Source organism: Amycolatopsis regifaucium (genome assembly GCF_001613935.1).
Lineage (GTDB): Bacteria > Actinomycetota > Actinomycetes > Mycobacteriales > Pseudonocardiaceae > Amycolatopsis > Amycolatopsis regifaucium.
This window is the reverse complement of sequence record NZ_LQCI01000012.1, coordinates 172,138-226,720: the sequence shown is the minus strand read 5'-3', so window position 1 is coordinate 226,720 and position 54,583 is coordinate 172,138. Positions and strand designations below refer to the sequence as shown.

The 54,583-nt window shown below is 67.4% G+C and carries 57 protein-coding genes, 1 tRNA gene and 1 pseudogene (1 of these 59 cut by a window edge); 32 read left to right on the top strand and 27 right to left on the bottom strand.

Features of this window, described 5'->3' with window-relative positions:
* Positions 1 to 58 precede the first annotated feature (58 nt).
* The 3 genes from AVL48_RS15545 to AVL48_RS15535 are packed head-to-tail and all read right to left on the bottom strand — an operon-like array spanning position 59 to position 1,403.
* A complete protein-coding gene (locus AVL48_RS15545) occupies positions 59 to 493 on the bottom strand; it encodes a GNAT family N-acetyltransferase (RefSeq protein WP_061981799.1) in 435 nt (144 codons plus the stop codon).
* Between the two features lie 22 nt (positions 494 to 515).
* Positions 516 to 1,076, bottom strand: a complete 561-nt coding sequence (locus tag AVL48_RS15540; protein WP_061981798.1) for a TetR/AcrR family transcriptional regulator — start codon at positions 1,074 to 1,076, stop codon at positions 516 to 518.
* The gene (locus AVL48_RS15535) at positions 1,077 to 1,403 is read right to left on the bottom strand and encodes a DMT family transporter (protein ID WP_061981797.1); all 327 of its coding nucleotides are present in this window, start codon (positions 1,401 to 1,403) and stop codon (positions 1,077 to 1,079) included.
* Positions 1,404 to 1,556: 153 nt separating this feature from the next.
* Here AVL48_RS15535 and AVL48_RS15530 point away from each other — a divergent pair, with 153 nt between their 5' ends.
* From AVL48_RS15530 to AVL48_RS15520, 3 genes are all read left to right on the top strand, one after another.
* On the top strand, positions 1,557 to 3,851 hold the full coding sequence (locus AVL48_RS15530) for a (Fe-S)-binding protein (protein ID WP_061981796.1): 2,295 nt from the start codon (positions 1,557 to 1,559) through the stop codon (positions 3,849 to 3,851).
* Between the two features lie 191 nt (positions 3,852 to 4,042).
* Positions 4,043 to 4,543 (top strand): DUF742 domain-containing protein, encoded by a 501-nt coding sequence (locus AVL48_RS15525; protein ID WP_061981795.1) that lies wholly within the window; start codon positions 4,043 to 4,045, stop codon positions 4,541 to 4,543.
* 30 nt (positions 4,544 to 4,573) lie between these two features.
* Positions 4,574 to 5,569, top strand: coding sequence for a cation diffusion facilitator family transporter (locus tag AVL48_RS15520; protein ID WP_061981794.1), 996 nt, complete (start codon positions 4,574 to 4,576; stop codon positions 5,567 to 5,569).
* Here AVL48_RS15520 and AVL48_RS15515 read toward each other — a convergent pair.
* The 3 genes from AVL48_RS15515 to AVL48_RS15505 form a co-directional block, all read right to left on the bottom strand.
* Entirely contained in the window at positions 5,563 to 6,258 is a 696-nt protein-coding gene (locus tag AVL48_RS15515; protein ID WP_061981995.1) for a CAP domain-containing protein, read from the bottom strand. The genes AVL48_RS15520 and AVL48_RS15515 overlap by 7 nt on opposite strands.
* A 171-nt stretch (positions 6,259 to 6,429) precedes the next feature.
* Entirely contained in the window at positions 6,430 to 7,011 is a 582-nt protein-coding gene (dcd, locus tag AVL48_RS15510) for a dCTP deaminase (protein ID WP_061981793.1), read from the bottom strand.
* A gap of 13 nt (positions 7,012 to 7,024) precedes the next feature.
* Positions 7,025 to 8,230: an oxygenase MpaB family protein gene (locus tag AVL48_RS15505; protein ID WP_061981792.1), complete on the bottom strand. Its 1,206-nt coding sequence runs from the start codon at positions 8,228 to 8,230 to the stop codon at positions 7,025 to 7,027.
* A gap of 111 nt (positions 8,231 to 8,341) precedes the next feature.
* Between AVL48_RS15505 and AVL48_RS15500 the strand changes: the two genes are divergently transcribed.
* From AVL48_RS15500 to AVL48_RS15490, 3 genes are all read left to right on the top strand, one after another.
* Positions 8,342 to 8,412: transfer RNA gene (locus AVL48_RS15500), tRNA-Gly, on the top strand.
* A gap of 143 nt (positions 8,413 to 8,555) precedes the next feature.
* The gene (locus AVL48_RS15495) at positions 8,556 to 9,071 is read left to right on the top strand and encodes a hypothetical protein (protein ID WP_244162621.1); all 516 of its coding nucleotides are present in this window, start codon (positions 8,556 to 8,558) and stop codon (positions 9,069 to 9,071) included.
* Positions 9,072 to 9,098: 27 nt separating this feature from the next.
* Positions 9,099 to 9,587, top strand: coding sequence for a GNAT family N-acetyltransferase (locus AVL48_RS15490; RefSeq protein ID WP_061981791.1), 489 nt, complete (start codon positions 9,099 to 9,101; stop codon positions 9,585 to 9,587).
* Between the two features lie 3 nt (positions 9,588 to 9,590).
* Here the strand turns inward: AVL48_RS15490 and AVL48_RS15485 are convergent, their stop codons facing one another.
* Together AVL48_RS15485 and AVL48_RS15480 are read right to left on the bottom strand one after the other, a co-directional pair.
* A complete protein-coding gene (locus tag AVL48_RS15485) occupies positions 9,591 to 10,244 on the bottom strand; it encodes a hypothetical protein (RefSeq protein ID WP_061981790.1) in 654 nt (217 codons plus the stop codon).
* A gap of 127 nt (positions 10,245 to 10,371) precedes the next feature.
* Positions 10,372 to 10,773 carry a DUF4279 domain-containing protein gene (locus AVL48_RS15480; protein WP_061981789.1) on the bottom strand — a complete coding sequence of 134 codons (402 nt, stop codon included), beginning with the start codon at positions 10,771 to 10,773 and terminating at the stop codon, positions 10,372 to 10,374.
* Positions 10,774 to 10,924: 151 nt separating this feature from the next.
* Between AVL48_RS15480 and AVL48_RS15475 the strand changes: the two genes are divergently transcribed.
* Complete coding sequence (locus tag AVL48_RS15475; RefSeq protein ID WP_061981788.1) at positions 10,925 to 11,452, top strand: GNAT family N-acetyltransferase; 528 nt, start codon at positions 10,925 to 10,927, stop codon at positions 11,450 to 11,452.
* Here AVL48_RS15475 and AVL48_RS15470 read toward each other — a convergent pair.
* From AVL48_RS15470 to AVL48_RS15460, 3 genes are all read right to left on the bottom strand, one after another.
* The gene (locus tag AVL48_RS15470; protein ID WP_061981993.1) at positions 11,449 to 11,787 is read right to left on the bottom strand and encodes an MmcQ/YjbR family DNA-binding protein; all 339 of its coding nucleotides are present in this window, start codon (positions 11,785 to 11,787) and stop codon (positions 11,449 to 11,451) included. The genes AVL48_RS15475 and AVL48_RS15470 overlap by 4 nt on opposite strands.
* Positions 11,788 to 11,910: 123 nt before the next feature.
* Entirely contained in the window at positions 11,911 to 13,596 is a 1,686-nt protein-coding gene (locus tag AVL48_RS15465; RefSeq protein WP_061981787.1) for a bifunctional metallophosphatase/5'-nucleotidase, read from the bottom strand.
* Positions 13,597 to 13,728: 132 nt separating this feature from the next.
* Positions 13,729 to 14,217, bottom strand: a complete 489-nt coding sequence (locus AVL48_RS15460; RefSeq protein ID WP_061981786.1) for a GNAT family N-acetyltransferase — start codon at positions 14,215 to 14,217, stop codon at positions 13,729 to 13,731.
* A gap of 150 nt (positions 14,218 to 14,367) precedes the next feature.
* Here AVL48_RS15460 and AVL48_RS15455 point away from each other — a divergent pair, with 150 nt between their 5' ends.
* Entirely contained in the window at positions 14,368 to 15,015 is a 648-nt protein-coding gene (locus tag AVL48_RS15455; RefSeq protein WP_061981785.1) for a VanZ family protein, read from the top strand.
* Here AVL48_RS15455 and AVL48_RS39550 read toward each other — a convergent pair.
* Entirely contained in the window at positions 14,956 to 15,132 is a 177-nt protein-coding gene (locus AVL48_RS39550) for a hypothetical protein (protein WP_167386380.1), read from the bottom strand. The genes AVL48_RS15455 and AVL48_RS39550 overlap by 60 nt on opposite strands.
* Before the next feature lie 257 nt (positions 15,133 to 15,389).
* Here AVL48_RS39550 and mug point away from each other — a divergent pair, with 257 nt between their 5' ends.
* From mug to AVL48_RS15425, 6 genes are all read left to right on the top strand, one after another.
* Positions 15,390 to 15,941: a G/U mismatch-specific DNA glycosylase gene (gene mug / locus AVL48_RS15450; protein WP_061981992.1), complete on the top strand. Its 552-nt coding sequence runs from the start codon at positions 15,390 to 15,392 to the stop codon at positions 15,939 to 15,941.
* Between the two features lie 280 nt (positions 15,942 to 16,221).
* Positions 16,222 to 17,022, top strand: coding sequence for a response regulator transcription factor (locus AVL48_RS15445; RefSeq protein WP_061981784.1), 801 nt, complete (start codon positions 16,222 to 16,224; stop codon positions 17,020 to 17,022).
* Positions 17,023 to 17,160: 138 nt separating this feature from the next.
* Positions 17,161 to 19,005 carry an acyl-CoA dehydrogenase gene (locus AVL48_RS15440; RefSeq protein WP_061981783.1) on the top strand — a complete coding sequence of 615 codons (1,845 nt, stop codon included), beginning with the start codon at positions 17,161 to 17,163 and terminating at the stop codon, positions 19,003 to 19,005.
* Between the two features lie 123 nt (positions 19,006 to 19,128).
* Positions 19,129 to 19,404, top strand: coding sequence for a GlsB/YeaQ/YmgE family stress response membrane protein (locus AVL48_RS15435; protein WP_061981782.1), 276 nt, complete (start codon positions 19,129 to 19,131; stop codon positions 19,402 to 19,404).
* A 72-nt stretch (positions 19,405 to 19,476) separates the two neighbouring features.
* Positions 19,477 to 19,773 (top strand): GlsB/YeaQ/YmgE family stress response membrane protein, encoded by a 297-nt coding sequence (locus AVL48_RS15430; RefSeq protein WP_037307283.1) that lies wholly within the window; start codon positions 19,477 to 19,479, stop codon positions 19,771 to 19,773.
* Between the two features lie 21 nt (positions 19,774 to 19,794).
* A complete protein-coding gene (locus AVL48_RS15425) occupies positions 19,795 to 20,511 on the top strand; it encodes a leucine-rich repeat domain-containing protein (protein ID WP_061981781.1) in 717 nt (238 codons plus the stop codon).
* 3 nt (positions 20,512 to 20,514) lie between these two features.
* Here the strand turns inward: AVL48_RS15425 and AVL48_RS15420 are convergent, their stop codons facing one another.
* Genes AVL48_RS15420 through AVL48_RS15410 form a run of 3 tightly spaced genes read right to left on the bottom strand, consistent with a single transcriptional unit; the run spans position 20,515 to position 24,559 of the window.
* On the bottom strand, positions 20,515 to 22,365 hold the full coding sequence (locus AVL48_RS15420) for a VanW family protein (RefSeq protein ID WP_061981780.1): 1,851 nt from the start codon (positions 22,363 to 22,365) through the stop codon (positions 20,515 to 20,517).
* Positions 22,366 to 22,389: 24 nt separating this feature from the next.
* The gene (locus AVL48_RS15415) at positions 22,390 to 22,683 is read right to left on the bottom strand and encodes a GroES family chaperonin (protein WP_061981779.1); all 294 of its coding nucleotides are present in this window, start codon (positions 22,681 to 22,683) and stop codon (positions 22,390 to 22,392) included.
* 40 nt (positions 22,684 to 22,723) lie between these two features.
* Positions 22,724 to 24,559 carry an NHL domain-containing thioredoxin family protein gene (locus tag AVL48_RS15410; protein WP_061981778.1) on the bottom strand — a complete coding sequence of 612 codons (1,836 nt, stop codon included), beginning with the start codon at positions 24,557 to 24,559 and terminating at the stop codon, positions 22,724 to 22,726.
* 163 nt (positions 24,560 to 24,722) lie between these two features.
* On the opposite strand from AVL48_RS15410, the gene AVL48_RS15405 reads away from it, so the two are divergent.
* Positions 24,723 to 25,292, top strand: a complete 570-nt coding sequence (locus AVL48_RS15405; RefSeq protein WP_061981777.1) for a hypothetical protein — start codon at positions 24,723 to 24,725, stop codon at positions 25,290 to 25,292.
* A 70-nt stretch (positions 25,293 to 25,362) separates the two neighbouring features.
* Here the strand turns inward: AVL48_RS15405 and AVL48_RS15400 are convergent, their stop codons facing one another.
* Positions 25,363 to 25,833 carry an SRPBCC family protein gene (locus AVL48_RS15400; RefSeq protein ID WP_061981776.1) on the bottom strand — a complete coding sequence of 157 codons (471 nt, stop codon included), beginning with the start codon at positions 25,831 to 25,833 and terminating at the stop codon, positions 25,363 to 25,365.
* Between the two features lie 35 nt (positions 25,834 to 25,868).
* Entirely contained in the window at positions 25,869 to 28,214 is a 2,346-nt protein-coding gene (locus AVL48_RS15395) for a hypothetical protein (protein WP_061981775.1), read from the bottom strand.
* Positions 28,215 to 28,520: 306 nt separating this feature from the next.
* Between AVL48_RS15395 and AVL48_RS15390 the strand changes: the two genes are divergently transcribed.
* Genes AVL48_RS15390 through AVL48_RS15375 form a run of 4 tightly spaced genes read left to right on the top strand, consistent with a single transcriptional unit; the run spans position 28,521 to position 31,612 of the window.
* Complete coding sequence (locus tag AVL48_RS15390) at positions 28,521 to 29,024, top strand: PE domain-containing protein (RefSeq protein ID WP_061981774.1); 504 nt, start codon at positions 28,521 to 28,523, stop codon at positions 29,022 to 29,024.
* Entirely contained in the window at positions 29,025 to 29,636 is a 612-nt protein-coding gene (locus AVL48_RS15385) for a DUF3558 domain-containing protein (protein WP_063816520.1), read from the top strand.
* 3 nt (positions 29,637 to 29,639) lie between these two features.
* Complete coding sequence (locus tag AVL48_RS40540; RefSeq protein WP_061981773.1) at positions 29,640 to 30,866, top strand: hypothetical protein; 1,227 nt, start codon at positions 29,640 to 29,642, stop codon at positions 30,864 to 30,866.
* A gap of 2 nt (positions 30,867 to 30,868) precedes the next feature.
* Complete coding sequence (locus tag AVL48_RS15375) at positions 30,869 to 31,612, top strand: ESX secretion-associated protein EspG (RefSeq protein ID WP_061981772.1); 744 nt, start codon at positions 30,869 to 30,871, stop codon at positions 31,610 to 31,612.
* On the opposite strand, the gene AVL48_RS15370 is transcribed toward AVL48_RS15375, so the two are convergent.
* The 3 genes from AVL48_RS15370 to AVL48_RS15360 all read right to left on the bottom strand — a co-directional run bounded on the left by AVL48_RS15370 (position 31,609) and on the right by AVL48_RS15360 (position 34,050).
* Entirely contained in the window at positions 31,609 to 32,364 is a 756-nt protein-coding gene (locus tag AVL48_RS15370) for an amino acid ABC transporter ATP-binding protein (protein WP_061981771.1), read from the bottom strand. The two genes, AVL48_RS15375 and AVL48_RS15370, sit on opposite strands and share 4 nt — an antisense overlap.
* Positions 32,361 to 33,164 (bottom strand): amino acid ABC transporter permease, encoded by an 804-nt coding sequence (locus AVL48_RS15365; protein WP_061981770.1) that lies wholly within the window; start codon positions 33,162 to 33,164, stop codon positions 32,361 to 32,363. The genes AVL48_RS15370 and AVL48_RS15365 overlap by 4 nt, the downstream gene beginning before the upstream one ends.
* A 70-nt stretch (positions 33,165 to 33,234) precedes the next feature.
* Positions 33,235 to 34,050: a basic amino acid ABC transporter substrate-binding protein gene (locus tag AVL48_RS15360; RefSeq protein ID WP_061981769.1), complete on the bottom strand. Its 816-nt coding sequence runs from the start codon at positions 34,048 to 34,050 to the stop codon at positions 33,235 to 33,237.
* Positions 34,051 to 34,180: 130 nt separating this feature from the next.
* Between AVL48_RS15360 and AVL48_RS15355 the strand changes: the two are divergent.
* Positions 34,181 to 34,589 (top strand): annotated as a pseudogene (locus AVL48_RS15355) (circularly permuted type 2 ATP-grasp protein); the annotation flags it as partial.
* Positions 34,590 to 34,754: 165 nt separating this feature from the next.
* Here AVL48_RS15355 and AVL48_RS15350 read toward each other — a convergent pair.
* Both AVL48_RS15350 and AVL48_RS15345 read right to left on the bottom strand, forming a co-directional pair.
* The gene (locus AVL48_RS15350; protein WP_061981767.1) at positions 34,755 to 35,612 is read right to left on the bottom strand and encodes an alpha/beta fold hydrolase; all 858 of its coding nucleotides are present in this window, start codon (positions 35,610 to 35,612) and stop codon (positions 34,755 to 34,757) included.
* 84 nt (positions 35,613 to 35,696) lie between these two features.
* Positions 35,697 to 37,109, bottom strand: coding sequence for a M20/M25/M40 family metallo-hydrolase (locus AVL48_RS15345; RefSeq protein ID WP_082857662.1), 1,413 nt, complete (start codon positions 37,107 to 37,109; stop codon positions 35,697 to 35,699).
* 374 nt (positions 37,110 to 37,483) lie between these two features.
* Between AVL48_RS15345 and pdhA the strand changes: the two genes are divergently transcribed.
* Genes pdhA through AVL48_RS15330 form a run of 3 tightly spaced genes read left to right on the top strand, consistent with a single transcriptional unit; the run spans position 37,484 to position 41,046 of the window.
* Positions 37,484 to 38,689: a pyruvate dehydrogenase (acetyl-transferring) E1 component subunit alpha gene (gene pdhA / locus AVL48_RS15340; RefSeq protein ID WP_061981765.1), complete on the top strand. Its 1,206-nt coding sequence runs from the start codon at positions 37,484 to 37,486 to the stop codon at positions 38,687 to 38,689.
* Between the two features lies 1 nt (position 38,690).
* Positions 38,691 to 39,683, top strand: a complete 993-nt coding sequence (locus AVL48_RS15335; RefSeq protein ID WP_061981764.1) for an alpha-ketoacid dehydrogenase subunit beta — start codon at positions 38,691 to 38,693, stop codon at positions 39,681 to 39,683.
* Between the two features lie 16 nt (positions 39,684 to 39,699).
* A complete protein-coding gene (locus AVL48_RS15330; protein ID WP_061981763.1) occupies positions 39,700 to 41,046 on the top strand; it encodes a dihydrolipoamide acetyltransferase family protein in 1,347 nt (448 codons plus the stop codon).
* 54 nt (positions 41,047 to 41,100) lie between these two features.
* Here the strand turns inward: AVL48_RS15330 and AVL48_RS15325 are convergent, their stop codons facing one another.
* Entirely contained in the window at positions 41,101 to 41,877 is a 777-nt protein-coding gene (locus AVL48_RS15325) for a polysaccharide deacetylase family protein (RefSeq protein WP_082857661.1), read from the bottom strand.
* Positions 41,878 to 42,099: 222 nt separating this feature from the next.
* Here AVL48_RS15325 and AVL48_RS15320 point away from each other — a divergent pair, with 222 nt between their 5' ends.
* The 5 genes from AVL48_RS15320 to AVL48_RS15300 all read left to right on the top strand — a co-directional run bounded on the left by AVL48_RS15320 (position 42,100) and on the right by AVL48_RS15300 (position 47,515).
* The gene (locus tag AVL48_RS15320) at positions 42,100 to 42,669 is read left to right on the top strand and encodes a TetR/AcrR family transcriptional regulator (RefSeq protein ID WP_061981762.1); all 570 of its coding nucleotides are present in this window, start codon (positions 42,100 to 42,102) and stop codon (positions 42,667 to 42,669) included.
* Positions 42,670 to 42,701: 32 nt separating this feature from the next.
* Complete coding sequence (locus AVL48_RS15315) at positions 42,702 to 44,651, top strand: ABC transporter ATP-binding protein (protein ID WP_061981761.1); 1,950 nt, start codon at positions 42,702 to 42,704, stop codon at positions 44,649 to 44,651.
* 2 nt (positions 44,652 to 44,653) lie between these two features.
* Positions 44,654 to 45,154, top strand: a complete 501-nt coding sequence (locus tag AVL48_RS15310) for a P-loop NTPase family protein (protein ID WP_061981760.1) — start codon at positions 44,654 to 44,656, stop codon at positions 45,152 to 45,154.
* Positions 45,155 to 45,212: 58 nt separating this feature from the next.
* On the top strand, positions 45,213 to 45,695 hold the full coding sequence (locus AVL48_RS15305; RefSeq protein ID WP_061981759.1) for an FxsA family protein: 483 nt from the start codon (positions 45,213 to 45,215) through the stop codon (positions 45,693 to 45,695).
* Positions 45,696 to 45,769: 74 nt separating this feature from the next.
* Positions 45,770 to 47,515 carry an ATP-binding protein gene (locus tag AVL48_RS15300; RefSeq protein WP_061981758.1) on the top strand — a complete coding sequence of 582 codons (1,746 nt, stop codon included), beginning with the start codon at positions 45,770 to 45,772 and terminating at the stop codon, positions 47,513 to 47,515.
* Here AVL48_RS15300 and AVL48_RS15295 read toward each other — a convergent pair.
* Together AVL48_RS15295 and AVL48_RS15290 are read right to left on the bottom strand one after the other, a co-directional pair.
* Entirely contained in the window at positions 47,512 to 48,159 is a 648-nt protein-coding gene (locus tag AVL48_RS15295; protein ID WP_425266132.1) for an SCP2 sterol-binding domain-containing protein, read from the bottom strand. The two genes, AVL48_RS15300 and AVL48_RS15295, sit on opposite strands and share 4 nt — an antisense overlap.
* A 29-nt stretch (positions 48,160 to 48,188) precedes the next feature.
* Positions 48,189 to 48,824 carry an SCP2 sterol-binding domain-containing protein gene (locus tag AVL48_RS15290; RefSeq protein WP_061981757.1) on the bottom strand — a complete coding sequence of 212 codons (636 nt, stop codon included), beginning with the start codon at positions 48,822 to 48,824 and terminating at the stop codon, positions 48,189 to 48,191.
* A 127-nt stretch (positions 48,825 to 48,951) separates the two neighbouring features.
* Between AVL48_RS15290 and AVL48_RS15285 the strand changes: the two genes are divergently transcribed.
* On the top strand, positions 48,952 to 49,617 hold the full coding sequence (locus tag AVL48_RS15285) for a TetR/AcrR family transcriptional regulator (protein WP_061981756.1): 666 nt from the start codon (positions 48,952 to 48,954) through the stop codon (positions 49,615 to 49,617).
* Here AVL48_RS15285 and AVL48_RS15280 read toward each other — a convergent pair.
* A complete protein-coding gene (locus AVL48_RS15280) occupies positions 49,600 to 50,445 on the bottom strand; it encodes a MaoC family dehydratase (protein WP_061981988.1) in 846 nt (281 codons plus the stop codon). The two genes, AVL48_RS15285 and AVL48_RS15280, sit on opposite strands and share 18 nt — an antisense overlap.
* Before the next feature lie 2 nt (positions 50,446 to 50,447).
* Complete coding sequence (locus AVL48_RS15275; protein ID WP_061981755.1) at positions 50,448 to 51,782, bottom strand: 3-oxoacyl-ACP reductase; 1,335 nt, start codon at positions 51,780 to 51,782, stop codon at positions 50,448 to 50,450.
* Between the two features lie 92 nt (positions 51,783 to 51,874).
* Here AVL48_RS15275 and AVL48_RS15270 point away from each other — a divergent pair, with 92 nt between their 5' ends.
* The 3 genes from AVL48_RS15270 to AVL48_RS15260 all read left to right on the top strand — a co-directional run.
* A complete protein-coding gene (locus tag AVL48_RS15270) occupies positions 51,875 to 53,164 on the top strand; it encodes an acetyl-CoA C-acetyltransferase (RefSeq protein WP_061981754.1) in 1,290 nt (429 codons plus the stop codon).
* A 69-nt stretch (positions 53,165 to 53,233) separates the two neighbouring features.
* Positions 53,234 to 54,187 carry an ATP-binding cassette domain-containing protein gene (locus tag AVL48_RS15265; protein ID WP_061981753.1) on the top strand — a complete coding sequence of 318 codons (954 nt, stop codon included), beginning with the start codon at positions 53,234 to 53,236 and terminating at the stop codon, positions 54,185 to 54,187.
* Positions 54,184 to 54,583 carry the 5' end (the start) of an ABC transporter permease gene (locus AVL48_RS15260; protein ID WP_061981752.1) on the top strand. Its footprint extends 404 nt past the window's final position, so only the first 400 of its 804 coding nucleotides appear in the window; it begins with the start codon at positions 54,184 to 54,186; its stop codon lies off the right edge, out of view. Before AVL48_RS15265 ends, AVL48_RS15260 begins: the two co-directional genes overlap by 4 nt.

The following is a 54,583-nucleotide window of genomic DNA, read 5'->3' as shown; positions in this document are numbered from 1 at the left end:
AGGCCTCCTTCCCTACGCTCAAAGTAGGGAAGGAGGCCTTCACGGACATCTGCCCGCTCTAGACCCGTCCACCGGGCCGCGGCCGCTCCATGTACTGGCCGTCCGCCGGATCACCGAAGCCGAACGGGCGGTACAGCTCGTGCGCGTCGGCGGTGTGCAGCATCCACCGGAACTCGGCGCCCGGCCCGTTGTCGATCATCTCCCGCACCAGCTCCTTGCCGAGCCCGGCGCCGCGCGCTTCCTCGACGACGAAGACGTCCGCGAGATAGGCGCTGCCGACGGTGTCCGAGAAGGCCCGCGCGAAGCCGACCATACGGCCGGTCGAAGTCTCGTACGCGCCGACGACACGCCACGCGTTCCTGACGACCTTCTCGATCATCTCCCGGTCGCGCCACTTGCCCCAGTACGCACTGGTGGAGAGGAACTTCCACACCACTTCGAGGTCCACCCGCGCCGGGTCGTCGTCCAGTTCGCAAGCACCGACAGTCCGCATGATCCGAAAATTACCCGGCTGGTCAACGGGGTTTCAGCAGGTAATCCACCACCGGCCGGAGCTCCTCCGCGGACGGCGGCTCGTCGTCGATGAGGCCCTGGATCAGCAGCCCGTCGATACCGGCGAGGAAGACCCGGAACGCGACCTCGTCGTCGTGCCGGACCATCGAGGTCAGCACGTCCAGCCAGCGCCGCGCGGCGGGCCGCAGCTCGGGTTTCCGCGCGGCGAGCAGGTACAGCTCGTACTCCGCCATCGTCCGCCCGCGCTGGGGACCCAGCGCCTGCGCGAGCAGTCCGGCGACCTCTTCCGCGCCGCGGCTGCCGCGCGAGCGGGCCCTGTCGATCATCCAGTAGACCTCGGTCGCCATATCCCTCGCGCACGAGATGAGGGTCGCGATCAGCAGGTCGTCAAGGCTGGAGAAGTGATAGGTCGTCGAAGCGGTCGGCACGCCCGCCTCGGCGGCGACCGTCCGATGGGTGACCCCGGCGACGCCGTCCCGCTCGATCACCCGCAGCGCGGCCGCGATGATCTCCTCGCGCCGCTTCTCGCCCCGCGCCTTCCGGCCGTCGACCTGGATCTTCACTTAGTGCGCGCTCCCCGCCTCGATCAACACGACCCCGCCGATCACCAGCGCCAGTCCACTGAGCACCGCGAGGTTGACCGGCTCTTTGAAGAAGACGATGCCGACGGCCGCCACCAGCGCGACACCGGCCGCGGCCCAGATCGCGTAAGCCACGCTCACCGGCACGCCCGCCTTCAGAACGTACGCGAGCGCCACGAACGCGATGACGTATCCGGCGACCACGACGATCGACGGGCCCACCTTGCTGAACCCCTCGGAAAGTTTCAACGACACCGTCGCGGTTACCTCTGCGGCGATGGCCAAAGCGAGGAGTAGGTACGCACTCATGTCACAAAAACTACCTGGACGATCGTCTTAAAACAAAGAGAGGTGTACACCACATCGGTGGGACTTGGGCGCGGTCAGTGGGTTACCCATCAGTAAGAAGCATTAGTCTGCCCGAACCACCACACGCTTCACTCGGACGAAAGGCACCCGACGATGGGCGCTGTACAGCTGACGCTCGGCGGGATCTCGGTCCTGCTCGGCGTCGTCGCCTGGGGAATGTTCTTCGCGACCATCGCCCGCTTCGTGCGGGTGATCCGCCTCGGTCAGCCGGACTCGACCCGCAACGGCCCGTTCATGCCGCGGCTGAAGACCTTGATCAAGGAATTCGCCGCGCACACCCGCATGAACAAGATCCGCAGCGTCGGCGCCGCGCACTGGCTGGTCATGTGGGGCTTCCTGCTCGGGTCGCTCGCCCTGTTCGAGGCCTACGGCGAAGTCTTCGTCCCCACGTGGGGCTGGCCCATCCTCGACGACTGGTCGCTGTTCCAGCTGCTCATGGAGCTGCTCGGGGTGGGCACCATCGTCGGCGCCCTGGTGTTGATCGGCATCCGCCAGAAGAACCACCCGCGTCGCGCCGACCGGCAGTCCCGCTTCCAGGGTTCCAACTTCAAGTGGGCGTACTTCATCGAGGCCGTCGTGCTCATCGAGGGCATCGGCATCATCGGCGTCCGCGCCGCGAAGTCCGCGATGAACGTCCACGAGACCCCGGTCTGGGCCGCGTTCGTCTCGCACCCGATCGGCGAGCTGCTGCCCGCCAGCCCGAACCTGGTGTCGGTCTTCGCGTTCGTCAAGCTGATGAGCGCCACCATCTGGCTGTTCGTCATCGCGCGCACGATGACGATGGGCATCGCCTGGCACCGCTTCAGCGCCTTCTTCAACATCTACTTCAAGCGCGAGGCCGACGGCGGCGTCGCGCTCGGCGCGCTCAAGCCGATGATGAGCAACGGCAAGGTGCTCGACCTCGAAGAGGCGGACCCGGACGAGGACACCTTCGGCGTCGGCAAGATCGAGGACTTCAGCTGGAAGGGCTGGCTCGACTTCTCGACCTGTACCGAATGCGGCCGCTGCCAGTCGCAGTGCCCGGCGTGGAACACCGGTAAGCCGCTTTCGCCGAAGCTGCTCATCACGCAGCTTCGGGACCACGCCTACGCGAAGGCGCCGTACCTGCTCGCGGGCGGCAAGCGCGACATGGCCGGTGACGAGGTCGGCTTGTCCGGGGACGACATGTATGCCGGCATCGACGTCCTCGCCATCGCGGAGTCCCAGAAAGCCCTCATCGGTGACGACGGCGGCGTCATCGACCCCGACGTGCTGTGGTCCTGCACCTCCTGCGGCGCTTGCGTCGAGCAGTGCCCGGTGGACATCGAGCACGTCGACCACATCGTCGACATGCGCCGCTACCAGGTGATGATCGAGTCCTCGTTCCCCAGCGAGCTCAACGGGATGTTCAAGAACCTGGAGAACAAGGGCAACCCGTGGGGCCAGAACGCCAAGGACCGGCTCGCCTGGACCGAGGACCTGGACTTCGAGGTGCCGGTGTTCGACGGCGACCTGGGCGACACCGAATACCTCTTCTGGGTCGGCTGCGCCGGCGCGTTCGAGGACCGCGCGAAGAAGACCACGCGCGCCGTCGCGGAGCTGCTGCACATCGCGGGCGTGAAGTACACGGTGCTCGGCTCCGAGGAGTCCTGCACGGGTGACCCGGCCCGCCGCGCGGGTAACGAGTTCCTGTTCCAGATGCTCGCGCAGCAGAACGTCGAGATCCTGAACTCGGTGTTCGAGGGCCGCGAACGCAAGGAGCGCAAGGTGGTCGTCACCTGTGCCCACTGCTTCAACACACTCGCGAACGAGTACCCGGAACTGGGCGGCCAGTTCGACGTCGTGCACCACACGCAGCTGCTCAACCGCCTCGTGCGGGAGAAGCACCTGACCCCGGTTGCCCCCGTCGCCGAGGACGTCACCTACCACGACCCCTGCTACCTGGGCCGCCACAACAAGGTCTACGACGCTCCGCGTGAGCTCGTCGGCGCTTCGGGCGCACAGCTGCGGGAGATGCCGCGCCACGGCGACCGCTCGATGTGCTGTGGCGCCGGTGGCGCGCGGATGTGGATGGAAGAGAAGATCGGCAAGCGGATCAACGTCGAACGCGTGGACGAGGCGCTCGGCACCGCACCGTCGAAGATCGCGACCGGCTGCCCGTTCTGCCGCGTGATGCTCACCGACGGCGTCACCGCGCGCCAGAGCGACGGTCAGGCGAGCGAGAAGGTCGAAGTCGTCGACGTCGCCCAGCTCCTCCTGACCGCGGTCAAGCGGAAGCCGGAGCCGCAGCTGGTCCCGGCCGGAGCTCCTTCGCTCGACGGCGTCTCGGATGCCGAACTCGACGGCGAGGCCGACGTGCCCACCGACGAAAAGGCCACCGGTACGCCACTTCCCGAGGAAGACAAGTAGCACGTTCATGCCAATGGGGGCATTCTCTCGCACATAATGCGAGAGAATGCCCCTCCTGTTTTATCTGGACTAGACCATTCCGTTCCCTTACCCGTTCGGCGGTACACGGCGGCGATAAGCTGGCGTTTCCTCGTTGCCGTTGTCGTCCGCGAGGTTCCTTTCGGCGGCACAGAAATGAGGCGAGGAAATCAATGGGCAACCGGCACGAACTCCGTCCGGGCAAGGAACATCGGCTCGCGATGCCGGGCTCGTCGACACCTCGTCAACCATCCCGCGCCGCACTCGCCCGGATGGACCAGGAAGCCACCATTCCGAGCATCCCGGCCGCCCGGCGGCCCCCACGGCAGCAGCGGCAACGCACGCGCGTCCGCCCGTACGTCCGCACGGGCGGACGCACCCAGTCCAAGCGGAACTTCGCCATCGAAGCGATGATTTCCGTCCGTAACGACGCGCCATGGAACGCGCCGGGGTTCAGCATCGAATTCCATTCGGTCCGATCCTTGTGCCACCGGCCGACTTCGGTCGCCGAAGTAGCCGCGTCACTAAGAGTTCCACTCGGCGTTGCAAAGGTCCTTTTGGGTGATATGGCCGAACTCGGTTTGGTCACCGTTCACGAAACACAAGCTGAATTCGACGGTCATCCGGCACTCGCCTTGATGGAACGTGTCCTGCAGGGCCTCCGTCGTCTGTGAGATCGGCTCAGTCGCACTACGCTACGCAAGGTGAGTGAAGAACCCGGTGGCGAAAGCACCCTGACCGTAGTGCTGGCTGGCGGGGTCAACCTCGCCATCGCGGTGCTGAAACTGATCGCCGGCATCATCACCGGCTCCGGCGCGATGCTCTCGGAAGCCGCGCACTCGGTGGCCGACACGATCACCGAAGTCCTCCTGCTGACCGCGCTGAAACGCTCGGACCGGCCCGCCGACCGCGTCCATCCGTTCGGCTACGGCAAGGAGCGGTACTTCTGGTCACTGCTCGCGGCGGTGTCGATCTTCGCCTCCGGCGCGATGTTCGCGCTCTACGAAGGCTTCTCGACGGTGTTCGGCGAGGAGACCGAGCAGACCGACCCGATCGTCGGCTACATCGTGCTCGCGATCGCCTTCGTGCTCGAATCGGTCTCGTGGGTCCAAGCCGTGCGGCAGGTGCGGCGCGACGCCGCCCAAGCGAGCCAGAAAGTCTCGGTCTACCTGCGGATGATCGACGACCCGGCGCCGAAGACCGTCCTGTTCGAGGACTCGGCCGCGCTGATCGGCCTGCTGCTCGCGTTCGCCGGCATCGGCCTGCACCAGCTCACCGGCTCCCACGTCTGGGACGGGGCGGCGTCGATCGCGATCGGGGTCCTGCTGGCACTCGTCGCCTACGTGCTCGGGCGCACCAACCGCGGGCTGCTGATCGGCAGGCAGGCGGATCCGAGGCTGGTGCGCGCACTGCGGGACCACCTGGTGGCCGCGTCCGAGATCGAGGCCGTCGTCGACCTGCAGACCATGCTCATGGGCACCGATCAGGTGCTCGTCTGCGCCCGCGTCGACTTCGACGACGCACTGGGCGCGGCCGACCTCGAACGCGCCTGCGTCCGGCTGGCGACCGAGCTGACGGCGGAGTTCGGCGACGTCACCGAGGTGTTCATCGAACCGGTACCGCGCACGGATCCCGAGCTGCGCGCGGCGGTACTCGCCCGCTACGGCGACATCACCGAACAATGGGGCAAGGGTCAGTAGCCGAAGTTCTGCGTCCAGTACATGCCCTTGGTGTTCACGCCGACGCCGATCTTCTTCAGCTTGCAGTTGAGGATGTTCGCGCGGTGGCCCTCGGAGTTCATCCACGCGTCCATCACCTTCGCGGCCGTCGACTGGCCCTTGGCGATGTTCTCGGCGCCGGGCTTGTCGTAGCCGGCGGCCCGGATGCGCTGGTCGAAGGTGACGCCTTCCGGCGTGGTGTGCGAGAAGTAGTCGCGGGCGGACATGTCGTCGCTATGGCCCTGCGCCGCGCCGGCGAGGTGCGACTCGTTGCTCACCGGCGAGCAGCCCGCGTCGGCGCGCTCGGCGTTGACGAGATCGATGACCTGGGCGGCGAGCGAGCTGTCCTGCGGGCGAGGTGGTTCCGGGGCCTTGCTGGGGGTCGGCTTCGGCGCCTCGGAAGTCTGTGCGGGCGGCTCGGCCGGAGCCGAGGACGAGTTGGGCGGCGCGGCGGAGGAGGACGTGGGGGCTTCCGAAGACGACGTCGGAGCGGACGTACCGGGCGCGGTCCCACCCGGCGCCGGAGCGGACGTCTGACCGAAGTAGGCGGGCGGCTTCGCGAGGGCGTCGCCGGGTCTGCCCTTCGTGTCGGGCACGCTCAAAGACAGGTTACTCAGCGCAGTGCCCTGGAACCGGTCGGTCACCATGAGGTAACTCGCGCTGGCGATCATCCCGCCCAACAGGACGCTGAGCGTAACCAAAAGTAACCGGCTTCGTGTTCTATAGGGGGACACGGGGCCGAAAACTATCACGAATTGGTTACGGCAATACCCCCGAAAGTAGTAATACCGGTCAGCGGTGACGCTCGTTCGTGATCGCCCCTGTCGCCATGGCCCCGCCGCTTAGCGCCAGGTGTCCACGCGGTGGAAGTTCTTGTACGCGCGGCTCGGGGTCGGCCCCCGTTGCCCCTGGTAGCGCGAGCCGGCCTCGTTCGAGCCGTACGGGAACTCCGCGGCACTGGACAGGCGGAAGATGCAGAGCTGGCCGATCTTCATCCCCGGCCAGAGCGTGATCGGCAGGTTGGCCACGTTCGAAAGTTCGAGGGTGATGTGGCCCGAGAAGCCCGGGTCGATGAAGCCTGCGGTGGAGTGCGTGAGCAGACCGAGGCGGCCGAGGGACGACTTGCCTTCCAGGCGCCCGGCGAGGTCGTCGGCGAGCGTGACGGTCTCGAAGGTGGAGCCGAGGACGAACTCGCCAGGGTGGAGGACGAAGGGGTCTTCGCCCTCCTTCTCGACCAGCGACGTCAGCTCGTCCTGCTGGAGCTGCGGGTCGATGTGCGTGTACTTGCTGTTGTCGAACACGCGGAAATAGCGGTCGAGGCGCACGTCGATGCTCGACGGCTGGACCATCGTCGGGTCGAACGGGTCGACACCGAGACGGCCGGCGTCGAGCTCTTTACGGAGGTCACGGTCGCTGAGGAGCACCCGGTCAGCGTAGTCAAGCTGCCTTCATGTGCCTGCCGTAGGTCGGGTCGAGTCCGAACACCTTGGTGACCTGCCGAAGGTAATGGCGTCGCCCGGCGGCACCGAGCCGTTCCTGAAGCGCTGTCGCCCCTGGCACCAGCCGACGGACGGTCTCGGCGGCGAAGTTGACGCCCGCCACCGCGACCACGGCCGCCTGCGCGATCGGATCGTCGGGTAGCTCCAGGAAGTCGGCGTTGGTCTTGCCCAGCAGAAGTCTGCTGATCGACCCGTGCGCCGCGACCGACACGTGCGACAGGACCTTGCCCACCGCGCCCCGGCCCTCACCGATCGCGGCATGGGACCGCATGAGCGCCGCGGCGAGCCGCTTCGAGTCGTCGTCGGGGATGAACTCGGTGGTGGCGAGCAGCCACAGCAGGCGCCAGGCATCGTCCTCGCCCGCGGGCAGGAGTTCCTCGTCGACACCCATCAGCCAGCCGACGTAGCGCCAAAGATGCAGGATGTCGGCGCGCTCGCGGGCGCTGTAGCGGAGGCCGAGCAGTTGCGTGCCGAAGACGTAGACGAGGGAGAAGAGCAGAAGCGTGCCCGCGGTCTGGACCTGATTGACCGGCTTGTCCCAAGCGGCGTAATCCCAGTCCTCACGGCGATTCATGGCCGCGCGGACATGCGCGTGCACGATCCGCACCCGCAACGCGGACTCGTACCCGCGCCCGCCCGGCACAAGCGCGCCCGGCGTGGTCACGTCGATCCACCACGTCGCCGTCTCGACGAGCCGCCGCGCCGCCTTGTACTCGATCTCGCCGGTGCCGACAAGCGACTTCGTGGCACGCGAAGCGAGGTAGCCGCCCATCAACGAGACGTCACCCAGCGGAAAGAGACCGAGCAACCCGGCGCGCGTGACCGCCCGCGCTCCACGGTCCAGCCTGTCCGGGTCGACCCAGTACGGCGTCGCCTCGACGTTGCGGAAGAAGGCTTCAAGCTCCTTCGGCGGATCCTCGACGCTGTCGATGCCTTGCCGCAGCGCCTGTTCGAACTGTCTTTGGGCACCCTTTCGCAGCAAGGGCACCAGCACGTCAGCCGCCGGATCCTCCCGCTGCGCGAACCTCCGCAGCCGGGCCACCTGGCGCTCGTCACCCCTGATGTCACCCTCGATGAACAGCCTCGACGCGACCCGGAACCCGCCTTGGCGGAACAGCTCGGGGTCGGGCAGCCTCTCGTCCATCCGGCTCACCTCCGACGTAGACAACAAGTGTTGTCACTTGATGGCGGCGACGTCAAGACGGGGTGGGGCTTGGCAAGGGGAGATCCGGACCATGTATGCTGGCCGAGCACTGCGGATGTAGTTCAATGGTAGAACATCAGCTTCCCAAGCTGAATACGCGGGTTCGATTCCCGTCATCCGCTCTCCTGCGAAAGCCCCAGGTCAGTGGATGTCCACTGAGGACCTGGGGCTTTCGCTTTCGCTGCCTCCGGCGGTGCAGGCTGCTCCTGTATCGGTCTCGCGGGTTTCTGTACCGCCCCCTGTTACGTTCCGCGCCGTGCCAAGAATGCCGGGTGACAGCACAGCGGTCGCTTTGCTGACCGTGCTCGCGGGGTCGCTGGTCCTTCCGCTCTTGCTGTTCGGCGGGATCTTCCTCGTTGTCGGCCTGAACACGGGTAGCGAGCCGGGGCCGTACACCGTCGTTTTCGCCAAGCCGGGTGACGAATGCGAGCGAAAAGGGCAGTATCTCGACGCGTCCACCGGTGAGCCGCTGAGGTGCATGGGGCCCGGGATGATCTCGATGGCTTCGATCGAATTCCCCGGTTTCTCCCGTGAGCAGAACAACGAAGTTCGCGACTGGCTGGCCACGTTGGCGCGAGACGGTGAGCTGAGCGTCTTCGATCACCGCGCGGTCCAGCTCAGGGTCGACGAGATCGCGGCCGGATTGCCGCCGGGAACGCGGGCCGAGCGGGAATCCGGCACGACGGAAATCCGGATCGGCGCGGGTTTGGCGGGCACGGGGCTGCTCTTGGGTTCCGGCTTCGCCTGGCGGTGGTTCCGGAACCGCCGGGCCGGTTATTGATTTCCGGGCGTTGTTACGGTGCGGGACATGGAGATCCGGGAGTTCACGGACGACGACTGGCGGCAGGTGTGGCCGATCGTGCGCGAGGTCGTGCGTGCGGCGGACACCTACACCTACGACCCGAACCTCTCCGAGGAAGCCGCGCGCGGTACTTGGATCGGGACGCCGCCGAGCCGGACGGTGGTCGCCGTCGAGGACGGCCGGGTGCTCGGTACGGCGAAGATGGGTCCGAATCGCGACGGGCCGGGGTCGCATGTGTCGACGGCCAGTTTCATGGTGGACAAGGACGTTCGCGGCAGGGGCGTCGGCAGTGCGTTGTGCGCACATGTGCTTGCGTGGGCCCGGGAACAGGGTTTCGCGGGGATGCAGTTCAACGCGGTCGCCGAATCGAACGCCGCCGGGATCCGGGTCTACGAACGGCTCGGGTTCAAGATCGTCGGGACGGTGCCGGGCGCGTTCGAGCACCCGACGCTGGGGCGCATCGGGTTGCACGTCATGTACTGCGACTTCGGCTGAGGGTCAGCCTTCGACGAGTTCCCACGGGGCGTCGGCGCCGGCGCGGTCGTACACCTGGCCGGGTGCGGCGCTCAGCACCAGCGCGACATCCGGGTAAAGCGTGACGGCGTGCTCCATCTCCAGGGCTTCGACCTCGAAGTCCTCGTTCTCCGGCACCTGGAAGCCGACGAACAGCCAGGTGCCGTCGGCCTCGCGGACGACCTGGCGCACGGCGCGGGCCGGGGAGGCGGGGTCGGTGGAGATTTCGGCGAGTTCCGCGCTCACCTGCACTTCTTCCAGCGGCGAGCCCGGGTGCGTCCACGCGGCCAGCCGAGCGGCGCGCACCAAGAGGTCTTCTTCGTCGTCATCGGAGTCCGCGACCGAACTGAGCAGCCACGCGCGCCGCTCCGGATCCCAGTCGGCGGCCATGCCGGTGGGGAGCTCGGCGAGCGCGGCGATCTCGGGGATGAGGTCCAGGGCTTCCCGCAGGGGCAGCGAGCCGAACGCGTCGCGGTTGAGGTCCATGTCTTCGGAGAACTCGTTGCCGTCGCTGATGAACCAGTCGCCGTCGTCGTCCAGCACGACGAACGCGAGGTTCGACGGATCCTCCACCAGCGACCGGGAGATGATGACCGGCGACTCCGGATCCTGACGCAGCGGCCAGTTCTCGCTCGACATGCTGGGCTCCCAACGGGGTTGTCCGGCTGTGGGGCACCATCCCACCATCTCCGGTGTTCCCGCCGCGCACCGGCTCAGCGGAAGTAGCGGCGACAGCCCTCCGCCACGGTTTCGGTCGCCGGTCGGCTCATTCGCTGAGATCGTATTCGTCGACGTCGAGCGCGGCCGCGGCTTCGGTGAGGAACGCGATCACGGCGGGCGAGAGATGCCAGCCGAACTCCTCCCCGCCGTCGCGGTGATGGAAGTAGCGGACTACTTGCAGTACGGCGCTCGCCCCTTCGTCCACCAGTGCCCGGATTCCCGGGCGAACCGGGGCGAGCCTGCCGATCACGCTCTCGATCTGGTCGTCGACCGGTTCCGATCCCCGATGCGCCACCTTCCAGGCGTGCATACGCGGCAATCGGTGTTCGGCCGACCGTGAACCCAGTACCAGGACCTCGTCGGGCTGCATGCCGAGCCGCGCCGTGATCTCCACGGCGGACACGGTTTCGCTCTTCAACGCGAAGTAGCAGTACTGGTGGACCTTCATACGCCCCGGACCCTAGCTCTCGGGCAACCTCACCAGGTGAAACGTGATCAATCGCTTATCGAACGCCGCCAAGACAACGCGTTGAGCGGTGGTCACTCGAGGGCGTCGCCCAATAATCTCGAAGGTCCGATACCGATCTTGGGATGGGACGATGCTGACCGGTGAACTGACCCGCTTGCGGCCACTGGAGCCCGAAGACGCCGACACGTTCTGGCGCTGGCACAACGACCCGGAAGTCAATCGCTGGCTTGTCGCGGACCATCCGGAATCGCTCGCCCAGATCCGCGAGCGCTTCGCCGAACGGAAGCCCAACAGCTACGAATTGGCGGACTTCGCCATCGAGAGCCTCGCCGTCGGTACGTTGATCGGCACCTGCAGGTTGCGCGACGCCACGCCGGAACAGGGGCGCGCCGAACTCGACATCTATCTCGGCGAGACGGACCACTGGGGCGGCGGCTACGGCACCGACGCCATGCGCACGCTCTGCCGCTACGGCTTCGACATGATGCGACTGCACATGATCGCGCTGTGGGTCGTCGTCGACAACGAGGCCGCGATCCACGTCTACAAGAAACTCGGGTTCCAGGTGGACGGCAGGCATCGGCAGTCGTTCCGCGGCCCGGACGGCCAGTGGCACGACGAGTACCTGATGAGCCTGCTCGAAGGGGAACTCCGCTAGTCGTCCAGTCCTTTCGTGAGCCTGGCGGGTGCCTTCATCCGCCAGGCCTCCTCGATGAGTTCACGTAGCTGTGCTTCGTCGACCTTCTCCAGGTCGACGAGGATCGCGCCGTAGCCGTCGTAATGCGAGGTGGTGAAGTAGGCGGGGTCGCCGGTGGCCAGCAGTGCCTCCTTCTCCGCGTGCTCGCACAGCAACATCAGTCCGCCCTCGGCCTCGGTGCGGAGCCGGGCGAAGCTCTTGCCCGCGACCTTGAGCGACGGCGTGCGATACGACGTCGACTCCTCGACCTCCGGCAGCCTGCCCGCCAGCGCCACGACTTCTTCCCAGGTCGTCATGGCGGCCATTGTGCCCTGGGTCACTGACAAAACCACCTCCGAATGTCCGCATCGGACGCCAGGAAAGGTCCTTTCCTGGCGAAATTTGCAAGGAAAGGACCTTTCATGGCACTCGCGGGAGGGTTACGGCAGGACGGTGATCCGGTCCGCGGCGGGCGGGGCGATGCCCGGGTGCGCCGCGAAGTACGCGATGAGCGCGTCCAGGTCCACCGGACCACCCGAAAGCCCGGTCCCCTTGGTGAACTCGGTGAAGCCGTCCCCGCCGGCGGCGAGGAAGTTGTTCACCGAGACGCGGTATGACGCCGCGGGGTCGATCGGCGTGCCGTCGAGCGTCAGGTTCGAGACGCGCGCGCCGACGGGCGCGGACGCCGAGTACGAGTACTTCAGCGACTTCGAGATCTGCAGGATCCGCACGACGCCGTTCGCCTGCCACTGCTGTTCGAGGACGCTCTTCAGGTTCGCTCCGGTGAGCGTGATCGTCTGCATGATGTTCGCGAACGGCTGCACGGCGAACGCCTCGCCGTAGGTGACGACGCCGTCGCCTTCACCGGCGGGCGAGGACGCGTAGGTGAAGTCCGTGCGGATGCCGCCCGGGTTCGTCATGGCGATCTGCGCGCCGTTCGACCGCGTGGCTTCGAGCTGGGCGTCCGCGATGACGTCGCCGAGCGTGGACTCGCCGGAGGGCGCGCCCTTGGCGACCAGATCCGCGGTGATGGTGCCGACGGCCTTGTTCGCGATCGGCGCCGCCTTGGTCTTGGCCTCGTCGATCAGCTTCTGCACGTCGGGGTCCGGCGTGCCGTCGCGGGTGACGATCTCGTTGTGCGCCTTGGTCTCCCCGCGCACGACGTCGCGGGTCCGGCGGTCGATCTTCAGGTCGACGACCGACAGCAGACGACCGAAGGACGCACCCTGGATCACCGGACGCGGCTTGCCGTCGGGGTCGTTGATCGAGCAGTTGTACTGCTGGTGGCTGTGCCCGGTGAAGATCGCGTCCACTTTGGACGACACCCGCCGCGCGATCTCGGTCGCGGCGCCCGGCTTGACCTTGCATTCGTCCGGACCGGCGGTCTCGGAGTTGTCGCCCTGGTGCAGCAGGACGACCTGAGCCTTGACGCCGAAGAGGTAGAGCAGCTTCGCGGTGCGGTCGATCGCCTCGACCTCTTCACCGAACTTGAGACCCTTGATCGCCTCCGGGGTGACGACCTGCGGCAGATCCTTCAGCGTCGCGCCGATGACACCGATCGGGACACCGCCGGAGAACTCGATGCTGAACGGCAGCAACGCCGGGAGGCCGTTCTCGTAGTACACATTGGCCCCGAGGAACGGGAAGTTCGCGCCCTTGAAGGACTTCCGGAACTGGCAGCCGTCGGTGGGATGACACCCGCCGTGCTGCATCCGGCGGAGTTCCTTGAGGCCCTCGTCGAATTCGTGGTTGCCCACCACGGAAGCCTCGACACCCAGCAGGTTCAGCAGTTCGACGGTCGGCTCGTCGTGGAACAGCGCCGAGATCACCGGCGACGCGCCGATGCTGTCACCGGCCGAAAGCACGACGGAGTTGGGCACCTCGCCGCGAAGGCGCTTCAGGTGCGTCGCGAGGTAGGCGGCCCCGCCGGCGTTGACCGTCGCACCGCCGGGCAGCGTGACGCGGCCACTCGAACCGGACGGCGGTTCGAGGTTGCCGTGCAGGTCGTTGAACGTGATGATCCGGACGTCGGTGGTCGCCGACGCGGCGGACGCGGGCGCGGCGACGGTGGCCAGCGCGGTCAGCGTGGCACCCGCGAGCACGGCCAGGCGGGTAGAGAGCTTCATTCTTTCCTCCGATTCGCGCCCCGAGTCCCCAACGGGCGCACGGCGGAGGAGTTTGCCGTGCGAACTTGACGATCACCAGAGGCGAAAGCAGGACGATAGGTAAACGTCACATCGGCCGGAAACCGGTTGAAGCTATTTACCGCTACCTCCGGTAACAGGTGAATAAAGCCGTTCCCGCCGCCGCGTGACGTCGTTCGGCATCGGCTCCAGGTCCCCGGACGCGATGAACCCGAGTTTCAAATACAGCCGCCGCGCGCGGTCGTTGTCCTCCGCGACGTGCAGCCACACCTCACGCGCGCCGTCGGCCTCGGCGGCCGACCGCACCTCGCCCATCAGCTTCGTGCCAAGACCTCGGCCTCGTGCTTCGGGCGCGACCCACATCGAATAGAGGATCCAGCTTCCGTCGCGTGCCCGCCCGGCGACCAGGCCGACCGGGCGACCGTCGTCGAAGGCGGCGAACCAGGCGTCCCCGGCGAGCCTCGCGAGCCACTCTTCGTCGGACTGCGCCCGTTCGGCCTCGGCGATCGAGCCGTAGTTCTCGGGGGTGTCCATGAGGGCACGCAGGCGGATCTCCCGGAAGATGTCGAGGTCTCCGGCGACCAGCCGACGAACGAGCAGCATCCGGGCAGAATCCCACGGCCGTCGCCGTGGCGGGGAGCGAATATCGCCGATCGGCCAAGATCGAGGTCGGCCACTCGGCCGATCCGGCCCCGTCCACCGCGACCCTTCGACCGAAGTGGCGGACCACCCGAGATCCATAACGTCGATGTCATGACGAACGCACAGGTCACCGCCCTGCAGTACGGCTTGATCGGCTTCTTCGCGCTGTGGGCGACGCTGCTGATCCCGCAGCTGATCATCCTGCACGCCAAGCACGGCCGGGTGCGTCTTCGTCCCGTCCTGACCATGGCCGCCGTGCTGCTCTACGCGACGATGACCCTGGCGGTGACCTTCCTGCCGCTGCCCGGACCCGGCGCCGGACGGCTGAGCCAGACCGTCCAGCTGCACCCGTTCCAATGGGTCGCCGACATCCACACCGAACTGCTCAAGCACGGGCTGCCTGCCGCCGACTGGTTCACCACCCAGACCTTCCAGCAGGCCACCATGAACGTGCTGCTGTTCGTCCCGCTCGGCTTCTTCGCCAGGACGCTGTGGAAGCGCGGCCTGATCGGCACCACGCTGATCGGCTTCACCGCCTCGCTGCTGATCGAGACGACCCAGCTGACCGCGAACTTCGGCACCGCGCCCTACGTCTACCGGATCTTCGACGTCGACGACCTGCTCGACAACACCGGCGGCGCGATGCTCGGCTGGATCGCCGGCGCCCTGCTGCTCAGCCTCGTGCGGAAGCCCGTGCCGTCAACGGTCGAGATGCAGCCGCTGCGCCGCGAGCGGATCGACCTCGCCCAGGCTCGCTAGTCTCGCCTGCCGCCGCTGGGCCGCGCGCCGCGCGGCCCGCCGGTCTTCCAGCACCACCAGCACGGTGGCCACCAGGAAGATCAACGCGACCACGCCGAGGATGAGCGAGAGCTGCAAAACCCCTCCTCGAAGACGACCTTGTGTGCGAGATCACAAACAGTACGCATGTCGTGGTGAGTTGGCCACCCCTTGCGACGATCGATCGTGTCGCGGGTCACGCGGGAACCGTCGCGAACCATGTCCGGTCCGCGGTACACCAGCGTTCGAACAACAGCCCGGCGGTGCGCAAAGCGGCGCTCAGCGCGGGAAGCGACAGGCGGCGGCAAGTGAACGCCTCCTGCCTTATACCCGCCGGCGTGCCGGAAACTGGGGTGGTGAGGACACGACCGACCAAGGACCAGCTGGCCGCCGCGTACGGCAAGACCATCGCCGACGTCATCGCGCCCGACCTGGACGTACTGTTCTGCGGGATCAACCCCGGCCTCTATTCCGGCGCGCTCGGCCTGCATTTCGCCAGGCCGGGGAACCGGTTCTGGCCCGCGCTGTACCGCGGCGGCTTCACGCCGCGGCAGCTCGACCCCAGCGAGCAGGAAGAACTACTCGGCTACGGGCTCGGCATCACCAACGTCGTCGCACGGACGACGGCGCGGGCCGACGAGCTCTCGCCGGAGGAGTTCCGCGAAGGCGGACGACTGCTGACGGCCAGGGTCGCCGAGTACCGGCCGCGCTGGCTCGCCGTGGTTGGGATCACGGCCTTCCGGACCGCGTTCGGCCTGCCGAAGGCGAAGGTCGGTCCACAGGACGCCGACATCGGCGGAGCGCGGGTCTGGGTACTGCCGAATCCGAGCGGGCTGAACGCGCATTGGACGCCCGCGGCCCTCGGGGAGGAGTTCGGTCGCTTCCGCGCCGAAGTCCACTCTGAGTAGTTAATCCGTCAATATTTCCCGTCCACGCGCTCATTCGAGCAAGAGTTCCACGAACAGGGAATACCCAGAGTTTGCTGCGACGATGCGATACATCTATGAGGGGGATACCGCGTCACGTCCCCGGGCCTCCTGACTCGTAATAGTTACGAGGTGTTATTTCCGTCCGGTCCCGCAGGGGGACCGGTTGACGAGGGCGACCACGCCGGGGGGCCGTGGGCGCCGAATGGACTTCATGTCCTCTCGTCCGGGAATGACGGGCACGAAAACGGAGGGGTCCGTGATGCGAGGCATCGAGCCGAACCGAACGCCGGCCGGGAGGCCAGGTGGACCGCCGCCAGGCGGCAGAGGCCTCGGCGTCGCCGCGGTCGATCCGATCCCTATCTTCTGCGAGGGACTGAGCTCGCTGGTGCACCGCACGCCGGGGCTGCAGTGGCTCGGGCACGCCGGCAGCCACCATGCCGCACTCCAGCTGTGCGAGCAGCTGAAACCGGACGTCATCGTGCTGGATTCGGCGCTCGACCCGAACTGTCACCTGTCCAGGCTGCTCAGCGGCGGTGACCCGGCGCTGGTCATCATCACGCTGGTCAGGGACACCAACCGCACGCAGCAGTACCTCGCCGCGGCGATCGCGGCCGGGGTGCACGCGATCGTGCCGCGAGCGACCGACGGACGGCATCTGACCGAGGCGATCCGGCGTGCGCACAGTGACCGCCGCTACATCGACCCGACGCTGGCCGCGCTGACGGCACGGCCGAAGCGTCAGCCCGTGCTCCCCAAGGACGGCGAGGCCCCCAAACCGGCGGCCGCGCGCGGCCTGATGCCCCTGTCCCGACGCGAGTACCAGGTCCTGCAGCTGGTCGCCGAGGGGCTGGAGAACTCCGGGATCGCGAAGATCCTGTTCCTGTCCGTGGAAACGGTGCGGACCCACGTCAAGAGCATCCTGCGCAAGCTTTCGGCGCGCGACCGGACACACGCGGTCACCATCGCGTTCCGCTCCGGCATCCTGATCGCCACTCCGGACGACGCGCTCACCCCGCCCGAGGCGACGCCTGCCACCACGATCGCGCCGTCACCTCGCTGAGACCCCCTGTATTGCTGATTCGCACATCACAACAGTGGCCATTCACTTGCCGCAGTTACCGACAGGTAATATCCTGAAGTTACCGGCGAGTAGGGGACGTGTGCCCGGCCGGGGAGCCGAACACATTGGAGTGACGAAATGGGCCACTACAAGAGCAACGTCCGAGACCTGGAGTTCAACCTCTTCGAGGTACTCGGCGTGCAGGACCGCCTCGGCAAGGGTGTCCTCGCGGAATCCGACGAGGAGACCGCGCGAGGCGTGCTGTCCGAGCTGAACAAGCTCGCTTCCGGTCCCCTCGCCGACTCGTACGCCGACGCGGACCGCAACCCGCCGGTGTACGACCCGAAGACCTTCTCGGTGAAGATCCCCGAGTCGTTCAAGAAGAGCTACAAGGCGCTCATGGACGGCGAATGGTGGCGGCTGGGCCTGCCGAACGAGCTGGGCGGCTTCGGGCTGCCCCCGACCGTGCAGTGGGCCGCCGCCGAGCTGATCCTCGGCGCCAACGCGCCGCTGTTCATGTACATGGCGGGTCCGAGCTTCGCCGGGATCGTCGACAAGAACGGCACCGAAGAGCAGAAGCAGTGGGCGCAGATCATGATCGATCGCGGCTGGGGCGCGACGATGGTGCTCACCGAGCCCGACGCCGGTTCCGACGTGGGCGCCGGTCGCACCAAGGCCGTCAAGCAGGAGGACGGCTCCTGGCACATCGACGGCGTCAAGCGGTTCATCACCTCGGCCGAGAACGACATGGTCGAGAACATCATGCACCTGGTGCTGGCCCGTCCCGAGGGCCCCGGCATCGAGACCAGGCCCGGTACCAAGGGTCTTTCGCTCTTCCTCGTGCCGAAGTTCCACTTCGACGGCAAGACCGGTGAGCTGGGCGAGCGCAACGGCGCCTTCGTCACCAACGTCGAGCACAAGATGGGCATCAAGGCCTCCACCACCTGCGAGCTGACCTTCGGCCAGCACGGCACCCCCGCCAAGGGCTGGCTGCTCGGCGAGGTGCACGACGGCATCGCGCAGATGTTCCAGGTCATCGAGTACGCCCGCATGATGGTCGGCACCAAGGCCATCGCGACGCTGTCGACCGGTTACCTCAACGCGCTCGAGTACGCCAAGGAGCGCGTCCAGGGCGCCGACCTGCCGAACATGCTGAACAAGACCGCGCCGCGCGTCACGATCACCCACCACCCGGACGTCCGCCGCTCGCTGATGCTGCAGAAGGCGTACGCCGAGGGTCTGCGCGCGGTGTACCTCTACACGGCGTCGTTCCAGGACCAGGTGTGGACCGGCGAGGGCGACGAGGCTTCGCAGAAGGTCGCGCACGGCGTCAACGACCTGTTGCTGCCGATCGTCAAGGGCGTCGGCTCGGAGCGCGCGACCGAGCAGCTCGTGCAGTCGCTGCAGACCCTCGGCGGGTCCGGCTTCCTGCAGGACTACCCGATCGAGCAGTACATCCGGGACGCGAAGATCGACTCGCTGTACGAAGGCACCACGGCCATCCAGTCGCTGGACTTCTTCTTCCGCAAGATCGTCCGCGACAAGGGCGCTTCGCTGGCTTACGTCGCCGGGGAGATCACGAAGACCGTCGAGTCGGAGGTCGGCAACGGGCGGCTCAAGAACGAGCGCGGTCTGCTCAAGCAGGCGCTCGAGGACACCCAGGGCATGCTCGGCTCGCTGATCGGCTACCTGACCTCGTCGCAGGAGGACCCGCAGAACATCAACAAGGTCGGCCAGCACACGGTCCGCCTGCTGATGTCGGTCGGCGACCTGCTCATCGGCTGGCAGCTCATCAAGCACGCCGAAGTCGCCATCGCCAAGCTCGACGCGGGCGCGTCGGCTAAGGACACCCCGTTCTACGAGGGCAAGATCGCCGTGGCGTCGTTCTTCGCGAAGAGCGTGCTGCCGGAACTGACCGCGCGCCGCGCGATCGTCGAGGCCGCGGACAACAGCCTCATGGAGATCTCCGAAGCCGCTTTCTAAACGATTTAGTGACGAAAGGCCCTCTCCTCCCCGGAGAGGGCTTTTCTGGTTTCGACGGGGTTTGCGGCGGGCATCTCCGTGCTGAGTCCGCCACCCGGCGGAGACCTCGGCAAAGGAGTCTCAATGACAGTCACCGGCATCATCACGGCGATCGTGGTCGGTTTGATCCTCGGGGTGCTCGGCAGGTTTTTCGCCCCCGGCAAGCAGTCCATCCCCATCTGGCTGACGATCATCGTCGGTATCATCGCCGCCTTCATCGGTACCTGGATCGCCCGTGGGCTCGGCTACGCGGACACCAAGGGCTTCGACTGGCTCGAACTCATCACCCAGATCGTGGTCGCGGCCGTCGGTGTCGCCCTGGCCGCGAACCTCTATGGACGCCGGGGTGTCACCCGGTAAGGGGTCTTGAGGCGCGTCGAGCCCGGATCGGTGTCACCGTGGGCTCATTGATCTCCAGCGAAGGAGGAAACCATGTTGGGTGGCCTTTGGGGCATCATCACCACGATCGTGGTCGGTCTGATCCTCGGTGTCATCGGCCGGATGCTGGCGTCCGGCGATCAGAAGATCCCGATGTGGCTGACGATCGTGGTCGGCATCATCGCCGCTTTCATCGGCAACTGGCTGGCCGGGGTGTTCGGTGTCCGTGACACCCCGGGCATCGACTGGATCCGGCACGCCTTCCAGGTCGGCGCGGCCGTCGTCGGCGTCATCGCCGCGGCCGCCATCTACGCGAAGGTCAAGGGCGGCGGACACCGGGCCGTCACCTGATCAGGGCTACGGTCGGCCCCTGTGACCACTCGACTCGAACTTAGTGGCCAGGGGCTGACCTCCCTGCGCGACCTTCCCCTCCCTCCCTCGCTCGAATACCTGGACCTGTACGACAACCAGCTGACCTCGGTCCCCGAGGAGCTGTGGTCGCTTTCCAGGCTTCGGGTGCTGAATCTGGCCACCAACCGGCTGACCGCCATCTCGCCTTCGATCGGCGCCCTGCGGCAGCTGCACACCCTGGATCTGGGACACAACGAGCTTTCGGCCGTGCCGGACGAGCTCGGGGACCTTTCGGGACTGACGGAATACCTTTACCTGAGCGACAACCGGCTGACCGAGTTCCCCGCCGCGCTGTGCTCACTCGGGCGGCTGAAATACCTGGGCTGTACGGACAACCGCATCTCCACCCTGCCGGAAGACCTCTCCGGATTGCGATCCTTGCGGGAACTTCGCTTGTACGGCAACGGTTTGACGGCGTTGCCGGAGTCGATCGGGACACTTTCCTCGTTACGCGAACTGCATCTGCGGAGGAACCGGCTGACGTCGTTGCCGTCTTCCGTCGGCGCGCTGAGCGAGTTGCGTCAGCTGGATCTGCGCGAGAACCAGCTCACCTCGCTGCCGTCCTCGTTGGCGCAGTTGTCCAAACTAGACAAACTGGATCTTCGGTGGAACAAGAACTTCCGGGAGCCATCGTGGCTCGCGGACTTCGAAGCCCGCGGTTGCATGGTGCTGCGGTGACCCTCAGGCGCAGATGACCGTCGGCCGGGGCGAGTAGGTCGCGTTGCGGGTCTCGCGGCGCACCTCGGTGCCGGAGACGACCTCGATCAGCACGCGGGTGTCGGAGGTGCTGAAGCCGGCGGCGCCGGGGTCCGGCACACAGCCGGGGCCCGAGCCGACCTGCACCGGCTGTGCCACGTAGGAATGCCGTTCGCCGCCGGTGCTCTGGACCGAAAACCGTTTGGTGCCCCAGATCCGCACGGTCACCGAGCCGTTGGCGGGGGTGACCTGGATGGCGATGCCGGTCGGGGCGTCATTGACGATCTGCATCTCGACCGGCGAGCCGTCGTTGTCGACCGCCTTCACATCCCGCGCGACCGGATAGCGGTCGAGGTAGTGGTCGTGCTCCAGATGCCCGCCGTCGGCCAGTCCCGCCAGGTACGCGGCGTTGTAGAGCGTCGTCGCGAGCTGCGAGACGCCGCCGCCGACCACGATCGGACCGGTGCCGTCTTCGTTCACCGGGGCGGGGACATAGCCCGCGTCCGCCGTCCTCGGGCCGGACCGCGCGCCGAGGCTGAAGGTCTCGTTCGGTTTCACGATGGTGCCGGAGACGCGGGTGGCCAGCGCCTGCACGTTCGTCATCGCCGGTCCGCTCAGTCCCGACGTGGTGAACTCGCCGATGACCTCGTTGATGCCGAGCACGTTCGCCGCGTCCGTGCTGACGGCCGGGCTGCTGGCGTCGTAGACCGCCGTCAGCTCCCGCTCTTCACTTCTCGCGAGCACCGAGGTCAGTGTGGCGAACGTGCGGTCCCAGTTGACCTTCCGCGCGTCCTTCGACGGCTGGACCGCCGGCCGGTCGCCGACGAAGACGATCTGCGCGTCCGCCCCGTCGGTCTCGGTCGCCTTCAGCTGCGGCTGCGCCACCGCCCGCAGCTTTCCCTGGTCGATACGGACTTCGAGGTTGCCGTCGTCGCGCGGGGCGAACTGGAAGGAAGCCGCGATAGTCTCCGGTTTCAGCGTCGCGTCCTTGCCCTCGCCGCGGATCACCAGCGGCTTCGCCACGGCGGGGGCGACGATCTTGCCGAGCGCCGCGTGCACGCCCGCCGAGTTCGCCTTCACCGGCGCGACGTTCACCTTCAGCTCGACGCCGCCGTCGCTCAGCCAGCCGTCGGTGACCGCGGTGACCGCCGTCTTGACGTCGGCGAGGCTCTGCCCCGCCTTCGGTTCGACCGCGACCGGGAGGACACCGCCGTCGCTGCCCGCGATGGGCTGGAAGGTGATGTTCCCTTCGACCGGCGGGCGGTTCAGTTTCGCGGCGGCGAGATCGGAAACGGTCTTCTCCAGTTTCGGGGCGTCGGTCCAGGTCACGACGCCGACCTCACGGCTGGTGAAGAACGACATCAGGCGCGTGTACGGACTCAACGGCTGATGTCCGGCGCGGCCCAGCGTCTGCGGCCAGTCGAGACCGAGACCGGACGACGTGGGGTACAGGACCGTGCGGACGTCCCCCGCGCGGACGGGCACCGGCTCGATCAGCCTCGGCTCCAGCTCACGGCGAAGCTTCGACTCGGCCTCCTTGTGCGTGAGACCGCCGACGTCGATCCCCGCGACGGTGACCCCGCGCGGGACGTCCCCGGCGCTGGAGATCAGGTCCGCCGCGTACGCGAGCACGAACAGGCCCATGAGCACGCCGGCGACCATGAACGCCTTGCCGACGGCCTTCCGGAACTTCGACGCGGGCGTCGGCGGCGGCTGCACCACCCTGTCGCCCTCGAAGAGTTCGTCTACCAGGTCCTCGTCGTTCGCCGGAGCGGCCGGGAGGAGTTCGTCGCCGAACAGGTCGGTGCCCGGCTCGTCGTGCTCATCGCGTACCAACCCTCACCCTCCCAGCGGCTGGAGTTACAGGTACAACCCCGTACCGTGCTCGGTCCGCTCGGTCGCCACCGCGTGGATGTCGCGCTCCCGCATCACCAGGTGACCCTCGCCCTGGATCTCGACCTCGTGCTGGTCCTCCGGGTTGAACAGCACCCTGTCACCGGTCTTGACGTTCCGTACGCTGTTGCCCACGCCCAGTACATCACCCCACGCGAGCCGCCGCGCGACCTGCGCGGTGGCGGGAATGACGATCCCACCGGAACTCCGTCGCTCTCCGTCCTCGGGGGACAGCTTCACGAGCACCCGGTCCTGCAGCATCTGAATCTCGAGTTTCGGCCCATCTGACACGAGGACGACTCTACTTACCCGGATCCCCGGCCATGACCAGGCTCAGGGCGCTTTCTCCGCCGGTTTCGAACCGCACCGGCACTCCCCAGTCCTGCCGGGTGATGCGGCAGGCGGGATGTTCGCCACCGTCGTCGCAGCTCGCGGCCTGCGCCACGATCTGCAAAACGCCTTCGGTGACCCCTTCGGCGAAGCGGAGCTTGCGGAACAGGTCGGTGCCGACACCGGCGCCGTCGGCGAGCAACTCCGGCGGCGACGCGCTGATCTCCAGCCGCGTCGACGGGCCGTAGCGGTCGTCGAGCTTCTCTCCTGGCGGCGGGGTGAACACGACGGAGAACTCCAGCTCACCCGGCGCCAGCACGGTCGGCGGGCGACGGACCGCGTGCGCGTCCCCGGTGACGGCCCGCTCGCCGAGCGGTACGGGTCCGATCCGGCTCCCGGCCGATTCGACGACCAGCAGCGAGCCGTCGTGCACCAGGAGGCCTTGCGGCTCGGCGAGCCCGGTCGCGAGCGTCGTCACCTGGCGGGTGAGCGGGTCGTAGCGGCGGATCGCGCCGTTGTAGGTGTCGGCGATCGCGATGGTGTCCCCCGGCAGCACGGCGAGGCCGAGCGGATGCTGAAGAAGCGCCTGGTCGGCGGGGCCGTCGACGTGGCCGAAGGAGAACAGGTCGACGCCGACCGCGGTGTGCACGGTGAACGTCTCGTCCTCGGGCTGGATCCAGCGCAGCGCCGACGTCTCCGCGTCCGCGAGCCACAACCTCTGGCCATCGGGCGTGAGACCGGATGTCTGCGCGAAGAAGGCTTCGTGGACGTCGCCGTCCTTCAGGCCCTCGACGGTCGTACCGGCGAAGCGGCGGATCGTGCCTGAGACCGGTTCGAACACGCTCAGCGTGTGGTTGCCCGCCATGGCGACCACGACGCCGCCCGCGGGGCCCCACCAGGCGACGTCCCACGGGCTGGTGAGGTCGATGTCGAGTGCCTTGCCGGTGTCGACGCCGTCGCGCCACTGGCGGCCGGTGCCGGCGACCGTGCTGACGTCGCCGGTGATCAGGTCGATACCGCGCAGCCGGTGACCGGCCGTGTCGGCGACGACGGCGTGGTAACCCGCGCGCTCCGCGACCTCGTACGGCAACAGCGTGATCCCGGACGGCTCGGTGAAGCTCGCCAGGTCGAACGGCCCGTCCTGCGCGCCGCGGGTGCCGCTGCCGAAGCGGCGGATGATCGTCTCGCCGTCGGAGGCGAACTCGACGATGGAGTGGTTGCCGGTGTCGGCGACCAGGATCCGGCCTTCGGCGGTGGTGACGGCCTTGCTCGGGAAACGCAGCTCGGTGCGCTGCTCCTCGACGGGGACATACGGGCTGCCGCCGCGGCGCAGCGTGCCCTTGGCCTCATGCGTCGTGACGAGGTCGGCGATCACCCGTCGTAGTGCCTCGGCGTGTCCCTCTCCGGCGGCGACGTGCACGACGTAGCCCTCGGGGTCCACGACGACCAGCGTCGGCCACGCCTTGACCGCGTACTGCGACCAGGTCGTCATCTGCGGGTCGTTGAGCACCGGGTGGTGCACCTCGTAGCGCCGCACCGCCGCCTCGATCGCGGCCGCCTCACCCTCGTGCAGGAACTTGGGGGAATGCACGCCGATGGTCACCAGGACGTCGGCGAACTCGGCCTCCAGCGGGCGCAGCTCGTCCAGCACATGCAGGCAGTTGACGCAGCCGCTGGTCCAGAAGTCCAGCAGGACGACGCGGCCGCGCAGCCCGGCGAGCGTGAGCCGCTCGCCGCCGGTGTTGAGCCAGACGTCACCGGCGAGCTCGGGCGCCCGGACGCGGGACTGCGTTCGTGGAGAAGTCACGCCATGAGTGAACTACACCGGGAGTCGCTCTGTTCCAAGGTCCAGGCGTTGAGAGGGCGAGCTCACCCCGAGGGAGGAGGCTCATGTGGGTGATGAGGGCCGACGTCGGGGGCGACGGTAAAAGAGAAGGCGTCACCGCGTCGCGCGACTTAGGCTCGAACACATGTCCACAGTTGAGCCCGCCTTCACCCTAGAGGAGGCACACGACCTCCAGGCGAGCTTGGCCGAACCCGTGCGTCCCGGGTTGAGCGAGGCCGAGCTCGACGACGTCGAAGCCCGTTTCGGCTTCCGGTTCGCCGCCGATCACCGGACCTTCCTCTCCGCCGGGGTGCCGATCGGCGACCGCTGGCCGGACTGGCGCTGCGGGAACCCCGAACAGCTGCGAAAACGGCTGGATTGGCCGGTCGACGGGGTGCTCTACGACATCGAGCACAACGGCTTCTGGCTCCCCGACTGGGGCATGCGCCCCCTCGACCTGGCCGACGCGCTGGCGCGAGCCCGCGAACACCTCGCGCGAGTACCGCAACTCGTGCCCGTCTGCGGGCATCGGTATCTGCCCGGAATAGCCGGGAGCTCGGGTTATCCGGTGCTGTCGGTGTATCAGACCGACATCGTCTATTACGGCTACGACCTGCGGGGATATCTGCGGCACGACTTCGGCGACGAGCCGCTGGGCCCGCCGCCGCCGGGCGGACCGCGTCAGATCGAGTTCTGGTCGCGGTTCGTGGAGTGAGCTCCCCGCCTTCCGCATTTAGTCCTCTAAATGCGGAAGTCGGGGGGTGCGAACCACCGCATTCAGAGGACTAAACGCGGGATTCGGCGGCGTCCTTCAGCCGGGCCAGCGTCGCGGCGATGTTCGCCCGGTTGGCGTCGTCCCGGTTCCAGACCCCGGTGAACAGGGACGTCGGGGCCCGGAGCCAGCCGGGGCGCCGGTCCCAGGTGCTCTCGACGGCCACGCAGCCCTCACCCGTGGCCTCGATGTCGTACTGCCAGCGCGCGACGGGAAGCCCGGCGAAGGTGGTCACCTCGAACGCGAAGCGCTTGCCCTCGTCGGCGTCGGTGATCGTCGAAAGGGTGCTCCAACGGCGGAACCCACGGCGGTTGCGGCCACGGAACTTCGCGCCGACAGCAGGGCCCTTCGCGCCGCCGACCCAGCGGTGCCCCTCGTACTCTTCGGACATCTCCGCAAGCGCGCCCGGGTCGCTGACCAGGGCGTACACCTTCTCGGGCGGAGCGGCGATCGCGATCTCGCCGGTGGCGCTGGGTTCCGTCATCACATACCTCCGTACTGAGGGTATGTGAAATACCCTCAGTTGTCCCGCCGGAGCATGCGACTGATCCCGGCGGCGACCGTCGTGGCCAGCACCCAGCCCGACGCGGTGAACCCGGCCGCGACCCAGTTGTCCACGCCGTGCATGTACCAGCGCGTCTTGTTCCCGAAGTCGACGATCGGGACCAGGAGATCGACCGTGTACAGCACCGGGTTCCACTGCAGTCCGGTGTCGTCCTGGTTGACCAGGCACCGCGGCCCGCTCACGGTGAGTTTGGGATTGTTGACGCAGTCGTCGGTCCCGAGCCAGAACCAAAGACTTCCGAGCACGAGCAGCGTCAGCAGCCAGCCGAGCGCACGCACCGGACGGAAGCCGTAACCGACCATCGACCGCTGCAGCCAGCTCCACACGTGCACGCCGGGCCCGAAGAACTTGAAGCCCTTCGCGAGCGCCTCGTACCGGAACTGCTGTTTCTTCAGCAGCACCGTGGAGGCGTGCTCTTCATTACCGGACGCGCGCAGCGTCGCCGCCAGTTGGTCGTACGGGCCCGGGCGGTAGCCGTCCATCGCCTTGCGCAGCAACACGATCCGATGGTCGATCGCCCTGTCGTCGTCGAGGGCGATGTCCTCCTGCAAGGCGTCGTACCGGAAGTCCTCCAGCTCGATCCCCGCCGCCGACGCCCAGAACGCCTCGTTGTCGCCCAAGGTGCCGCAATGCGCGCGCCGCAACACGATCCGGCCGTCCGGCGGAGTACCCGGCGTGAGCAGGAACTCGTCGGCCGACACGTCGCTGCCGTCGAGCGCGATCCCGTGCTGCGGCAGGGAACCGAGCCGCGCCCCGCGGAAATCGACGCGCCGCGCGACCTGGGCGCCGTCGAGGTTGACCCCGCCCTGCGCGACGAACGGCCGCTCCTTGTTCTCGGTGAGGACGAGGTCACGCCCGATCCGCGCGGTGCGGACGTCCAGCGAATAACTGGTGTTCGTCCGCGCGCCGGGCTCGGTCAGACTGGTACCGAAGAGGTTCACGCTGCCGCCGACCTCGGCACCCTGCAACCGCAGGGTTCCCTGCACGGTCGCGTCGGTGAGCTGGAAGTTCCCCGCGATCTTCGCGCGCCGCGCCGAGAAGACGTCGCGGCGCGGATGCAGGAACAGCGAGTTCCAGGCGAGGACGTTGCCGCCGACGGTGATGTCGGCCATGCGCAACTGTCCCGACGGGACCCGCAGGCTCGTGGCCTCGATGTCGCCGCCGATCGTCGTCCCGTCGAGGTGGATCGCCCGGTCGTAGTACGGGATGCTCTGCCCACGCACGACCTGGACCTCGGCACCCGCCAGCCGCAGCGAACCACCGATCCGCGCGTTGACCATCCGCAGCGTCCCGGTCGCTTGCAATCCGTCGCTCAGTTCGAGGTTTCCGTTGACCGTCAAGCGATCCGCGACCAACGCCGGTCGCGGATCGATGTACGGGTCGTTCGATTTCCACGCGTCCACGACGATCGACCCGGACTGGTTCACCGAGAGCCTGGCCTCGCGCATGATGATGTCACTGTCCACAGTGGCGCTCGGCAAAAACATGATCCCGCTGGCGGTGAAGCGTTTCCGCTGCGCGGCCGGCCCGTAGTTGTCGACCTCGCAGAGCAGGCTGCCACCGATGTGGATACCGTTTCCGTTGAGGGCGAAGCCATCCCGGTTGTTGAGGGTCGCACCCGAGAAGTTGACGTTACCGCCTGCCCGCATACCCGGAATGCGGACTTCACCGTTGGCCACCAGCCGGTACGCGAGCAGCGCGCCGACGATGTTGACCCGGTCGGCTTGGATCGCCTTGCCCCGCGGATGGGAGATCACCGTGCGCGTCAGCACGACCGACCCCTCGATGACCGCGTCCGTGAGATTGACCGCCGCGTTCGGCATCCCGCGTTCACGATCGTCGCCGCGCTGGACCGTCGTCTCTTCGATCTCGTGCTCGCCGTCGACGTGCACGACACTGCGGATCAAACGGACGTCGTTGCGGGTGCGGAGGTTCCGCGCCTTGAGCCCGGGCAGCCAGCACTTGCGGAAGACCAGCCCGAGCAGATGCGCCTCGCGGACGTCCGGCGGATGCTCGAAACGACACCGCTCGAACCGGAACAGATACTTGATGTCCGCCGCGCGCAGATCGAGCGTCCCGGTGATGTAGGCGTCCTCGACCTGCACGATCGGCGCGTTGGTCGCCTGACGGCGCCACCGGAGCAGACCGGTCGTGCCCGGCTTCATCAACTCGGACGCGGGGACCTCGTACCGCTTGTCGGGGTTCGGGTCGAACGGGTCGAGCGGCGGCAGGGAGGCGTCGCCGTTCGCCTCAGCTTCCCCCGGATCACGCGGCCCGTTGTTGCGCCGAAAACCCGGCATCGTTTCGCTTACCTCCCCCGTCGTCCCTCGGGTACCAGCGAAGCCGATCACGTACCGGATCCGCAAGTGGCCCGGGGCAGTAGACCGGAACCTGCCACCGGATTACGACGGCAGAACGGCCACCGGAGTTCCCGGCCGGGCGAAAGGGCCTGTTCAGGACAAAATGAGCCGATTCGGTCCTCGTCGACGGTGATCTTCAGCGAAGGGGCTGTTCGGCGGTTTACCTGCTGCTATCGTCACCCATTGGAGTCATCGGGGAACTACGGGTAGGTCGCGCCCATCGCGGCCCGTGCGGGGAGGCACGACATGACAGGACCGGGGCGCGGCCCCCAAGGGGTCTACGACCAGATCAACACTCCGGGACAGCAGGCACCGCCGCCGGGCTCGGGGTTGATCCCGGGCGCCGCTGCGGCACAGCAGCCACTGCCACCGACGGACTACCGCAATCTCGGGACCGGGCAGGCGAAGGCCGACTTCGCGGCGGCGTCGGCGAACGGCGGCTGGGAGTTCGACCCCGAAGCCATGGACAAGGTCATCAAATCCCTTGAGGATTGCATTCGGTTGGATTTCGGCGACGCCCAGGACCAGGCATCCTGGCTGACCCAGGTCCAGCCGCCAGGAGACGAAGTAGGAAGCAAAGGCTACGCGGAGGCTGCCAACAGGTCCGGGGCCGAATACCAGAAGTTCCTTCGAGGTGCCCGTGAGTACACGGAATCCTACCTTGAAACGTTGAAAACCATCCGAAAAGCCTACCAAGAACAAGACCAGGCAGCCCTTGACGCGCTTCGTCAGGTCGGAAAGATCGACTGAATGCGACCAAACGCCACCATTCTGATCGTCCTCACCGTCGCCACTGCGGCATTGTTGAGCGGCTGCAGCGACAAGAAGCCAGGTGACCCCACCCCAGCGCCACTCCCCGCGTCGTCCTCGGCGCGCCTGCCTTCGGATGGCGCCCCCGCCGTGACGGACCCGATCACCAACACCGCGGCCGTCGAAAAGGATCCTTGCAGCGCTATCCCCACCGCCGAGATCGAGGCCATCGGAGGAAAAGTCGAACGCTCACGGACTGTCGACCTGTCGGAGGGCCTCAACTGCAGCTGGTTGTTCGTCGAAGCTCCCAGCACTCTCAGTGGCGGTCTGGTCGTCGGCAACAAGAAGGGTTTGAGCGCTCTCTACGCGCAGAAGTCGACCGGGGGCCTCACCACCTTCAAACCGGTCGACCCCATCGAAGGGCACCCGGCTGTCATCTATGCCAACGGCAGTGAAGGCCGGGGGACCTGCACACTCGCTGTCGGAATCCGGGACGACCTTGTCTACACCGTCATCCCGCACCTGTCTGCCGGAAACCCGATGGTCGAAGACCCCTGCGGAATGGCCGCTAAGGTCGCGGCCGCGGCTATAAAGAACTTCAAGGGGGCGTAGGCCATGACCTACAGCGGCTGGGAGATCTTCACCAAACTGAACGCTAATCCAGGCACGACCGAGACGCTGGACAAAGCGCAGGTGGCCTCACACAAATTGATGGTCATCCACGAAGACATCAGCAAGGCGATGGAAACCAGCCAAACGGCGCTGAGTTCCTTCTGGAAGGGCAAAGCCGCCGACAGCGGCACGGCCGGTCTCGCGCCGCTCATCGCGACCTCCAAGATCGCGGGCGAGAACATGGACCGCGCCCGTCAGTCGATGTTCGACCAGAACGCCTCTTTCCATTACACGCGCGGGAATGTCCGCCCGGTCGAGAAGGAGCGCGCGGGGGACAGCGGGCCCGAGGACGTCCTGTCCATCGGGGCGAGTGACGACGAGATCGCGGCCGCGAAGTTCGACGCGGACACGAAGCACAACGTCGAGATCTACGAGCCGTACTACCAGAGCACTCAGCCGCGGCAGCAGAGTCTCGCTCCGGTTTACCCGGCCGCGCACGATCCGAACGTCTCCGCCGGGCCGATCACGCCCGATCCGATCGACCCCGGGCAGACCAAGGTCAGCGGGTTCACCGGCGGGCCTGGCGACTCCGGGCGACATGGTGGTCCGGGTGGGTACACCGGCGGGCCGAGTTCGTACAGCGCGCCGCCCGGGGCCGAGGGCTATCAGGCGCCGAGGCCGCCGCAGGTTCCGCAACCACCGAGGAGGCCCCAGGTTTCGCCGCCGCCGAGGATGCCGCAGATGCCACTGCCGTCTCCGCGGCCGAACGACCGGACCGATCTGTCCAGGACGGACGACCGGGTGCAGGGGCGCCCTGGCGACTTCCGGCCGCCCAACTTCGGACCCGGCAGTGGGCCCGGCGGCGGCCCAAGTGGCGGCTTCGGCCCGGGAACGGGTGGGTTCAGCGGCGGTTTCGGGCCTGGCGGCGGGTTCGGGCCCGGTGGATCGGCCGGTGGACCGGGAACGATGGGGCCTGGCCGCGGCGTCGGTGCCGGTATGCCCGGCGAAGGCGCGATGCGCGGTCCGGCCGGCACGCCCGCGGGCGGTCCGGCGGCGGGACGGCCCGGTGCGCCGGGCATGGGTGGCGGCGGAATGGGCGCGGGCAAAGGGGCCAAGGGCGGCGAGGACGAGGAGCACCAGCGCAAGATCACGCTGCAGGAAGAGGACGGCGACACCATCTTCGGCGGCTACGACGGTGACAAGCCGGTTCCGCCGGTGATCGGCGCCTAGCCATGCTGCGGAAGCCCGTCGAACTGACGCTCCAGACTTACGAAACCCTGCTGGATCACCACAATCTCGGCGATATCCATCCGACGCTCGTGCGTGGCGCGCAGTGGTACCTGCCGGAGGAGCGCCGCGAGCTGGCCGCCACCGCCCAGTCCGAATTGGACAGACAGGGACTGCTCCGGCACGGCCGCGTCGACGACGAGTTCCTCGACACGCTCCGGTTTCTGCAGCGGCCGGCGATCGAGTACTACTCGTGGGTGAAGTCCGAGGGGAGTGAACGAACGGTTCGCGCCGCGGGAAGTGGCCGGGAGGCGGTCACCGTCGTCTTGGTGGACAAGGTCGTCTACCTGACGCCGACCCGGCCGGACACGCTCGCGCAGGATTTCACCGGCCTGCTCCCGGAGGCACCCGCCGCGCGGACGCCTTCGTTGAACTGCGCGGAAGCCGATCTGCAGGTCCTCATGAAGGGCGAGCTGCTGACCGGTACCGGTCCGAGCGTCCGTGACGCCAAGAAGATCCTCCAGTGGATCCGGTCGCCGCACACCTTCTTCGGCAGGCTGTACGTCGCCATCCGTGACGGCGGCGGCAACCGGAAACGCGTGGAGCGGCCACCTGGCTGGATGGACACCGAGCAGGGCCGCGTCGTGTTCGGCCCGGACGCCAAGGGCTGGGTGAGCCTCATGGGCGCCGGGCCGCACGAAGTGGCCGCCAAGGTGATCCAGCTCGAGGCGCGGCTCCGAGGACGTTAGCCCTGGTGGTTCGGGTTCAACACCCGCGAGAGGAACGTCTTCGTGCGCTCCTCCTGCGGGTCGCCGATGACCTGATCCGGCGAGCCCTGTTCGACGACGACACCGCCGTCCATGAACAGCACGATGTCGGCCACCTCGCGGGCGAACTGCATCTCGTGCGTGACGACGAGCATCGTCATGCCCTCCTGCGCCAGCTGCCGCATGACCGCGAGGACATCGCCGACCAGCTCCGGGTCGAGCGCCGACGTCGGCTCGTCGAACAGCATGACGTCGGGGTTCATCGACAGCGCCCTGGCGATCGCGACACGCTGCTGCTGTCCACCGGACAGCTGCGTCGGCAGTGAAGTCTCCTTCTCCGCCAAGCCGACCTTCGCGAGGTTTTCCCGCGCGATGCGCTCCGACTCGTCCTTGCCGCGCTTCAGCACCTTGCGCTGCGCGACCGTGAGATTGTCGAGCACGCTCAGGTGCGAGAAGAGGTTGAACGACTGGAAGACCATGCCGATCTTCGTGCGGGCACCGTCGATGTCGACGTCCGGATCGGTGATCTCGCTGCCGTTGACCACGATCTTGCCCTGCTGCGGTTCCTCGAGGAGGTTCACGCAGCGCAGCAACGTCGACTTCCCGGAACCGGACGGGCCGATGATGCAGACGACCTGGCCCCGTTCGACGTGCAGGTCGATGCCCTTGAGCACTTCGAGGTCGCCGAACGCCTTGTGCAGCCCCGAAACCTCGACGATCGTCTGGGTGCTCATACCGTCCCTCCGCCGGGCACTCCGGCCCCGTATTTCTTCTCTAGCCGCTGCTGCAGGATCGACAGCGGGATGGTGATGACCAGGTAGCAGAGACCCGCGACGACGATCGGGGTCAGCCCCTTGGCCTCGAGCAGCGCCTGGCGGCTGAACTGCGCCAGTTCCTGCTGGGCCGGCGTGGTGCCGAGCAGGAACGCCAGCGACGAGTCCTTCGTCAGCATGATCAGCTCGTTGGCCAGCGGCGGCAGGATGATCCGGAACGCCTGCGGGATCACGACGGTGATCATCGTGCGGGCGGGCGACATGCCGAGCGAACGCGCGGCTTCGACCTGTCCGCGCGGGACCGCCTGGATACCGGCGCGGATGGTCTCCGCCATGTAGGCCGACGACACGATGCCCAGCGCCAGCATGATCGCGACGTTGCGCGGCAGCTGGGTGTTGAACGCGGTGGGCACGCCGATGCCGACGGCGAGGAAGATCAGCAGCGCGGGCAGGCCGCGGAAGAACTCGATGTACCCGCGCGCGAACCAGCGGTACGGGCCGACCGAAGACAGTCTCATCAGCGCGAGCAGGAGACCCAGACCGAGGCCGAGCACGAAACCGAGCGCGGTGAAGATGACGGTGTTCTTCAGCGCGACCGTGATCACGTCGGGGAACTGCTTCGCGGCGACGTCGAGATCGAAGAACGCCTTGCCGATCTTGCTCCAGTCGGCGAGCAGCGCGAGAACGATGACGATCACCAGCAGCAGGACGTATTGCCCGGTTCGGAACGCCGAACGTCGCTGGCGGCGGCTCAAAGCCATTTCTCTCCTCAAGCAGATGACGACAGACCTGTGGCCGGTGCGCTGGCACCGGCCACAGGGGAGGTGATTATCAACTGGCGGTCGGGCCACCGGGCTGCCAGGTCGGCGCCTTGCCGAACCACTTCTGGTAAATCTGCGCGTAGGAGCCGTCCGCCACGGACGCCTTGAGGACCTCGTTGACCTTGCCGAGCAGGGCGGTGTTGCCCTTCTTCACGCCGATTCCGTAGAACTCGTTCGTCTTGAACTCGGTGACGACCGTCGTGTCCGGGTTCGTCTTCGCGAAGTCGTAGAGCACGCCGTTGTCGTTGACGCCCGCGTCGACCGTGCCGTTCTTGACGGCCTGCTCCAGCAGCGCGAGGTCGTCGAAGGTGACGATCTCGGCGCCCGCGGCCTTCTCCTTGGCGTAGTCGGCACCCGTGGTGGCCGACTGGACACCGATCTTCTTGCCCGCGACGCCTGTGAGGTCCTTGATCGGGGAGCCGGTCTTGACCAGCAGCGCCTGGGTCGCCTCGAAGTACGGGTCGGAGAAGTCGAACTTCTCCTTGCGCTTGTCGGTGATCGTCATACCGGCGGCGGCGACGTCGCACTGTCCGCTGTTCATCGCTTCGCCGGACTCGATGTTCTCGAAGGCGATGTCGACGATGCTCTGCTCGACACCCAGCTTCTTGCCGACGAGGTCGACCAGGTCGACGTCGAAGCCCACGATCTTGTCGCCCTGCTTGACCTGGAACGGCTGGTAGGGCAGGTGGGTGCAGGTGGTGATCTTGCCGGAAGCGACGAGCTGGACGCCGCCTGCCGCGGTACCGCCTTCCTCACCGCAAGCAGTCAGCACTCCCGCGGCTAGGGCGAGCGCCGGGATCAGGGCGAGCGCTTTCAATCGGGCCACGTCGTCACTCCTTGTAGTTCCCATGTGTCGAGAGCACGCATATTGCCACTCATCCGGCGGCAAGCACAGCACTACGACGTTACAGCGCCGTTTCGGCCGTAACGGGCCTTACGCCGGGTATCGCGCCGACATGGCGTCGGGCCGCCGCCCGCGGACGACGACGTCGGCGCGGCGGGCGGCGAAACCCGGGGCGCAGTTCGACGGTTATCTCTCCCCGTCGAGACCGCGCCATGGTGGATCAGGGCATCACGTTCTCGCTGTCTTGGGCAAGCGACCCCTTCCCGCTCGACCTGGTACCGCGCGTGATCGCCGCCGTCGACTGGAGCAAACTCGAACGCGGTGTGGCGCAACGGGTCCGCGCGCTGGAGGCTTTTCTCGCCGACGTGTACGGCGATCGGCAGATCCTGCGTGACGGTGTTCTCCCGCGAAGGTTGATCACCTCGTGCGAGCATTTCCAGCGCGAGGCGTTCGGGATCGATCCGCGCAACGGCGTCCGCATCCACGTGTCCGGGGTGGACCTGGTGCGTGACGAAGAAGGCAGGACGTCTCGGTGCACCTGACGCGGCTGACTGAGGCCCGTCGTCGGAGCACGCCGGTGCTGAGACTGCCGGTGAGGGGTGGGCTGGGGTTGGTCGTGAGTGGCGATTCGGGTTCTAACCCGAATCGCCACTCACGACCATCCGTACCGACGCCTCGCTGTTCGCCTAGGCCAGGAACTCCCGCAGCGCGGCCGCGAGCTCGGCCGGCTTCTCCTCCGCCACGTGGTGCCCGGATTCGATGGCGAACCCGCGGACGTCCTCGGCCCACTCATGCCAGACGGCGACCGGATCGCCGTACAGTTCGCCGAGATCGTCGAGGCTGGACCACAGGACCAGCACCGGGCACGCGATCTTGTTCCCGGCCGCCTTGTCGGCGTCGTCGGCGGCGCGGTCGGGGCCGAGACCGGCTCGGTAGTCCTCGAGCATGGCGTGGACGGTTTCGGGATCGTGGATCGCCCGCAGGAAATCGGCGTGGTTCTCCGCGCCCATCTTCGCCGGATCGCCGCCGTACCAGGCGTCCGGATCGGCGTTGATCACCCGCTCGGCGGGTTTTTCGAGCTGGCCGAAGAAAAACCAGTGCCACCAGGCCAGCGCGAACTTCGCGTCCGCGCGGGAAAGATGCTCGCCGATCGGGATGCCGTCGAGGATGGCCAGTTTCGTGACGGCTTCCGGGTGATCGAAGGCCAGGCGGTAGGCGACGGCGCTGCCGCGGTCATGACCGGCGACGGCGAACCGGTCGTGGCCGAGATGCTTCATGAGCGCGACGATGTCGTTCGCCATGGCGCGCTTCGAATGCGCGGAGTGATCGTCGGTGGTCTCAAGCTTCGAAGACTGGCCGTAGCCGGGAAGATCCGGGCAGACGACGGTGAACGCGTCCGCGAGGCGGGGCGCGACGTCGTACCAGGTGGTGTGGGTGCGGGGATGGCCGTGCAGGAGCACGAGTGGCGGGCCCGACCCGCCGTGACGGACTCGTAGGGTCGCTTCACCGACGTCGACGTTTTCCAGCTCGAAACCCTCGAACATGATCCTCCCGGGGCTGTGATGAACGGGACTTTCATTACAGATTTTGTAATGAAAGTCCCGTTCATCGCAGTGTGAGCGGGAAGATCAGCTGCGCGCGTGCGCGTCCAGGATGTGCGCGACCGCCTCGGTGACCCGCTGCGCGAAGTCGATGTTCAGCCACTCGTCGGGCACGTGGATGTTCGAGTCCGGTCCGCAGGCGCCGGTGACCACGAACTGCGCGTCCGGATACTTCTCGCCGAGCAGGCCCATGAACGGGATCGACCCGCCCATGCCGTAGCTCTTGTGCGGCGCGCCGAAGACCTCGCCGCTCACGCGGTGCAGGACGGCGTCGAGCCACGGCGCGGTGTCCGGCGCGTTCCAGCCGTTCTCGGCCTGGAAGTCGCTCAGCTCGACCGAAGCGTCGTAGGGGACGTCGGTGGTGAGCACGCGACGGACGGCCTCCATCGCGGCCTTCGCGTCGGCGGTCGGCGGAAGCCGGAAGCTCAACGTGAGTGTGGTGCCGGCACGCAGCACGTTGCCCGCCTCGGCCGGGAGCGGGAAGCCCTCGGCGCCGATCACCGAAAGCGTCGGCCGCCACGAGTTGTTGAGCAGCAGTTCCAGGTCGTCGTCGGACACCGTCCGGCCGACCACCGGGAAGAGCGTCTTCGCCGCGCCGGGCGCGATCTCGACGACGCCGCGCGCCTCCTCGATCCGGTTCTCCGGGATGGCGACGCTCAGTTCGGCGAGCTTGATCTCGCCGGTCTCGGCGTTCTCGATCCGGTCGAGCAGGGCGCGCAGCACGCGGAACGAACTCGCGACGATGCCGCTGGCCATGCCGGAGTGCTGCGCCGATTCGAGCACGCGGACGGTGACGTTGACGTGCAGCATCCCGCGCAGGCTGGTGGTCAGCCACAGGCGCTCGTAGTCCATGCCGCCCGCGTCGAGGCAGACGACCACCGAGACCGTGCCGAGCCGCTCCTTCAGGTGCTCGAGATACGCCGGAAGGTCCGGACTGCCGGACTCCTCACCGGTCTCGAGCAGCACGACCGCGCGGGAGTGCTCGCCACCGGCGGCACGCACGGCTTCGATCGCCGTGGTCGCCGCGTAGCCGGAGTAGCCGTCGTCGACGGCGCCACGGCCGTACAGCCGGCCGTCACGGATCACCGGCGTCCACGGGTCGAGGCCCTCGGACCAGCCGCCGACCGGGGGCTGCTTGTCGAGATGCCCGTACATCAGCACGGTGCCCTTGTCGGCCGCTTCGGACGTCGCCGGGATGTCGACGACCAAAAGCGGGCTGCGGCCTTCGAGCTCCACGACCTCGAGCGTCGCGCCGGGGATTTCCCGGGCGGCGATCCAGGACCGGACGTGCTCGACGGCGGCGGCCAGATGACCGCTCTTCGCCCACTCGGAATCGAAGGCCGGCGACAAGGCGGGGATCGCCACCAGGCCGGACAGGCTGGGAAGGACGTCGTGCGCCCAGTTCGAAACCACGGTTTCGCGTACGGATTTCTGCTCCACGTCCGCCATCCTGCCACGGGAACGGGAGGGTGTGATGGGTCACAACGGCGGGCACGGATCGTCATCGATCAAGCCGGGCAGGACACCCGTCCGGATCTCCTCGCCCGCTGGTCGGCGCGCGGGTGAATCCCCTACTTTCGGCGGCCCCACACTCGGTCTTCCTAGCATTTTCCCTGATCAGACACCCTTTCTCAGCAACAAATCAGCATCCGCCACTGACCAAAACGGCATCCGGCATGCCAGGATGTGCGCACGAACCGTCAACGCCGATGGTGACCCAGCGCTTCAGATCCGACGCGCTGGTCCCCGCCGGCGCAGTCACTGTGGCCGCCACAAGTGGCCGCCAGAGGCGCCGACACCAAGGAGAACAGCGCATGCCGTCCGAACACTGGACGCACCCGGAGCCTGGAGACGGCCCCGCCGCGGTAGCGGCGCAGCCGACCCCCGAACAGGTGATCGCCGGTTTGCGAGCAACGAGTGAAGGTGGCGCTGAGCTGACTCAGCTGCTCACCCCCGAAGGCGAACGGGTCTCCTCGCCGCAATTCGACCGGTACGTCGAAGACATCGACGCCGAAGCCCTTCGCGGCCTGTACCGCGACATGGTCCTGGTCCGCCGCGCGGACCGCGAGGCCAACGCGATGCAGCGTCAGGGTCAGCTCGGCATCTGGGTCCCGCTGCTCGGCCAGGAAGCCGCGCAGATCGGCTCCGGCCGCGCGCTGCGGAAACGGGACATGGCGTTCCCCAGCTATCGCGAACACGGTGTCGCGTACGCCCGCGGCGTCGACCTCAAAGAGGTGCTCGGCATCTTCCGCTGCACCGACCACAGCGGCTGGGACTACCAGGCCCACGGCTTCCACCCGTACACCATCGTGATCGGCAACCAGGTGCTCAACGCCGCCGGTTACGCGATGGGCCAGAAGTTCGAAGGCAAGGTCGGCGACGACGACGGCGAAGCCACCATCTGTTACTTCGGTGACGGCGCGACTTCGCAGGGCGACGTGCACGAAGGCTTCGTCTGGGCCGCCGTCTACGACGCGCCGCTCGTGTTCTTCTGCCAGAACAACCAGTGGGCGATCTCGGAGCCCACGGAACGCCAGTCGCGGCTGCCGCTCTACCAGCGCGCCCGCGGTTACGGCTTCCCCGGTATCCGCGTGGACGGCAATGACGTCCTCGCCTGCCTCGCGGTCTCCCGCTGGGCGCTGGAGGAATGCCGCCACGGCAATGGCCCGGTGCTGATCGAGGCGTTCACCTACCGGATGGACGCGCACACCACCACCGACGACCCCACCCGCTACCGGCTCTCCGACGAGCTGGAGGAGTGGAAGCTGAAGGACCCGATCGAGCGCGTCCGGGCGTACCTCGCCCGCGGCGGCTTCGCCGACCAGGCGTTCTTCGACCAGGTCCAGGCCGATTCGGACGCCTTCGCGGCCGAGCTGCGCGACTACTGCTTCAACATGCCCGAACCGCCACCCGAGCGGATCTTCGCCAACGTCTACGCGGAGTCGACGCCGATGCTCGACGCGCAGCGCGCAGAGTTCCTGTCCTATTTGGACGGTTTCGTCGGGGCGGGTGAGCACTGAGATGAGCGACCTCCAGAAACTCACCATCGGCAAGGCGATCAACCTCGGCCTCCGGCGCGCCATGGAAGAAAACCCGAAGGTCCTCGTGATGGGCGAGGACGTCGGCAAGCTCGGCGGCGTCTTCCGCATCACCGACGGCCTGCAGAAGGACTTCGGTGAGCAGCGCGTGCTGGACACGCCACTCGCCGAATCGGGCATCATCGGCACCGCGGTCGGCCTCGCCGTCCGCGGTTTCCGCCCGGTGTGCGAGATCCAGTTCGAGGGCTTCATCTTCCCAGGCTTCGACCAGATCGTGAGCCAGGTGGCGAAGCTGCACTACCGGACACAGGGCAAGGTCAAGATGCCCATCGTGATCCGGGTGCCGTTCGGCGGTGGCATCGGCGCCGTCGAGCACCACTCGGAGTCGCCGGAGTCGCTGTTCTCGCACGTCCCCGGCCTCAAGGTCGTCTCGTGCTCGAACGCCGTCGACGCGTACTGGATGATCCAGCAGGCCATCAAGTCCGACGACCCGATCCTGTTCTTCGAGCCGAAGAAGCTGTACCACTCCGGCGCGATGAAGGCCGAGGTCGACACCGAAGGCACGCCGGACCCGCTGTTCAAGTCCCGCGTCGTCCGCGAGGGCACGACGGCCACCGTCGTCGCGTACGGCCCTTCGGTGAAGGTCGCGCTCGACGCGGCGACCGCGGCCGCCGACGAGGGCAAATCGCTCGAGGTCATCGACCTGCGGACGCTGTCCCCGCTGGACCTGGACCCGGTGTTCGAGTCGGTGCGCAAGACCGGACGGCTCATCGCGCTGAGCGAGGCGCCGTCGGAGACGTCGCTGACCTCGGAGATCGCCGCGCGCGTGCAGCAGGAATGCTTCTACTCGCTCGAAGCCCCCGTGCTGCGGGTGACCGGATTCGACACGCCGTACCCGCCTGCCAAGCTCGAGGAGCATTACCTCCCCGACCTGGACCGGGTGCTGCACACCGTCGACCGCTCACTCGCCTGGTAAGGGGGACGTCTCCGAAATGCCCGAATACAAACACTTCCCCCTCGCCGACACGGCGGAGGGGCTGACCGAAGCCGACATCATCGCCTGGCAGGTCAAGCCGGGTGACACGGTGAAGGTGAACCAGATCGTGGTCGAGGTCGAGACCGCGAAGGCCGCCGTCGAACTGCCCATCCCGTGGGCGGGCGTGGTCACCGAACTGCTCGTCGAACCGGGTCAGACGGTGGAGGTCGGCACTCCGATCCTCACCATCGACGTCGACCCCGACGGCAAGGCGGCCCCGGCGGCCGTCACCCCGGCCCCCGCCGCCGCTCCGGAGGAGCCGGCCGAAGAGGAGATGAAGCCGCTGGTCGGCTACGGCTCCAAGGCGGTCGTCACGCAGCGCCGGGCCAGGAAGGGCGCGGCACCCGCCGCTCCCGCTCCTGCTCCGGCGGCACCCGCGCCTGCTCCCGTCGCCGCCGCCCCCGCGAAGCCCAAGGGCGGCTACGTGCCGCTGGCGAAACCGCCGGTACGCAAGCTCGCCAAGGACCTCGGCGTCGACCTGCACGCGCTCACCGGCACCGCCGACGGCGGCGTGATCACCCGTGACGACGTGCAGGCCGCCGCGAACGGTTCGGCACCGGCCGCGCCCGTCCAGTCTGTTGTGGACAGTGGCTACGACCCGGCGACGCGGGAACGCCGGGTGCCGATCAAGGGTGTCCGCAAGGCCACCGCGGCCGCGATGGTGCAGAGCGCCTACACCGCTCCGCATGTCACGGAGTTCCTCACCGTCGACGTCACGCCGATGATGGAATTCCGGGAGAAGCTCAAGAAGTCGCGGGAGTTCGCCGGGGTCAAGGTCACCCCGTTGACGTTCGCGGCGAAGGCCGTTTGCCTGGCGGCCAAGCGCACTCCGGACGTCAACGCGGTGTGGGACGAGGCGGCGCAGGAGATCGTCTACAAGGACTACGTGCACCTCGGGATCGCCGCGGCCACCCCGCGCGGGCTCGTCGTGCCCAAGGTCCGTGACGCGGATTCGATGTCGCTGAAGGAACTCGCGATCGCGCTCACCGAGCTGACCGACGTCGCCCGCGAGGGCAAGACCACTCCGGCGGCCATGCTCGGCGGCACGATCACCATCACCAACGTCGGCGTCTTCGGCGTCGACACCGGTACGCCGATCATCAACCCCGGCGAGTCCGCGATCCTGTGCCTCGGCGCGATCAAGGACACCCCGTGGGTGGTCGACGGCGAGATCAAGGTGCGCAAGGTGCTCCAGCTTTCGCTGAGCTTCGACCACCGCGTGGTCGACGGGCAGCAGGGTTCGGAGTTCCTGGCCGACGTCGGCGCTCTGCTGGCCGACCCCGCGGTCGCGATCACCTACTGACCGCTCGTGAGTGGTGATGACGGTTACAACCCGTCATCACCACTCACGAGGGCCTCAGCCGAGGAAGTCGGCCAGCGGTACGGGTGTGAGGCCGTCCTTCTTGGCCTGTTCGAGGAACGCGGTGTAGTCCTGGGTGAACGTCTTGCGGAAGTGCATCAGCACGATGTCCCCTGGACGCAGCTTGTCCCCGACCTGGAACTGCACATGTCCGTCGTTGACCGCCGCGGACCACAGTACCGCGACCCGCATCCCGCACGCGGCGGCCGCGCGCAGCGTGTTCCCGTCGTAGTTGCCGAACGGCGGGCGGAACAGCACTGGCCGCACCCCGAACTCGGCCTGGAAGTCGTCCGCGTCGTCGCAGATCTCCTTGCGCTGGAACTCGAACGGCTTGCCCTTGAGGTTCGGATGGTTCACGGTGTGATCGCCGAGCGTCGCGCCGGCCCCGTCGAGGATGGCCTTGAAATAGGCCTCATGACCCTTTACGTACTTCTGGTTCAGGAACAGCACCGGATGGGTGCCGGACTCCTTGATGAGCCGCAGCGCGTCTGGATCCTTGACCGCGCCGTCGTCCATCGTGATGAACACGAAGGGCTTGTCGGTCGCGATGCGCCGGACGACCGGGACAGCACCGTCCGCCGACGGTGGCGCCTTCTGCTGGATCGTGCCGAACGGGTAGGGCGCGGCGAACGCCGGACCGGGTGCCGCGCCGGGGGCCGGGTTCGGCTGCTCGGGTTCGTCAGGCCGCGCCGCCGGACTCGGTGACGAACACGCCACCGCAGCGAGCACCACCGTCGCCAAGGCGGCTGCGACCCGCCAAGGTCGCTTTGCCATGGAACCACCACGCATTCCGCACCTCCGTCCCTCTCCGTGGTCGTAGCTCGAGCAATCGTTTACACGATTGAGTGACGAGGGAGCCGGGTGTTACGTTGCGTGACCTCCACGTGAATGTGACCTAGTACACTCGCCGGAATCATTTGACGGAGTGAGCGCTCACTCCGCACAATGGACCTCATGACAGCTCCTGAGACCTCCACCCGGCGCAGGGCGCCCGGGATGAGTGCCGACGAGCGGCGCCGGATGATCGTCCAGTCCGTGCTGCCCTTGCTGGTGGAGCACGGCGCCGGTGTCACGTCGAGCCAGATCGCCCGCGCCGCCGGGATCGGCGAAGGCACCGTCTTTCGCGTCTTCAAGGACAAGGACGAACTCTTCGCCACCTGCTTCGCCGAAGCGCTGAAGCCCGACCAGGTACTCGACGCGATCGCCGTGATCGATCTCGACCAGCCCCTCGACGAAAGACTCATCGAAGCGGCCGACGCGCTCAGCGCGCATCTCCAGCGCATGGGCGCGTTGATGGCTGTCATGCACGGCTCCGGCAAGCGACCGGAGCACCGGCATGACGACCGCAAGGACCGGCGCAAGGAATCGATGGGCGTGATGCGCGACGCCATGGCCGAGCTGTTCGAACCGGAGAAGGACCGGCTCCGGCTTCCCGCGGCGCAATCGGCGGCACTGTTCCTGTCGCTGCTGTTCAGCGGGCGGCTGCGCTTCGACGAAAACGGGGACGAACCCACCACGATGGAACTCGTCGACGTCTTCCTCCACGGCGCCTTGGGGCCCGCGTGATCGGCGGTCCGCCCGGCGGAGGCGGGGGCGGTATGGAGATATTCCTGGCCCGCGGCGGCAGACGACGGCGGCCACCCACGACCGTGCCCGACAGCGGGCTGACCGGCCCGGTCGACATCCCGGAGCCCGAGCCCGAAACCGGTCCGAAGGATCTGAAGTCACGGCTCAACCGCATGTGGGTCAACGTCGCGGGCACGGTGCGCGGGCTGCCGAAGGTCGCGAAGCTGACCTGGCAGGCGAGCCCGGTCCTGACCATCACCATCACCGTGGTGACCCTGTTGTCCGGTCTCCTGCCGACGGCGACCGCCTACATCGCGAAGCTGCTGATCGATTCGGTGGTCGCGGCGATCCAGGGCCACGGCACCAAGAGCGCGATCGTCGGTGTCGCGCTGTTCCAGTTCGGCGCGCTGGTGCTCACCGCGCTCTCGCAGGCAGTGACCACCTACGGCCAGTCCCTGTTGCAGGAACGGATGACGCTGACCATCCGCCATCAGGTGATGAGTCACGCGAGCAGGCTGCACCTGTCGTATTTCGAGGGATCCGCCTCCTACGACATGCTGCGCCAGGCCGCGCAGGAGGCGCCGACCCGGCCGCTGTCGATGATGAACTCGGCGCTGGGCCTGGTGCGCACGGCGATCACCTTCAGCAGCATGGTCGCGCTGCTCGTCTCGATCAGCCCGCTGCTGGCCCTCGTCGCACTCGTGGCGCCGATCCCCGCGTTCATCTCGCAGTCCAAGTACGGCGCCCGCGCGTTCTGGCTGACGTTGCTGATGTCGCCGCTGAAACGGCGGATGGACTACCTGTCCTCTTTGGTCACGACGGACACCTATGCCAAGGAAACCAAGCTTTTCGGCCTCGGCCCGTACTTCGTCGACCGGTTCCAGCGGCTCGGCCAGGTGTTCTACGAACGCCAGCGGATCCTGACCCGCAAGCGCAGCGTCAGCTCGACGTCCTGGGGCCTGTTGAGCACCGCCGCCGGCTCCGCGATCGCGCTGTACATCGCGCTGGAGGCCGTCGGCGGCAGACTCACGCTCGGCGATCTCGCGCTGTACACGGCCGCCGCGGCCTCGGTGCAGACGTCGGTCCAGGGCCTGTTCACCGCGTTTTCCGGAATGTACGAGAACAATCTCTATCTCGACACGCTGTATCGCTTCCTCGGCACGGAACCGGAGATCGTCGCGCCGCCGGAGCCACGCCCCCTTCCGTCCACTGTGGAGGGGCACATCGAGTTCGAGGAAGTGTCCTTCATCTACCCGGGTGCCGCCGAACCGGCACTCGACGGCGTGAGCTTCGAGATCCGGCCGGGCGAAACGGTCGCCGTCGTCGGCCGCAACGGAGCCGGGAAGTCGACGCTGTTCAAGCTGCTGTGCCGGCTCTACGACCCGACAGGCGGCCGGATCCTGCTCGACGGCGTCGACATCCGCGAATACGACCCGGTCGAACTGCGGCGGCGGATCAGCGCGATGTTCCAGGACTACGTGACCTACCAGGGCACCGCGTCGGAGAACATCGGACTCGGCGACCTGACGCATCTAGTCGACCGCGAACGGATCGAGGAGTCGGCGAAACGGGCCGGTGCCGACGAGCGGATCGAACGCCTGCCCAACGGGTACGACAGCCCACTCGGCCGCTGGTTCGACCAGGGCGTCAGCCTTTCCGGCGGGGAATGGCAGAAGATCGCGCTGGCCAGGGCGTTCCTGCGGGAGGCGCCGATCCTGATCCTCGACGAACCGACGTCCGCGCTGGACGCCCAGGCCGAGCACGACCTCTTCTCCCGTCTGCGGGAGCTTTCGGAGGGTCGTACGACGCTGTACATCTCGCACCGGTTCTCCACCGTCCGGCAGGCGGAGCGGATTCTGTTGCTGGAACACGGAAAGGTCGCCGAGTACGGCTCTCACGAGGAGCTGATGGCGGCGAAGGCGGGCTACGCCGAGCTGTTCACCCTGCAGGCCGCGGCGTACCTCGACGAGGCCGTCAGTTGACGATGAGACGGGTCATGGTCGTCGGCTGCAGCGGCGCCGGGAAGTCGACGTTCTCGCGTCGGCTGGGTGCCACGCTCGACCTGCCGGTCACCCATCTCGACCGGCTCTTCTGGCGGCCGGGGTGGACGCAGGCGCCGGAGGACGAGTTCCACGCCGCGCAGCAGGAGATCGTCGCCTCCGACGCCTGGGTGATCGACGGCAACTACGGGGCGTCCATGCATCTTCGGCTGCCGCGGGCCGACACGATCTTCTTTCTCGACTACCCACGCCGTACCTGCCTCCGCCGGGCAGTGGTGCGATCCCTGCGCGAGTACGGACAGGACAAGCAGGCACCCGGCTGCCCCGAGCGCTTCGACCGGGAGTTCTACTCCTACGTCTGGCGCTGGCCGACGGACCACCGGGAGCGGACAGTCCGGCGGCTGACGGAACAGGGGGCGCACGCGCGGCGGATCGTGCTGGCCAGGCCACGCGAGGCAACGGAGTTCCTGAGCCGGATCGGTTGACCAGGACCACCGTATCGGGGGTGGGGAGCAAAACGGGCAAGCCGTACGTTGTCCAGGTATGGCTGTCGCGTTCTTGCTCTATGTCGTCGCCGAGATCGCCGCCGTCTGGGCGGTGGGCTCGGCCGTTGGCGTGCTCGGCACGATCGCGCTGCTCTTCGCCGGCGCGTTCATCGGATCCTGGCTCGCCCGCCGCGAAGGCGGCCGGGCCTTCCGGGCCTTCGCCGAGTCCGCGCGACTCGGCCGCCCGGCCGACGCGGAGCGGGAACTCACCGACGGGATGCTGATCGGCTTCGGCGGTCTGCTCATCCTGCTCCCCGGTTTCGTCAGCGACGTCATCGGCCTGCTGTTCATCCTGCCGCCGACGCGGAGTGTCGCGCGCAAGGTCTGGCAGAAGCGGATGCAGCGCCGCGCGGTCAAGTTCGCCAACCGGTCACACGGGCCGGTGATGGTCGTGGACAGCGAGGTCGTCACCGATACGCCGCCCGCCGAGTCCGCCAAGAAGCAGCCGCCGGTGATCGAAGGCCGCATCGTCGAAGGCTAGGCCCTCAGCTTCGCCACTAGCTTCGCCACTACACTGCTAGTGGCGAAGCTAGTGGCGAAGCTAGGACGGGCGGCATGCTCCACGACGAACTCATCGAGATCATCGCGAACCTCCGCGCGCTCGGCGGTGATCATGCGTCCGTGGAGGCCAAACGCGCAGAAACGAAGCTCCCTAAGAGCGTTCGAGAGACGCTCTCAGCCTTCGCCAACACCAGCGGCGGGGTACTGATCTTCGGCCTGGACGAAACCCGCGGTTTCGAGGCGACCGGCGTTCAAGAGCCGGCGAAGCTGGAAGCCGATCTGGCCGCGATGTGTTCGGAGAACCTGGAGCCACCCCTTCGGCCACTCATCGGAACGCACCGGTTCGAGGATGCGGACCTGGTGGTCGCCGAGATCCCTGAACTGCCCCCTGCCAGCAAACCCGCATACAACCGTGGCACCGGCATGACACAGGGAAGCTTCATCAGGGTCGCCGATGGCGATCGGAAGTTGAGCCCTTACGAAGTCCAACTGATGGTGGCGAACCGTGGTCAGCCCCGAGACGACGAACAGCCTGTACCCGGAACCACGGTTACGAACCTCGACGAATTTCTTACCGCAAGTTTCCTGAGTCGTCTCCGCCGCCATCGCGGCAGAGCGTTCGCGAACCTGGATGACACCGCGGCGTTGCGCCGAGCGAAGATCCTTGTCGGAGACGTTTTGTCTTTGGCCGGACTCCTGGCGCTGGGCGAGTACCCGCAGGAATTCTTTCCGCAGCTCATGCTGAGTTTCGTCCACTACCCGACCAAGTCAGGGCCCGACCCGCGAGGGACGAGGTTCATCGACAACGTCGCTGCCGAAGGGCCGATTCCGGTGATCGTCGACGAAGCCCTCATCGCCCTTCGCCGCAACATGAAACGCCGATCGACGGTTCGAGGCGCAGGGCGGACCGAAGCCTGGGAATACCCCGAGACGGCACTACGCGAGGCGGTGGTCAACGCACTGGTTCACCGCGATTACTCCGGGTCTTCGCATGGAACCCAGGTGCAAGTGGAGATGTATCCCGACCGTTTGGTGATCCGTAATCCGGGCGGCCTTTACGGCTCGGTTCGCGAAGAGAATCTCGGCGTGGAAGGTACCTCTTCAGCACGCAACGCGACCTTGCTGAAGATCCTCGAGGACACGCCGCTACCCGGGTCGGACCGTCCGATCTGCGAAAACCGTGGCTCCGGGATCCCGGCGATGCTGGCCGCGATGCGAGACGCCAAGCTCAGCCCTCCGCGGTTCGCTGACGACATCTCCACTTTCAAGGCGACCTTCCCCAACCACACCTTGTTGGGGGACGGTGCTGTCCAGTGGATAGCGTCGCTTCGAGAGCATGGCCTCACCGACAGCCAGTGCCACGGCCTCGCGATGTTGTTCCACGGCGAAACACTCAACAACCAGGTCTACCGCAACGCGAACGACCTCGACTCTCGCGTCGCCACCGAAGAACTCGGTGATCTGGTCGCCCGTGGTCTTCTGGTTCCGACGGGCGGGCGACGATACGCGCAGTACACCCTCGCCGACGACGTTGTGCCAACGCCCGCGGATGACACCGTGTCCGACCGGCGTCGCGTCGATCGACGCGAGGGGCTTCTTCTGGCGCTCGGCGAGAAGGAGGCGACCCGCGCCGACTTGGTAGCGGCGACAGGACTCCCCGACCGGACGGTGTCACGGTGGCTGAGCGTCCTGCTCCGGCAGGGCTTGATCGAAGCGACGGAGCGGAATCTCCGTAGCCCCAACGTCCGTTATCGACGCACCCCTCAGCGCACCCTCGACGAGACGGGCGTCGAAGGCTAGGTGCCGCTCGGTTTCGGGATGTCGAAATAGCCGCTGAACCGGACGGCGGGCGCGTACTCGCCCTTGACCTTCACCTTCCCGGTCACGAACATCGCCGCCACGGCCGCGTTGCCGGTGGCCATCCGGATGAAATCGTCGACCGACAGCGTGATGGTCGTGTCCGGAGTACGCGCGAGATCGGTGCTGGAAACGCAGACGCCGTCTTCGATGACCGTTTGAAAGCGATCGAAACCGTCTTCGCCGTCACCTTCGGTAAAACGCCACGCGACGACGAAGTTGACATGCTGCGCGCGTTCCGGGGCGAAATGGTCCGACATTCTGCGGAAAATCTCGTCGAGGAACGCCGAGCGCAGTTCCGGATGGTCGGCGATCGCTTTCAGCTGCTCCCGCGATGCCCGCTGTACGACGTCGACGAGCACCTCGGTCTCGAGCGAGCTCAACTCGATACCCGCACCGGTTTCACCCAGCATGTGCAGGGTTTCCAGCACCTGCACGAACTGTTCGGGGCTCAGTTTCGTGAGTTCGAGCTTCTCCGCGAACGCGTTGACGACGTGCTCGCCACCGGTGCGCGTCTTGTGCGGTCGCGACGGGCGGGAAAAGCGCGCCTTGTCCCGCCGGCGCCGGTTCGGAGAATTTCGGGGCACGGCACGGAAGTGTAACCGCTTCGCCGGACTCAGGACGGTTTCGGAAGGTCGAAGAAACCGATCAAGCCCGTCGCGAAGGCCAGGTCACCTTTTACTTTGATCTTTCCGGTGACGAATAGCACAGCGGGGGTCGCCTGGTGGGTGATGAGCCGGAAGAAATCGACGGGCGCGATCGTGATCGTCACCCTCGGCTTCTCCTTCATCTGACTGCTGACCGTGCATTCCCCGTGCGAGATCACCGTCTCGTAGCGGTCGTACCCGCCGTCGCCGTTGCCGCCCGACAGCCGCCAGTGGACCACCGCGTGCAGCGTCTTCGCGCGGTCCTGCCGGATGTGCGCGCCCATGCGGTCGAAGATCTCTCGCAGGACACGCTCCCGCAGCGACCGTTCGGCGACGACGCTCTCGAGTTGCGCGCGCGAGGCGCGGGCGACCAGATTCGCGAACCGGACCGGGTCGACCTTGCGGAGATCGAACGCGGGCGCGGATTCGGCGAGCCGTCCGAGCGCGGTCAGCAGCCGCCGGACGTCGTCCTTGCCCAGGTCCTTCGGGTCGATGGCGCCCGCGACCTCGTTGACGTCGAGCGAGTGCGCTTCGGCCGAATCCGGCTCGATCCGTTCGAGCTCGTCGACCAGCGCGCGGCCGGTCAGCCCCACGATCTCGGTCATTTGCCCTCCAGCTCCGCCTACCCAAGCGTAAGGCTACCCGCCAGTAGGTAGGCGGGCAAGCGTGCCGCGAGCGCCCCTGCCGGTGGCAGCCCGGTAGCGTCTTACGGGAACTAAAGGGAGGTCCTGAGTGTCCGAGGAAGTACCGCGTCCTGCCGAACGCGCCAAACGGCTGCCGAGAGCGGTGCGGGAACGCCAGATCCTGGACGCAGCGGTCTCGGTGTTCTCGCGCTACGGCTATCACTCCGCGTCGATGGACGAGATCTCCGAGGTCGCCGGCGTGTCCAAGCCGATGATCTACACCTACCTCGGGTCCAAGGAAGATCTCTTCGGCGCGTGCATCCGCCGTGAAGCCACTCGCCTGCTGGAAGCGGTACAGGACGGGATCAAACCCGACCTGCCGCCGGACATGCAGCTTTGGTACGGGCTTCGCGCGTTCTACCGGTTCGTCGCGGACTACCGCGAGTCGTGGACGGTGCTGCACCGCCAGGCCATGACCGTCGGCGGCGCCTTCGCCGCGGAGATCACCGACATGCGCACCCGCGCGATCGAGCTGGTCGCCGCGCTCGTCGTCTCCGCCGGTACCCGCAAGGGCCTGGGTGAACAGGCCGAGTTCTCCGGCGCCGGGCTGTCCGCCGCGCTGGTCGGGGCGGCCGAGTCGCTGGCCGACTGGGCGCTCGACCACCCCGATGTCTCCGACGGCGTCCTCGCCTCGTGGCTGATGAACCTCGTCTGGCTCGGGTTCAACGACCTCGTCGAAGGCGATGTGTGGAAGCCGTCAGAGAGCGACGACTGAACCTTCCAGATGCGGCTTCGGCTTGCGCGCGTTCCAGAGTTCGAAGGCCCAGCCCCCGCCTTCGCTCCAGGTGGTGAACGCCGCCTTCGACGGCAACAGCACCGGCTGTTTGAACTTGACGTCGACGGTGAACGCTTCCGGCAGCCTGCCTTCGAACGCCGCGAGCGCGTGCGCCTTCGTCCACATGCCGTGCGCGATGGCGGCGGGGAAGCCGAACGCCTTCGCGGTGATCGGGTGCAGGTGGATCGGGTTGCGGTCGCCGGAGACCTCGGCGTAGCGACGGCCGATGTCGGCGGGCACATGCCAGATCGCGCTCGGCGACGGCTGGGAAAGCTGCCCGCGTGCCGTCTTCTCCCCGCTGCCGCCGCCACGGCGCAGGTACGTGCTGGCGTCCGTCCAAACAGGACTGTCACTGACCAGCAGCTCGCTGACCACGTCGAACTGCTTGCCCTTTTCGTGCGGACGCAGATCCTCGGCGCGCACGCGCAGGGTGAACGACTCGTCGAGCCGCAGCGGCCGGTGCTGGGTGATCCGGTTGGCGACGTGCACCATGCCCAGCAACGGGAACGGGAAGTCGTGTTCGGTCATCAGCGCCATCTGCAACGGGAAGGCGAGCATGTGCGGATACGTCGCGGGCAGGACGTCGTCCAGCCGGAAGCCGCACACCCGGTTGTACGCGGCGAGATGCGCCGGGTCGACGACCACGCCTTCGCGGACGAACTCGGTCCCCGGCAGGGTGTTCCCGTCGCTCTTGCGCAGCGAGCCGAGCAGAGCCTTGGGGTACAACGAAGACAGGCTCGGCGTCTCACGAAGTTCCTTGACCGCCATGATCACGCCCCCAGCAGGGCCTGGCCGCAGACGCGGACCACGTTGCCGTTGACCGCGGCCGAAGCGGGGTTCGCGTACCAGGCGATCGTCTCGGCGACGTCGACCGGCAGGCCGCCCTGGCCGAGGCTGGAGAGCCGCCGTCCGGCCTCGCGGATGAACAGCGGGACCGCGGCGGTCATCTTGGTCTCGATGAACCCGGGCGCGACGGCGTTGATCGTGCCGCCGTACTCCGCGAGCTTCGGCGCGCCGTCGTTCACCATGCCGATGACGCCCGCCTTGCTGGTGGCGTAGTTGGTCTGGCCGACGTTGCCCGCGATGCCCGCGATCGACGAGACGCCGATGATCCGGCCGTTCTCGTGCAGCACCTTGTCGGACAGGAGTTTCTCGTTCACCGCGAGCTGCGACGCGAGGTTGACCGCAATGACCGAGTCCCAGCCGCCCTCGGTCATGTTGCCCAGCGTCTTGTCCCGCGTGATGCCGGCGTTGTGCACGACGATGTCGACGCCGCCGTGACGCGTGGTCAGGTACTCGGCGAGCTTCTCGGGCGCGTCGGCGGCGGTGATGTCCAGTTGCAGCGCCGATCCGCCGACCTTGTTGGCCACCTTCGACAGGTCGCCGCCCTGCGCGGGGATGTCGAGCGCGACGACGTGGGCGCCATCGCGGCCCAGCACCTCGGCGATGGCGGCGCCGATGCCGCGGGAGGCGCCAGTCACCAGCGCGACCTTGCCGTCGAGTGGCTTCGACCAGTCGGCCGGGGCGGAGGCGGTCTTGGTCTCCGTGCCGACGCGGATGACCTGGGCGTCGACGAAGGCGGACTTCGCCGACAGCAGGAAGCGCAGCGTGGACTCGGTGGCTTCTTCGGCGCCTTCGGCGACGTACACGAGCTGAGCGGTCGCGCCGCGCTTCAGTTCCTTTCCGACGGAGCGCACGAAGCCTTCGAGCGCGCGCTGGGCGATCCGCTCGTGTCCCTCGGTCAGCTCGGGCGGAGTGCCGAGGACGACGACGCGGCCCGACGGCCCGACGCCGCGGATCACCGGGTGGAAGAAGGAATAGATCTCGCGAAGCTGCTTCGGGTCCTTTACGCCTGTCGCGTCGAAGACGAGCGCGGCGTGCTTGTCGGCCGCCGTCGAGACGACCTCGACACCCGCACGGTGCAGCTGCGCCTCGATCACCTTTTCGAGACGACCGCCCGGCGCGGCGCCCAGAAGTGCGGGACCCTCGAGAGGGGGCTGACCGGGCTTGTACCGGCGGAGCGTCGCGGGATTCGGCAGGCCGAGCTTCGGCACCACGAACTTCCCCACCGGGGTTTTCGTGAACTGCTGGTACCTGTCAGCCATCGCTTGCCTCCCGTGCAGTTTGCATCACGTCGCAGTCTAACCTACTCGCTAGTAGGTTACAGTGTGAGAGAGCCTACGGAGGAGTGGAAAAAATGGCCACGAAAAGGACGGCACCCGTGCGCAAGGTCGCGATCATCGGCGGCAACCGGATCCCCTTCGCCCGCTCGAACGGTCCATACGCGCAAGCTTCGAACCAGGATATGTTCACGGCGGCCCTCGACGGCCTGGTCAGCCGCTTCTCCCTGCAGGACGAGGTGATCGGTGAGGTCGCCGCCGGCGCGGTGCTCAAGCACGCCCGCGACTTCAACCTCGCGCGCGAAAGCGTCCTCGGCAGCAAGCTGAACCCCGCCACGCCCGCCTCCGACGTGCAGATGGCGTGCGGCACCGGCCTGCAGGCGATCATCAACGTCGCCAACAAGATCGCCCTCGGCCAGATCGACTCGGCCATCGCGGGCGGCGTCGACACCACGTCCGACGCGCCGCTGGCGGTAAACGACGACCTGCGTCAGATCCTCGTGCGGCTCAACGCCGCGAAGACGCTCCCCGAACGGCTGAAGCTCGCCGCGAAACTGCGTCCCGGCCACATCGTCCCCGAGATCCCGCGCAACTCCGAGCCGCGTACCGGCCTCTCCATGGGCGAGCACGCCGCGCTGACCGCGAAGGTCTGGGAAATCACCCGCGAGGCGCAAGACGAACTCGCCGCCACCAGCCACCGGCGGCTCGGCGCCGCCTACGACCGCGGCTTCTTCGACGACCTGGTGACGCCGTACCTCAAGCTGGTCCGCGACCAGAACCTGCGGCCGGACTCCAGCGTCGAGAAGCTCGCGAAGCTGAAGCCCGCTTTCGGCGGCCCCGACGGCACGATGACCGCGGGCAACTCGACGCCGCTGTCGGACGGCGCGTCGACGGTCCTGCTCGCGACCGAGCAGTGGGCGAAGGCCAGGAAGCTGCCGGTGCTGGCGTACCTGACGTTTTCGCAGACCGCGGCCGTCGACTACGTCCACGGTGACGAAGGGCTGCTGATGGCGCCCGCGTACGCGGTCCCGAGGATGCTCGAGCGCGCCGGGGTCACCCTGCAGGACTTCGACTTCTACGAGATCCACGAGGCCTTCGCCTCTCAGGTGCTCGCCACCCTCAAGGCGTGGGAGGACCCGGCGTTCGCCAAGGAGAAGCTGGGCCTCGACGAGCCGCTCGGTTCCATCGACCGGGCGAAGCTGAACGTCAACGGCTCGTCGCTGGCCGCCGGGCACCCGTTCGCCGCGACCGGTGGCCGTATCGTCGCCACGCTCGCGAAGCTGTTGAACGAGAAGGGATCCGGCCGCGGACTCATCTCGATCTGCGCGGCAGGCGGGCAGGGCGTCACCGCGATCCTCGAAAAGTAGTCGTTCGCCCGCGGCGGATCGGGGAAAAACCCGGGTGCCTTTGTCGGTGCCCGGGTCTAGCGTGTGCGCATGTTCGCAGTTCAGGCGAAAGCGCTGGTCAAGACCTACGGGTCCACACGGGCGCTCGACGGGGTCGATCTGTCGATCCCGACGGGCAAGGTGCTGGGCCTCTTGGGGCCGAACGGCGCCGGCAAGACGACGACGGTCCGCATCCTGACCACGCTGCTACGCCCGGATTCGGGTGAAGCGGAGGTGGCCGGGCACGACGTGCTGGCCCAGCCGGACGCCGTCCGGCGGTCGATCGGGTTGTCCGGGCAATACGCCGCCGTGGACGAGAACCTCACCGGCTTCGAGAACCTGTACATGGTCGGCAGGCTGTATGGGAGCAAGAAGGCCGCGGCGAAGTCCAGGGCGCGTGAACTGCTCGCGCGCTTCCGGCTGGAGGACGCGGCCGACCGGCCCGCCAAGACGTACTCCGGCGGGATGCGGCGACGGCTCGACCTCGCGGGGGCGCTGGTCGCCGAGCCGACTGTGGTCATCCTCGACGAACCGACCACCGGGCTCGATCCGCGCGGCCGGATCGACACCTGGGAGGTCATCAAGGAACTGGTCGCCGACGGCACCACGGTCCTGTTGACCACGCAGTATTTGGAGGAGGCGGATCAGCTCGCCGACTCGATCGTGGTGATCGACAAGGGGAAGGTCATCGCGCGCGGCACCGCCGACGAACTCAAGCAGGAGATCGGCGGCGAGCGGCTGGAACTGGTCGTGGCGAACACGAGCGATCTCGCCGTCACCAGCCAGGTCCTCACCGAGGTCGGCTCGGGGACACCGGCGGTCGACGAGCACACCCGCAGGGTCGACGTCCTGGTCGAGGGCGGGCCGAAGGCGCTGATCGAGGCACTGCGGCGGCTGGACGGCCACGGCGTCGCCATTCAGGACGTCGCGCTGCACCGGCCGACGCTCGACGACGTTTTCCTCTCGCTGACCGGACACGCCACTGATGAGGGGGCCAAGAAGTGAGCACGATCGCCAAAGCCTTTTCCGACGGTGGCGTGATCACCTGGCGGAACCTGAAGAACGTCCAGCGCAACCCGGACTGGCTGATGGCGGCGACCCTGCAGCCGATCATGTTCGTGCTGCTGTTCGCCTACGTCTTCGGCGACGCGATCGGCGGGGAAGCGGGCGGGCTCGCCTACCGCGAGTTCCTGATCGCCGGCATCTTCGCGCAGACGGTCGCGTTCAACTCGGCGTTCACCGTGATCGGGTTCGCGAACGACCTGCAGAAGGGCATCATCGACCGGTTCCGGTCGTTGCCGATCTCCCGGCTGGCGGTGATCTTCGGCCGGACGACCTCGGATCTGGTGATCAGCGTGGTGGCGCTGGTGGTCATGTCGCTGTGCGGTCTGCTCGTCGGCT

Coding starts and splice junctions, on each gene's coding strand:
- AVL48_RS15370 (WP_061981771.1), bottom strand. CDS start 32,364: ATGAGCACCCAGACGATCGTCGAGGTTTCGGGGCTGCACAAGGCGTTC.
- AVL48_RS15545 (WP_061981799.1), bottom strand. CDS start 493: ATGCGGACTGTCGGTGCTTGCGAACTGGACGACGACCCGGCGCGGGTG.
- AVL48_RS15280 (WP_061981988.1), bottom strand. CDS start 50,445: ATGGCGGTCAAGGAACTTCGTGAGACGCCGAGCCTGTCTTCGTTGTAC.
- AVL48_RS15530 (WP_061981796.1), top strand. CDS start 1,557: ATGGGCGCTGTACAGCTGACGCTCGGCGGGATCTCGGTCCTGCTCGGC.
- AVL48_RS15430 (WP_037307283.1), top strand. CDS start 19,477: ATGTTGGGTGGCCTTTGGGGCATCATCACCACGATCGTGGTCGGTCTG.
- AVL48_RS15320 (WP_061981762.1), top strand. CDS start 42,100: ATGAGTGCCGACGAGCGGCGCCGGATGATCGTCCAGTCCGTGCTGCCC.
- AVL48_RS15440 (WP_061981783.1), top strand. CDS start 17,161: ATGGGCCACTACAAGAGCAACGTCCGAGACCTGGAGTTCAACCTCTTC.
- AVL48_RS15305 (WP_061981759.1), top strand. CDS start 45,213: ATGGCTGTCGCGTTCTTGCTCTATGTCGTCGCCGAGATCGCCGCCGTC.
- AVL48_RS15300 (WP_061981758.1), top strand. CDS start 45,770: ATGCTCCACGACGAACTCATCGAGATCATCGCGAACCTCCGCGCGCTC.
- AVL48_RS15485 (WP_061981790.1), bottom strand. CDS start 10,244: ATGTCGAGCGAGAACTGGCCGCTGCGTCAGGATCCGGAGTCGCCGGTC.
- AVL48_RS15310 (WP_061981760.1), top strand. CDS start 44,654: ATGAGACGGGTCATGGTCGTCGGCTGCAGCGGCGCCGGGAAGTCGACG.
- AVL48_RS15405 (WP_061981777.1), top strand. CDS start 24,723: ATGTCCACAGTTGAGCCCGCCTTCACCCTAGAGGAGGCACACGACCTC.
- AVL48_RS15365 (WP_061981770.1), bottom strand. CDS start 33,164: ATGGCTTTGAGCCGCCGCCAGCGACGTTCGGCGTTCCGAACCGGGCAA.
- AVL48_RS15265 (WP_061981753.1), top strand. CDS start 53,234: ATGTTCGCAGTTCAGGCGAAAGCGCTGGTCAAGACCTACGGGTCCACA.
- AVL48_RS15525 (WP_061981795.1), top strand. CDS start 4,043: ATGGGCAACCGGCACGAACTCCGTCCGGGCAAGGAACATCGGCTCGCG.
- AVL48_RS15335 (WP_061981764.1), top strand. CDS start 38,691: ATGAGCGACCTCCAGAAACTCACCATCGGCAAGGCGATCAACCTCGGC.
- AVL48_RS15455 (WP_061981785.1), top strand. CDS start 14,368: ATGACGAACGCACAGGTCACCGCCCTGCAGTACGGCTTGATCGGCTTC.
- AVL48_RS15275 (WP_061981755.1), bottom strand. CDS start 51,782: ATGGCTGACAGGTACCAGCAGTTCACGAAAACCCCGGTGGGGAAGTTC.
- AVL48_RS15490 (WP_061981791.1), top strand. CDS start 9,099: ATGGAGATCCGGGAGTTCACGGACGACGACTGGCGGCAGGTGTGGCCG.
- AVL48_RS15385 (WP_063816520.1), top strand. CDS start 29,025: ATGCGACCAAACGCCACCATTCTGATCGTCCTCACCGTCGCCACTGCG.
- AVL48_RS40540 (WP_061981773.1), top strand. CDS start 29,640: ATGACCTACAGCGGCTGGGAGATCTTCACCAAACTGAACGCTAATCCA.
- AVL48_RS15290 (WP_061981757.1), bottom strand. CDS start 48,824: ATGACCGAGATCGTGGGGCTGACCGGCCGCGCGCTGGTCGACGAGCTC.
- AVL48_RS15445 (WP_061981784.1), top strand. CDS start 16,222: ATGCGAGGCATCGAGCCGAACCGAACGCCGGCCGGGAGGCCAGGTGGA.
- AVL48_RS15415 (WP_061981779.1), bottom strand. CDS start 22,683: ATGCTGCAGGACCGGGTGCTCGTGAAGCTGTCCCCCGAGGACGGAGAG.
- AVL48_RS15315 (WP_061981761.1), top strand. CDS start 42,702: ATGGAGATATTCCTGGCCCGCGGCGGCAGACGACGGCGGCCACCCACG.
- AVL48_RS15495 (WP_244162621.1), top strand. CDS start 8,556: ATGCCGGGTGACAGCACAGCGGTCGCTTTGCTGACCGTGCTCGCGGGG.
- AVL48_RS15390 (WP_061981774.1), top strand. CDS start 28,521: ATGACAGGACCGGGGCGCGGCCCCCAAGGGGTCTACGACCAGATCAAC.
- AVL48_RS15350 (WP_061981767.1), bottom strand. CDS start 35,612: ATGTTCGAGGGTTTCGAGCTGGAAAACGTCGACGTCGGTGAAGCGACC.
- AVL48_RS15470 (WP_061981993.1), bottom strand. CDS start 11,787: ATGACGACCTGGGAAGAAGTCGTGGCGCTGGCGGGCAGGCTGCCGGAG.
- AVL48_RS15535 (WP_061981797.1), bottom strand. CDS start 1,403: ATGAGTGCGTACCTACTCCTCGCTTTGGCCATCGCCGCAGAGGTAACC.
- AVL48_RS15330 (WP_061981763.1), top strand. CDS start 39,700: ATGCCCGAATACAAACACTTCCCCCTCGCCGACACGGCGGAGGGGCTG.
- AVL48_RS15465 (WP_061981787.1), bottom strand. CDS start 13,596: ATGAAGCTCTCTACCCGCCTGGCCGTGCTCGCGGGTGCCACGCTGACC.
- AVL48_RS15400 (WP_061981776.1), bottom strand. CDS start 25,833: ATGACGGAACCCAGCGCCACCGGCGAGATCGCGATCGCCGCTCCGCCC.
- AVL48_RS15395 (WP_061981775.1), bottom strand. CDS start 28,214: ATGCCGGGTTTTCGGCGCAACAACGGGCCGCGTGATCCGGGGGAAGCT.
- AVL48_RS15325 (WP_082857661.1), bottom strand. CDS start 41,877: ATGGCAAAGCGACCTTGGCGGGTCGCAGCCGCCTTGGCGACGGTGGTG.
- AVL48_RS15270 (WP_061981754.1), top strand. CDS start 51,875: ATGGCCACGAAAAGGACGGCACCCGTGCGCAAGGTCGCGATCATCGGC.
- pdhA (WP_061981765.1), top strand. CDS start 37,484: ATGCCGTCCGAACACTGGACGCACCCGGAGCCTGGAGACGGCCCCGCC.
- AVL48_RS15475 (WP_061981788.1), top strand. CDS start 10,925: ATGCTGACCGGTGAACTGACCCGCTTGCGGCCACTGGAGCCCGAAGAC.
- AVL48_RS15480 (WP_061981789.1), bottom strand. CDS start 10,773: ATGAAGGTCCACCAGTACTGCTACTTCGCGTTGAAGAGCGAAACCGTG.
- AVL48_RS15505 (WP_061981792.1), bottom strand. CDS start 8,230: ATGGACGAGAGGCTGCCCGACCCCGAGCTGTTCCGCCAAGGCGGGTTC.
- AVL48_RS15375 (WP_061981772.1), top strand. CDS start 30,869: ATGCTGCGGAAGCCCGTCGAACTGACGCTCCAGACTTACGAAACCCTG.
- AVL48_RS15460 (WP_061981786.1), bottom strand. CDS start 14,217: ATGCTGCTCGTTCGTCGGCTGGTCGCCGGAGACCTCGACATCTTCCGG.
- AVL48_RS15435 (WP_061981782.1), top strand. CDS start 19,129: ATGACAGTCACCGGCATCATCACGGCGATCGTGGTCGGTTTGATCCTC.
- AVL48_RS15515 (WP_061981995.1), bottom strand. CDS start 6,258: ATGATCGCCAGCGCGAGTTACCTCATGGTGACCGACCGGTTCCAGGGC.